The 42,824-nt window shown below is 73.4% G+C and carries 41 protein-coding genes; 17 read left to right on the plus strand and 24 right to left on the minus strand.

Annotated features, from left to right (window positions below; translation table 11 throughout):
• Positions 1–90: 90 nt before the first annotated feature.
• On the minus strand, positions 91–456 hold the full coding sequence (locus ACFQ87_RS08655) for a hypothetical protein (RefSeq protein WP_380609870.1): 366 nt from the start codon (positions 454–456) through the stop codon (positions 91–93).
• Positions 457–739: 283 nt separating this feature from the next.
• On the opposite strand from ACFQ87_RS08655, the gene ACFQ87_RS08660 reads away from it, so the two are divergent.
• On the plus strand, positions 740–1,009 hold the full coding sequence (locus ACFQ87_RS08660) for a GlsB/YeaQ/YmgE family stress response membrane protein (RefSeq protein WP_380609871.1): 270 nt from the start codon (positions 740–742) through the stop codon (positions 1,007–1,009).
• 37 nt (positions 1,010–1,046) lie between these two features.
• On the opposite strand, the gene ACFQ87_RS08665 is transcribed toward ACFQ87_RS08660, so the two are convergent.
• Entirely contained in the window at positions 1,047–2,987 is a 1,941-nt protein-coding gene (locus ACFQ87_RS08665) for an amino acid transporter (protein WP_380609872.1), read from the minus strand.
• Between the two features lie 396 nt (positions 2,988–3,383).
• Between ACFQ87_RS08665 and ACFQ87_RS08670 the strand changes: the two genes are divergently transcribed.
• Positions 3,384–4,916 (plus strand): N,N-dimethylformamidase beta subunit family domain-containing protein, encoded by a 1,533-nt coding sequence (locus ACFQ87_RS08670; RefSeq protein ID WP_380609873.1) that lies wholly within the window; start codon positions 3,384–3,386, stop codon positions 4,914–4,916.
• 31 nt (positions 4,917–4,947) lie between these two features.
• On the opposite strand, the gene ACFQ87_RS08675 is transcribed toward ACFQ87_RS08670, so the two are convergent.
• Positions 4,948–5,736: a hypothetical protein gene (locus tag ACFQ87_RS08675; RefSeq protein WP_380609874.1), complete on the minus strand. Its 789-nt coding sequence runs from the start codon at positions 5,734–5,736 to the stop codon at positions 4,948–4,950.
• 230 nt (positions 5,737–5,966) lie between these two features.
• Between ACFQ87_RS08675 and ACFQ87_RS08680 the strand changes: the two genes are divergently transcribed.
• Positions 5,967–6,719 carry a polyprenol monophosphomannose synthase gene (locus ACFQ87_RS08680; RefSeq protein ID WP_380609875.1) on the plus strand — a complete coding sequence of 251 codons (753 nt, stop codon included), beginning with the start codon at positions 5,967–5,969 and terminating at the stop codon, positions 6,717–6,719.
• A 105-nt stretch (positions 6,720–6,824) separates the two neighbouring features.
• A complete protein-coding gene (locus ACFQ87_RS08685) occupies positions 6,825–8,090 on the plus strand; it encodes an aromatic acid exporter family protein (RefSeq protein WP_380609877.1) in 1,266 nt (421 codons plus the stop codon).
• A 29-nt stretch (positions 8,091–8,119) separates the two neighbouring features.
• Here ACFQ87_RS08685 and ACFQ87_RS08690 read toward each other — a convergent pair whose 3' ends face one another.
• The 10 genes from ACFQ87_RS08690 to ACFQ87_RS08735 form a co-directional block, all read right to left on the minus strand.
• Entirely contained in the window at positions 8,120–8,569 is a 450-nt protein-coding gene (locus ACFQ87_RS08690) for an SRPBCC family protein (RefSeq protein ID WP_380609878.1), read from the minus strand.
• Between the two features lie 4 nt (positions 8,570–8,573).
• Positions 8,574–9,047 carry a VOC family protein gene (locus ACFQ87_RS08695; protein WP_380609879.1) on the minus strand — a complete coding sequence of 158 codons (474 nt, stop codon included), beginning with the start codon at positions 9,045–9,047 and terminating at the stop codon, positions 8,574–8,576.
• A gap of 89 nt (positions 9,048–9,136) precedes the next feature.
• A complete protein-coding gene (locus ACFQ87_RS08700; RefSeq protein ID WP_380609880.1) occupies positions 9,137–11,128 on the minus strand; it encodes a phosphocholine-specific phospholipase C in 1,992 nt (663 codons plus the stop codon).
• Positions 11,129–11,142: 14 nt separating this feature from the next.
• Positions 11,143–12,579 (minus strand): endonuclease/exonuclease/phosphatase family protein, encoded by a 1,437-nt coding sequence (locus ACFQ87_RS08705; RefSeq protein WP_380609881.1) that lies wholly within the window; start codon positions 12,577–12,579, stop codon positions 11,143–11,145.
• Between the two features lie 303 nt (positions 12,580–12,882).
• Entirely contained in the window at positions 12,883–13,149 is a 267-nt protein-coding gene (locus tag ACFQ87_RS08710; RefSeq protein WP_188301031.1) for a metal-sensitive transcriptional regulator, read from the minus strand.
• 148 nt (positions 13,150–13,297) lie between these two features.
• Positions 13,298–13,645: a PRC-barrel domain-containing protein gene (locus tag ACFQ87_RS08715; protein ID WP_380609882.1), complete on the minus strand. Its 348-nt coding sequence runs from the start codon at positions 13,643–13,645 to the stop codon at positions 13,298–13,300.
• Positions 13,646–14,216: 571 nt separating this feature from the next.
• Positions 14,217–14,870 (minus strand): hypothetical protein, encoded by a 654-nt coding sequence (locus ACFQ87_RS08720; protein ID WP_380609883.1) that lies wholly within the window; start codon positions 14,868–14,870, stop codon positions 14,217–14,219.
• A 163-nt stretch (positions 14,871–15,033) separates the two neighbouring features.
• On the minus strand, positions 15,034–15,708 hold the full coding sequence (locus ACFQ87_RS08725) for a response regulator (RefSeq protein ID WP_380609884.1): 675 nt from the start codon (positions 15,706–15,708) through the stop codon (positions 15,034–15,036).
• Entirely contained in the window at positions 15,705–17,105 is a 1,401-nt protein-coding gene (locus ACFQ87_RS08730) for a sensor histidine kinase (RefSeq protein WP_380609885.1), read from the minus strand. Before ACFQ87_RS08730 ends, ACFQ87_RS08725 begins: the two co-directional genes overlap by 4 nt.
• A 256-nt stretch (positions 17,106–17,361) precedes the next feature.
• Positions 17,362–19,575: an MMPL family transporter gene (locus tag ACFQ87_RS08735; RefSeq protein WP_380609886.1), complete on the minus strand. Its 2,214-nt coding sequence runs from the start codon at positions 19,573–19,575 to the stop codon at positions 17,362–17,364.
• A gap of 413 nt (positions 19,576–19,988) precedes the next feature.
• On the opposite strand from ACFQ87_RS08735, the gene ACFQ87_RS08740 reads away from it, so the two are divergent.
• The 3 genes from ACFQ87_RS08740 to ACFQ87_RS08750 are packed head-to-tail and all read left to right on the plus strand — an operon-like array spanning position 19,989 to position 23,173.
• On the plus strand, positions 19,989–21,113 hold the full coding sequence (locus ACFQ87_RS08740; protein WP_380609887.1) for a DegT/DnrJ/EryC1/StrS family aminotransferase: 1,125 nt from the start codon (positions 19,989–19,991) through the stop codon (positions 21,111–21,113).
• Between the two features lie 22 nt (positions 21,114–21,135).
• A complete protein-coding gene (locus ACFQ87_RS08745) occupies positions 21,136–22,080 on the plus strand; it encodes an NAD-dependent epimerase/dehydratase family protein (protein WP_380609888.1) in 945 nt (314 codons plus the stop codon).
• 13 nt (positions 22,081–22,093) lie between these two features.
• Positions 22,094–23,173 (plus strand): hypothetical protein, encoded by a 1,080-nt coding sequence (locus ACFQ87_RS08750; RefSeq protein ID WP_380609889.1) that lies wholly within the window; start codon positions 22,094–22,096, stop codon positions 23,171–23,173.
• A 167-nt stretch (positions 23,174–23,340) separates the two neighbouring features.
• Here the strand turns inward: ACFQ87_RS08750 and ACFQ87_RS08755 are convergent, their stop codons facing one another.
• The 5 genes from ACFQ87_RS08755 to ACFQ87_RS08775 form a co-directional block, all read right to left on the minus strand.
• Positions 23,341–23,574: a hypothetical protein gene (locus ACFQ87_RS08755; protein WP_380609890.1), complete on the minus strand. Its 234-nt coding sequence runs from the start codon at positions 23,572–23,574 to the stop codon at positions 23,341–23,343.
• Between the two features lie 64 nt (positions 23,575–23,638).
• Positions 23,639–24,370, minus strand: coding sequence for a polysaccharide deacetylase family protein (locus ACFQ87_RS08760; protein WP_380609891.1), 732 nt, complete (start codon positions 24,368–24,370; stop codon positions 23,639–23,641).
• 8 nt (positions 24,371–24,378) lie between these two features.
• A complete protein-coding gene (locus ACFQ87_RS08765; protein WP_380609892.1) occupies positions 24,379–25,167 on the minus strand; it encodes an SDR family NAD(P)-dependent oxidoreductase in 789 nt (262 codons plus the stop codon).
• Between the two features lie 79 nt (positions 25,168–25,246).
• Positions 25,247–26,134, minus strand: a complete 888-nt coding sequence (locus ACFQ87_RS08770; protein WP_380609893.1) for a DMT family transporter — start codon at positions 26,132–26,134, stop codon at positions 25,247–25,249.
• A 166-nt stretch (positions 26,135–26,300) separates the two neighbouring features.
• Positions 26,301–27,104, minus strand: coding sequence for an SAM-dependent methyltransferase (locus ACFQ87_RS08775; RefSeq protein ID WP_380609895.1), 804 nt, complete (start codon positions 27,102–27,104; stop codon positions 26,301–26,303).
• A gap of 227 nt (positions 27,105–27,331) precedes the next feature.
• Here ACFQ87_RS08775 and ACFQ87_RS08780 point away from each other — a divergent pair, with 227 nt between their 5' ends.
• From ACFQ87_RS08780 to ACFQ87_RS08805, 6 genes are all read left to right on the plus strand, one after another.
• Positions 27,332–27,964 (plus strand): RNA polymerase sigma factor, encoded by a 633-nt coding sequence (locus ACFQ87_RS08780; RefSeq protein WP_380609896.1) that lies wholly within the window; start codon positions 27,332–27,334, stop codon positions 27,962–27,964.
• Positions 27,961–28,698, plus strand: a complete 738-nt coding sequence (locus tag ACFQ87_RS08785; RefSeq protein ID WP_380609897.1) for a hypothetical protein — start codon at positions 27,961–27,963, stop codon at positions 28,696–28,698. Before ACFQ87_RS08780 ends, ACFQ87_RS08785 begins: the two co-directional genes overlap by 4 nt.
• A 284-nt stretch (positions 28,699–28,982) precedes the next feature.
• Complete coding sequence (locus tag ACFQ87_RS08790; RefSeq protein ID WP_380609898.1) at positions 28,983–31,349, plus strand: ATP-binding cassette domain-containing protein; 2,367 nt, start codon at positions 28,983–28,985, stop codon at positions 31,347–31,349.
• Positions 31,350–31,455: 106 nt separating this feature from the next.
• Positions 31,456–32,073, plus strand: coding sequence for a hypothetical protein (locus ACFQ87_RS08795; protein ID WP_380609899.1), 618 nt, complete (start codon positions 31,456–31,458; stop codon positions 32,071–32,073).
• The gene (locus ACFQ87_RS08800) at positions 32,070–33,077 is read left to right on the plus strand and encodes a serine/threonine-protein kinase (protein ID WP_380609900.1); all 1,008 of its coding nucleotides are present in this window, start codon (positions 32,070–32,072) and stop codon (positions 33,075–33,077) included. Before ACFQ87_RS08795 ends, ACFQ87_RS08800 begins: the two co-directional genes overlap by 4 nt.
• 33 nt (positions 33,078–33,110) lie before the next feature.
• Positions 33,111–33,485 (plus strand): DUF1304 family protein, encoded by a 375-nt coding sequence (locus ACFQ87_RS08805; RefSeq protein ID WP_380609901.1) that lies wholly within the window; start codon positions 33,111–33,113, stop codon positions 33,483–33,485.
• A gap of 39 nt (positions 33,486–33,524) precedes the next feature.
• Here the strand turns inward: ACFQ87_RS08805 and ACFQ87_RS08810 are convergent, their stop codons facing one another.
• Complete coding sequence (locus ACFQ87_RS08810) at positions 33,525–34,865, minus strand: streptophobe family protein (protein WP_380609902.1); 1,341 nt, start codon at positions 34,863–34,865, stop codon at positions 33,525–33,527.
• 469 nt (positions 34,866–35,334) lie between these two features.
• Here ACFQ87_RS08810 and ACFQ87_RS08815 point away from each other — a divergent pair, with 469 nt between their 5' ends.
• Complete coding sequence (locus ACFQ87_RS08815; protein ID WP_380609903.1) at positions 35,335–36,735, plus strand: DUF6777 domain-containing protein; 1,401 nt, start codon at positions 35,335–35,337, stop codon at positions 36,733–36,735.
• A 54-nt stretch (positions 36,736–36,789) separates the two neighbouring features.
• Here the strand turns inward: ACFQ87_RS08815 and ACFQ87_RS08820 are convergent, their stop codons facing one another.
• Positions 36,790–37,047, minus strand: a complete 258-nt coding sequence (locus tag ACFQ87_RS08820; RefSeq protein ID WP_380609904.1) for a hypothetical protein — start codon at positions 37,045–37,047, stop codon at positions 36,790–36,792.
• 206 nt (positions 37,048–37,253) lie between these two features.
• Positions 37,254–37,691: a DUF4259 domain-containing protein gene (locus tag ACFQ87_RS08825; protein ID WP_380609905.1), complete on the minus strand. Its 438-nt coding sequence runs from the start codon at positions 37,689–37,691 to the stop codon at positions 37,254–37,256.
• Positions 37,692–37,811: 120 nt separating this feature from the next.
• On the opposite strand from ACFQ87_RS08825, the gene ACFQ87_RS08830 reads away from it, so the two are divergent.
• Positions 37,812–38,618 (plus strand): nucleotidyltransferase, encoded by an 807-nt coding sequence (locus ACFQ87_RS08830; RefSeq protein WP_380609906.1) that lies wholly within the window; start codon positions 37,812–37,814, stop codon positions 38,616–38,618.
• Between the two features lie 16 nt (positions 38,619–38,634).
• Here ACFQ87_RS08830 and ACFQ87_RS08835 read toward each other — a convergent pair whose 3' ends face one another.
• Positions 38,635–40,248 (minus strand): LCP family protein, encoded by a 1,614-nt coding sequence (locus ACFQ87_RS08835; protein ID WP_380609907.1) that lies wholly within the window; start codon positions 40,246–40,248, stop codon positions 38,635–38,637.
• Positions 40,241–40,831 (minus strand): DUF6542 domain-containing protein, encoded by a 591-nt coding sequence (locus ACFQ87_RS08840; RefSeq protein WP_380609908.1) that lies wholly within the window; start codon positions 40,829–40,831, stop codon positions 40,241–40,243. The genes ACFQ87_RS08835 and ACFQ87_RS08840 overlap by 8 nt, the downstream gene beginning before the upstream one ends.
• Positions 40,832–41,087: 256 nt before the next feature.
• Between ACFQ87_RS08840 and ACFQ87_RS08845 the strand changes: the two genes are divergently transcribed.
• Together ACFQ87_RS08845 and ACFQ87_RS08850 are read left to right on the plus strand one after the other, a co-directional pair.
• Complete coding sequence (locus ACFQ87_RS08845) at positions 41,088–41,294, plus strand: antitoxin (protein ID WP_380609909.1); 207 nt, start codon at positions 41,088–41,090, stop codon at positions 41,292–41,294.
• A gap of 73 nt (positions 41,295–41,367) precedes the next feature.
• The gene (locus ACFQ87_RS08850; protein ID WP_380609910.1) at positions 41,368–42,063 is read left to right on the plus strand and encodes a transglycosylase SLT domain-containing protein; all 696 of its coding nucleotides are present in this window, start codon (positions 41,368–41,370) and stop codon (positions 42,061–42,063) included.
• A gap of 12 nt (positions 42,064–42,075) precedes the next feature.
• Here ACFQ87_RS08850 and ACFQ87_RS08855 read toward each other — a convergent pair whose 3' ends face one another.
• Positions 42,076–42,639 (minus strand): hypothetical protein, encoded by a 564-nt coding sequence (locus tag ACFQ87_RS08855; RefSeq protein WP_380609911.1) that lies wholly within the window; start codon positions 42,637–42,639, stop codon positions 42,076–42,078.
• Between the last annotated feature and the right edge of the window lie 185 nt (positions 42,640–42,824).

Below are 42,824 nucleotides of genomic sequence, written 5' to 3' on the forward strand. Positions count from 1 at the left end.
CCCCTCCGCCGATTCTCGCCTGTCCTTTGCTTTCCCCTTCCCCCCCCCCCCCCCCCCCCCCCCCCCCCGACCCGGCTCTGTCGGAGGCCGTCAGGAAACGCGCTTCAGCTGCCAGGAGTTGTTGTTGAAGCTCGGCACGGAGGAGTACTGGCAGCCGGAGCTGTAGAAGCTGCTGACGATCGTCCAGCCGGCCGGCGGCCAGGTGGACGCGCAGGCGTTGACCACGGTGCCGACCGGGTAGCCGGTGAGCTGCATGATCTTCTTGGTGTTCGGGTTGAACCCGGAGCCGCAGCCGGCGCTGTTCCACCACTGGACGTCCACGGAACCGCCCGGGGTCAGCGAGGAGGAGCAGACGGTGCTGGTGTCGCCGGGCGCCGCCTGGGCGGTGCCCATGGTCAGGGTGAGGGCGGCGGCGGTACAGCCGAGGGTGAGGACGGCGGCACGAAGTCGGGTCACGGGAGCGGCTCCTCTCGGGTGACGCGGCCTGTCCGCGCCAGAGCCCATTCCTACCGGTACGAATAACCCTTCGAACAGTGCGTTTCCGGCCCCACCGGCGGCGCGTTCTCGACCCTTCCCGACGAAGACCGGCCGGCTTCCCGCCCCACCTCGTTCCACCCCGGCCCGCGGCATCCCCAGCCGACATGCCCGTTCGGCCGAACCGGGTGATCATGGGACGAACCGCGTCTTCGGCGATTCGGCGCGCCGGTGCCCGTCGGCCGCGTCGGGAAGGTGGACCGCGATGTTCCAGCTCCTGTGGATTCTGCTCATCGGCTTCGTGCTGGGCATGCTCGCCAAGCTGATCCTGCGCGGGCCCCAGTCGATCCCGTGGTGGCTGACCATGCTGCTCGGCGCCGCCGGGGCCTGGCTCGGCAACGCCGTCTCCGGCTGGATCGGCGTCCGCCACACCTCGGGCATCGACTGGATCCGCCACATCCTCCAACTCGGCTTCGCCGTCGTCCTGGTGGCCTTCGTCGCGCCCGCCTGGACCAAGTCCCGCCCGCCCCGCTGACCCGGCGGCCGTCGGACGGATGGAGGACCGAACCGGCTCAGCCCACGTGGACCGCGGGCCGCCGGGTGCGGTCCGGCTCGGCCTCGCGGAGCACCTCGCGGGTGACCGGCGCGATCTCACCCTGCCCGAACAGGAAGAACCGCAGGAACTGGGCGAAGGGGTTGCCCTCGGTCCACTCGAAGTAGATGTGCGGCTGCTGCCCGGTGAGGTCCCGCACCTGCAGCAGAAGCGCGGCCAGCGCGTTGGGCACGCTGGAGCTCTGCAGTGACAGCACGCGGTAGCGGTCGTGCAGCACCTCACCGCGCACGGTCAGTGCGGCCTCGAAGTCGGACGGGTCGAGCACGGTGACCTCGACGAAGACCAGGTCGTCCTCGGCCGGGATGTCGTTGTCCTTGCGGATCTGGCGGAGCTTGTCGCGGTACTCGGCGAGGTCCCGGCTGTTCGGCTCGTTGGCGATCAGCCGTAGCGGGCGGTGCATGTAGTCCCGGACGAACCGCTCCGCCACATCGTCCAGCACCACGTCGGTGACGCGCAGCTCGAAGGCCCGCTTGAGCCGGGAGGCGAAGGAGACCAGCATGATGCCCGTGATGAAGCAGGCGCCGATCTTGACGCCGTCCGGCCGCTCGGCGATGTTCGCAGCCGTGGTGTAGAGGAACACCGCCGCGATCACGGCGAAGCCGATCGTCCAGCCGCGCTGCCCGGCCTTGTGGGCGGCGATGGTGACGGCGATGGCGGCCGAGCTGATCAGCACCAGCACACCGGTCGCGTACGCGCCGCCCTGGGCGTCCACATTGGCGTCGAAGATCCAGGTGACCAGGAAGGCGATCAGGGTGAGCACGATGACGGTCGGCCGCACGGCGCGCGCCCAGTGCGGCGCCATGCCGTAGCGGGGCAGGTAGCGCGGCATCAGGTTGAGCAGCCCGGCCATCGCGGAGGCGCCGGCGAACCAGAGGATGGCGATGGTGGACAGGTCGTAGACGCTTCCGAAGGCGCTGCCGAGGTTCTGGTGGGCGAGGTAGGCGAGCGCCCGCCCGTTGGCCTCGCCACCCTTCTTGAAGGCGTCGGCCGGGATGAGCAGCGTGGTGATGAAGCTGGTGGTGATCAGGAAGACGCTCATGATCGCGGCGGCGGTGGTGAGCAGTTTGCGCGCACCCCGGATCCGGCCGGTGGGCTTCTCCTCGGTGTCGTCCGGGTCGCCCTCGATGTGCGGCATCACCGCGACGCCGGTCTCGAAGCCGGACAGGCCGAGGGCCAGCTTCGGGAAGACGGTCAGCGCGACGCCGATCATCGCGAGGGCGTTACCGTGCTGGACGGTGAGCGCGTCCGTCCAGTCGCTGAACACGTGCGGGGCCTTGAGCACGTGCCAGAGCCCGTTCACCACCACCACGACGTTGAGCGCGAGGTAGATCCCGACCAGGAAGACGGCCAGGCCGATCGCCTCGCTGAAGCCCTTGAGGAAGACCCCGCCGAGCAGGGCGACCATGATCAGCGTGAGCATCACCTGCTTGCCGCTGAGCATGCTGGTCAGGTGCGGGTTCTCCACCAGGTGCGCGGTGGCGTCGGCGGCCGACAGGGTGATGGTGATCATGAAGTCGGTGGCCGCGAACCCGAGCAGGGTCAGCACGAAGAGCTTGCCCTGCCAGAACGACAGCAGCCGCTCCAGCATCGCGATGGAACCCTCGCCGTGCGGGCTCTCCTGGGCCACCCGCCGGTAGACCGGCAGCGCGCCCAGCAGGGTGACTACCACCAGCACGATGGTCGCCAGCGGTGAGACCAGGCCGGCCGCCAGGGCGGCGATGCCGGGCTGGTAGCCGAGCGTGGAGAAGTAGTCCAGGCCGGTCAGGCACATCACCCGCCACCAGCGCTGGCCCTTCTCGTGCGGCGCCTGGGCGTGCGGGCCGGGGTGCTGCTTGGCCATGTCCGACAGGCCTTCCAGCATCCACGCCCGGAACCTCGCGCCCCGCGTCGGAGGAGCCATTCCCGGTTCGGCCGAACCCGACGAGACCACGTACACCCCTGTCCATGACTTCAGCCTGCCGCGCGCGGCTCCGGACCCCCTGGTGGCCGCCGGACGGCGGGCCTGGTCAGGCTAGGTGACCTGGCCTCGACGGCCCGGGAACCGCGCGGGCCAACACGCCACGGTGCGCCCGTACGGCCCTCCGGGGTCGCGGCCGCCCGTCCGGCCGCGGTCGAGGTCCCGGCGCGGCGGTCGGCATGAACTGCCCGAAACGGGTGAGGATGTCCGCGCGCGTTGACGCATGGGATTGATGCACGGGGTTGACGCGACCCCGCGGGGTTGACGTGCCCTGGGCGCGCAGCGACGGATGACGAGGAGGCCGCGGTGGCGGAACCGAGCCGACGGGGGATTCTGGGCATGGGACTGATGGCGGCCGCCGTCACCTCCTGCGGGACCCGCCACCCGGACGGGGCCCCGGACCCTTCTCCCGACTCCCAGGGCACCCCGCGCACGGCCGAGCCCACCACCGTCCAGCACGTCGGTCTGAAGAGCGAACAGTCCCAGCCCGGCAACCCCGACTGGGAGATCACCGACCCCGGCCCGGCCGACGCCATCGAGGGCTTCGCCGACCGGGTCAGCGTGCTGCCCGGCGAGTCCTTCGGCCTGCACGTCTCCACCGGCGCCTCCGCCTTCACCGTCTCCGCGTACCGGATGGGCTGGTACGACGGCGCCCGCGCCCGCCTGGTCTGGCGCCGCGAGCACGTCCCCGGCGCCAAGCAGGCCGCGCCGCACGTCGACCAGAGCACCCGCACCGTGCTGACCGACTGGCAGCGCACCCTCGCCGTGGACACCGCCGACTGGCCCGAGGGCGCCTACCTGCTGCGGCTGGACGTCGAGGGCGGCCCCGGCCGCCGCTACGTCCCGCTCACCGTCCGCTCGGCGAACACCGCCGGAAAGACCGTGGTCATGAGCGCCCCGGCGACCTGGCAGGCCTACAACGAGTGGGGCGGCTACAGCCTCTACAACGGCCCGACCGGAACCCTCGACACCCGCTCGCTGCGGGTCGTCTTCGACCGGCCGTACGACTACGACCACGGCGCCGGGCTGTTCCTGGTCTACGAGGCGCCGCTGATCGCCCTCGCCGAGCGGCTCGGGCTGCCGCTCGCCTACACCACCGGGATCGACGTGGCCCGCGACCCGGGGCTGCTGCACGGCGCCGGCGCCGTCCTCTCGCTCGGCCACGACGAGTACTGGTCCCCCGAGCAGCGCGCCAACGTGGTGGCGGCCCGCGACGCCGGGACCAACCTGGCGATCCTGGGCGCCAACTGCTGCTACCGCCGGGTCCGCTTCGAGCCCACCGGGCTCGGCCCGGACCGCACGGTGGTCTGCTACAAGGACGCCTGGGCACAGGACCCGGGCCACCAGGCCGGCGCCCCGGCGACCACCGACTTCCGGGCCGGCCCGGGCGCCGACCCGGAGAGCTCGATGCTCGGCGTGATCTACGACGGCTACCCGGTGGACGCCCCGTACGTGGTCACCTCGCCCGGGCACTGGGTCTTCGAGGGGACGGGCGTCGCGGCCGGGGCGTCCTTCCCGCACCTGGTCGGCGTCGAGTACGACCGGGTGGACACCGGCTTCCCCACCCCGCGCCCGATCGAGGTCATCGCCCACTCCCCCGTGGTCTGCGAGGGCCGCCGCTCCCACTCCGACACCGCGTACTACACCGTGCCGAGCGGCGCCGGGGTCTTCGCCACCGGGACGATGCGCTGGGTGGAGACGCTGGACGCGCGCGGCCCCGGCGGCGGCAAGGCCGACCACGACATCGACTCGCGCGCCGGGGACGTGGTCCGCAAGGCCACCGAGAACGTCCTGCGCGCCTTCGCCGCCGGACCGGCCGGTCGCACCCACCCCGCCCAGGACAACCTCGCCGCCGTCTACGGCACGGCGTAGCGGGCCGGGCGGGCCGGCCGGCGAGTCCGGTTCAGCTCGCCGTGATCGGCGGGACGAAGGTCTCCGGCGGGCCGAAGTCCGAGTAGACGCCCTTGACCACGGTCAGCTTTCCGTTCACCGTCATCGACTGCTCGCCCCGCACCGGGCGGCCGAGCCGGTCGATCCACAGCTGGTAGTCGAGCCCGTCCACGCCGCTGGACGCCATCCGATCGGCGTTCGAAGGGTCCGCGCGGCGCACCTGCTCCACCGACAGGCGCGCGGCCAGGTGGAACACCGGGACGCCGCCCTCTGACTCCATGCCCTTGCGGGCGGAGGGGCCGGCGGCCAGCAGCACCTTGGCGTACGCGCCGTAGTGGTTGCTGTCGGCGCCGTCGTCCCCGGTGGACGGGGCCTTCTTCCAGGGCGTGCCTTTCGCCTTGTCGCGCATGTACGTGGTGCCGTCCACGGTCAGCGACTCCGTCGAGTTCAGGGTCAGGAACCCGCCGACGGTGGTCGTCCCCTCCACGTGGCTGCCGAGGGTCGGGGTGTTGACGTTGACCCGGCCGCTCATGTCCATGAGCACCCGCTCGTCCCCCTCGCCCGCCGTGGTCGTCATCTTCAGGCTCGCGGCGTACGGCGCCGGATCGGCGTGCGCCACCGCCACCTCCGGGTCGAACGCCCCCGCGGCGTCCGCGGGTGCCCCGACGGCGGGGCTCGCGGCGGGGTTCGCGGCGGGGTTCGCCGAACCCTCCGGGCCGCAGCCCGCGACGGCCGTGAGCGCGAGGGCCAGGGCGGTGACGGGCAGCGCGGTGAGGGGCAGGGCGGTACGACGAATCGTCAAAGGAATGCTCCGGGTCGGCCGTTCGGGACGAGCCGGAAGCCTGTCACAGCGACCGGTCACAGTCGAACTGGTTTCCGCGTCCCGGTGGGGCGGCCCCGGCGGACGCCCCGGGCGGGAGGAGGCCGTCGGCCCGGCTAGACTCACACGGTCTAACAGCAGCGAAGGTCGTCCAGGACAACCGACCGGTACGGCACGGGTGCCCGCCGGCGAGGGCACAAGGGAAACAGAACATGGTCGAGGCCTCCCCCAAGGTCGTTGTCGTCGTCCCCACGTACAACGAGCGGGAGAACCTTCCGGTCCTCGCCGGGCTCCTCGCGGAACTCCCGCTGGAGAACCTGCACCTACTGGTGGTCGACGACAACTCCCCCGACGGCACCGGCGAGATCGCCGAGAAGCTCGCCGCCGACTCCGGCGGCACCGTGGGCGTGCTGCACCGCACCGAGAAGAACGGCCTCGGCCGCGCCTACCTGGCCGGCATGGCCCGTGCCCTGGACGAGGGCGCCGACGTCGTGGTCCAGATGGACGCCGACCTCTCCCACCCCGCCTCCGCGATACCCGCGATGGTGCGGGCCCTGCTCACCGACGACACCGCCGTGGTGCTCGGCTCCCGCTACGTGCCCGGCGGCTCGACCGCCGCCGAGTGGCCCTGGCACCGCAAGGCGCTCTCCGCCTGGGCCAACTTCTACGTCAACGCGATCCTCGGCCTGGGCGTGCGGGACGCCACCGCCGGCTTCAAGGCCTGGCGGGCCACCACCCTGCGGGCCATCGACCTGCCGACCGTGCAGAGCAACGGCTACTCGTTCCAGGTCGAGATGAACTACCGGGTCGTCCAGCGCGGGCTGACCATCCGCGAGGTACCGATCCGCTTCGAGGAGCGGATCGAGGGCGCCTCGAAGATGAGCATCGGGGTGCAGGTCGAGTCCGCGCTCGCGCCCTGGAAGCTGCGCTTCAACCGCGAGAACGGACCCGGCGAGCTCGACTGACGCCGATGGGCTGAACGGAACGACCGGCGCCTGCGGCGCGGTCATCCGGGTAGTAGGACGGCCGGGTGGCGGTGTGAGCGGCGGCTGCGGGGAAAGAAGGCCGTCATGGCCCTTCTCCCGGAGTCCTTCACGACCCTGGTCCGCCGTGGCGCCCGAGAGCCCTTCGCCGTCCAGACCGTGCGGGCCACCGTGGCCGCCACCCTCGCCTACGCGGTGGCCACCCGGCTCAGCAGTGAGCCCGCGCCGCTGACGGCTCCGCTGACCGCGCTGCTGGTGGTCCAGGTCACCGTCTACTCGACGCTCAAGACCAGCATCCGCCGGGTCAACTCGGTGGTGGTCGGGGTGTTGATCGCGATCGGCTTCAGCGCCGTGGTCGGGCTCTCCTGGTGGAGCCTCGGGCTGATCATCCTGGCCTCCCTGGTCATCGGCCGGTTCGTCCGGGTCGAGGAGTTCGTCCAGGAGGTCGCGATCAGCGCGATGCTGATCCTGGGCGTCACCAAGCTGGCCTCGCAGGCCTGGGACCGGGTGCTGGAGACGCTGATCGGCGCAGCCGTCGGCCTGCTGTTCAACCTGCTCTTCGCCCCGCCGGTCTGGGTCGACACCGCCGGGGAGTCGATCGAGGACCTCGCCCGGCGGGCCCGGAAGCTGCTGCTGGACATCGCGGAGGAGCTGGGCCGCCCCACCCCGGTGGCCCGGGCCGCCGAGCGGCTGCACGAGGCCCGCCGGCTCGACCAGGCGATCGTCGAGGTGGACGCGGCGCTGCGCCAGGCCGAGGACAGCCTGCGGTTCAACCCCCGGATCAGCGAGGGGCTGCTCTCCCGGCTGGTGCTGCGCACCGGGCTGGACACGCTGGAGATCTGCGTGGTGGTGATCCGGGTGCTGGCCCGCTCGCTGACCGACCTGGCCAAGCGGCGCGGGCCCGGCGAGCGGCTCTTCCCGCCGGAGGTCGCGGTCGGGCTGGAGGAGCTGCTGGCGCACGTCGGCGGGGCGATGGTCAGCTTCGCGGTGCTGGTCACCACCCAGGTGAGCCGCAACGCCGAGGAGGCCGAGGAGCGGCTGACCGCCGAACTGGCGGCGGCCTGGGCCTCCCGGGAGAACGTCGCCCAGGTGCTGCTGCGCAGGGTCCAGGAGCACCCGGAGGCCTGGCAGCTACACGGCTCGATGCTGGCCGAGGTGGACCGGATCCTGGACGAACTGGACCTGGAGCACCGCAGTCGGCGGCTGATGGAGGAGCTCGACCGGGCCTCGGTGGCGAACCGCGAGCGGTTCTCCCGGTTCGCCGGGCTGCGCCGCTACGTCCGGGGCGAGCGGGGACCCGGCCGTCGGACGTCCGCCCAGGCGGAGCGCCCGGCTGCGGAGGCCGGGCGCTGATCCTGCCGCGGGCCCGGGAGATCAGGACGTCAGGGCATCAGCCAGGGCTGCTGCGGCAGCGGGTGCCCGGTCTCCAGGTAGGTCTTGAGGTTGGAGAGCACCGCCGACCAGCCCTGTTCGGCGCCCGCCCGTTCGGCCTCGTCGGCGAGGTTCTCGTGGGTGACGGTGAGCCGGGTGAGGTCCCGCCAGGCCTGGATGTCGAAGCTGACCCTGGAGGGCCCGGCCGGGCGCTGCTCCTCCGGCCCGGCCCAGCTGGTGACCAACCGGTGCGGGCGCTCGGCGGCCTCGACGATGCCGATCACGTCGGCGATCCCGGAGTCGTCGCCGCGCTGGTGCTCCCAGGGCGCGCCGGGCAGCCAGGTGGAGACGTTGCGGTGGCCCCAGTAGAGGCCCGACTCGTCGGCGTTGGTGAGCGCGTGCCAGACCCGTTCGGGGGTGGCGCGCAGGTAGACGATGCCGCGGTGGCTGAAGGCGGTCACGGCCTCAGCCCCTGGCCGCGTCGAGCAGCGGCTGGATCTCGATCTTCCGCATCCGCAGCATGGTCGCCATCACGCGGTCGGCCTTCGCCCGGTCCGGGTCGCCGATCAGGTCGAGCAGGACGCGCGGCGTGATCTGCCAGGAGAGGCCGTAGCGGTCCTTGAGCCAGCCGCACGGGCCCTCCTGGCCGCCGTCGGCGGTGAGCTTGGCCCAGAGTTCGTCGATCTCCTGCTGGTCCTCGCACCCCACCTGGAGCGAGATCGCCTCGGTGAAGGTGAACTCGGGGCCGCCGTTGAGCGCCGTGTACTCCCGGCCGGCGAGTTCGAACTCGACGGTCATCACCGAGCCGGCCGGGCCTGGGCCGGCCTCGCCGTAGCGGGTGACCTGGGTGATGCCGGAGTCGGGGAACAGCGAGGTGTAGAAGACGGCGGCCTCTTCGGCCCGGTCGTCGAACCAGAGGAAGGTGGTGATTTTCTGCATGCGCCCGACGGTAGCGGCGGGCCCTGTCGCGGCGGCCGAGCCACGGCCGGGGGTCACCGGATCGGCGCCCCGGCCGGGCCGGCCCCCGGTCAGTGCACCCAGCCCGCGTACCGCTGCACGAAGCGCTGGCCGGTGTGGGCGGTGACGACGACGTCGTAGCGGCCCTGCTTGTCCAGCGGCCAGGACAGGTTGACCTGCTTGCCGGGCTTGACCCAGACGGTCTGCGCGCTGCCCGCGAAGTCGTTGGGCGCGGCGGTGAAGGCCACGTCGGTCATCCCGTCGTTGGCGACCTGGAGGGTGAGCTTCAGGCTGCCGTGCAGGTCGGCGGTGACGATCGGCACACCGATGTCGTTCTGCCCGTCCTGCCCGTCCCGGACCACCGTGCCGGCGAAGCGGCGCACGAAGCCGTCCGGGCCGTGCACGGTGAAGTCGTAACGGCCGTTGGTGGCGGCCGCGTCCCAGACGTACGTCGCGCTGGCGCCGGGGGCGACGGTGTACGGGGTGCCCGCGAAGGGGAGCAGGATGTTCGGGTAGACGGCGTACGGGAAGGCCACCGAGCCGTCGTTGCTCATCACGCAGCTGACCTTGCCCGTCCCGCGGTCCACCGACACGTCGGCCCACGGCTGGTACGGCAGCGGGCGGTGCGGGCGCTCGCCGCGCTCCTGGACCGGCATCGACTGGGCGCCGATCGCCGGGAGGGCGACGCCCGGCAGCTTGGCACCCGCGTCGGCCCTGGCCATCAGGGCGTTGGTGTCGGGCAGCTTCGGCAGCGAGTGGTCCGGGGCGGCGAAGTCGAAGCAGCTGGTGAGGTCGCCGCAGACGGACCGGCGCCAGGCCGAGATGTTGGGCTCGGCCACGCCGGTGACCAGTTCCATGAAGCGCAGCACCGAGGTGTGGTCGAACACCTGGGAGTTGACCCAGCCACCGCGCGACCAGGGCGAGACCACCCAGAGCGGGACGCGGTTGCCGAGGCCGATGGCGCGCCCCTGGGTGAACTCCTCGGGGGTGCCGGGCTCGGGGGTGGGCGGGACCATGTGGTCGAAGTAGCCGTCGTTCTCGTCGTACATGACCAGGAAGACGGTGTGCCGCCAGACCTCCGGGTTGGACATCAGCGACTGCAGCGCCTGGTTGACCCAGTGCGCGCCGTAGGCCGGGCCGGCCTCCGGGTGCTCGGAGAACAGGTAGGGCGCGACCAGCCAGGAGACCGTCGGCAGGGTGCCGTCCTTGCAGTGGCGGTCGAAGTCGGTGGGGTCGAACTTGGTCATCGCGTTGATGTAACGCGGGTCGTCGTGCGGGAAGTTGTGGAACTGCTTGAAGTAGGAGAGGGCGTTGTCGTCGTAGTCGCCGGTGCGGTCGTCCTTGCTGGGGTTGTGGTAGACGCGCCAGCTGACGCCGGCCGCCTCCAGGCGCTCGGCGTAGGTGGTCCAGTCGGCGACGGGGTTGTCGGTGACCGGGGTGTTGTCGATCCAGGGGCCGGTGGTGCCGTCGCGGCCGGGGCCGGCGGTACCGGTCCACAGGTAGAGCCGGTTGGGGTCGGTGGGGCCGGCCAGCGAGGTGAAGTAGGCGTCGCAGATGGTGAACGCGTCGGCCAGGGCGTACTGGTAGGGGATGTCGTCCCGGGTGAAGTAGCCCATGGTGCGCTCGCCCTTGGCGGCGATCCACTTGTTCATCGCGCCGTTGTTGATGGCCTGGTGGCCGGTCGCCCAGTCGTGGGCGAGGCCGCCGGCGTTCTGCGCGTTGTACTTGGCGGTGTCCATCCGGTACGGCAGCATCGCCCCGCCGTCGCTGCGGCGGCTGTCGGGCTGGCGGAACACGTCGGTGCCGTCCGGGAACTGGAGCGCCTGCTTGTCGCCGAAGCCGCGCACGCCGCCCAGCGTGCCGAAGTAGTGGTCAAAGCTGCGGTTCTCCTGCATCAGGACGACGACGTGCTTGACGTCCTTGATGGTGCCGGTGAGAGCGGCGCTGGTTCGCTCGTCGGCGGCGGGGGCGGCTTCGGCCCGGGCGGCGGACAGGCCGGTCAGGGCGGTGGCGCCGACGGCCGCGGTGGCGCCGACGAAGGTGCGGCGGGAGAGCTCGGGCATCACGAACTGGCCTCTCAGAGCTGGAAGGTGGCGACGGCGGCGGCGGTGTCGGAGGGCCACTCGTTGGTGGCGGCGTTCGGCTCGGGCTGCGGCCAGTCGGCGACCAGGGTGTGCGCCTCGACCAGCTTCAGCGGGCCGGCGTACTGGACGTAGTCGATGCGGTCCTGCGGCTCGGGCCGGTCGCCGCGCCGCTTGCGGGTGGGCGACCAGGTGGTGCCCGGGTTCTTGACCGGGTCGCGGTTCTCCTCGCGGAAGCTGTCGGTCAGCCCCGCGGCCTGCAGGGCGGCGGTGACCGGCCAGTCGAGCGCGCCGACGCCGTTGTGGGCGGCGGCGGTGACGGCCGTCCAGTCCAGGTAGGAGGGCGAGGAGAGCGCGCCGGCCAGCACCACCGGAAGGTGCCGGGCGAGGTCCGCGTGCACGGCCTCGGCCAGCGCCTTGGCCTGCTTGAGGCGCGGCGAGGCGTTCTCGGCGGCCGTCACCTGGGCGGCGGTGCCGCCGTCCTGCACGGCGTACGGGCCGTAGCCCGCCTCGTCGAGGTGCGCGGCCCAGAAGCGGACGCTGCGGCCGCCGGGCAGCTGGACGGTGGCGGCGACGGCGGGCAGCTCGGCGGTGGCCGGGGTGAGGTCGGTGAGCGGGTGGCGGCTGAGGATGCCGACGCTGCCCGGGCTCTGGTGGGCGTACCAGCCGAGCGCGTCGGCCAGGGTCTTGGCCCGCTCGCCGGCCGTCTCCTGCAGGGCGAGCACGTCCAGGCCCTGGGCGAGGACGACGCGCAGCTGCTTCTCCAGCGCGTCGGCGTAGCCGGCACCGGCGTCGTGCAGGTTCCAGCTGGCGGCCTTGAGCCGGGGCGGGGCGGCCGGGTCCGCGACCGGGACCAGGACGGTGACGGTGTCGGTGGCGCCGGTGCTGTCCTTGACGCCGACCACGACCAGCTCGGGGTTCCGGCCGGGGGTGGCGGGTGCGGTGCCGGTGAGCGTGCCGTCGGCGCCGACCGAGGCCCAGGCCGCGCCGCCGAGCTTGCGGTAGGCGGCGGATCCGGGGGCGTTGCCTGCCGGGCGGGACCAGAGGCCGCCGAGCTTGATCCGCACGGCCGCGCCCGGGGCGACGGGCGTGGCGGTGAACGAGTCCACGGCGGCGTGCGGGCGGACCACGGCGGGCTTGGGGCGGAAGCTGAACGGGGCGGTCTGGGCGAGGATGCCGTAGCCGTCCTTGGCGAGCAGGTAGGCGGTGTACGGGCCGCCGGTCAGCGCGGAGGTGTCGAGCTGGACGTCGCCCGAGGTGCCGGGGGTGTACTTCCACAGCAGCGAGGAGCCGGTGCCGGGCCGGCGGCTGCCGTCGTAGATGCCGATCCAGTTCTTGGCGTCGGGGGCGTCGGTGGTCCAGTGGAAGCCGAGCCGGTCGCCTTCGGCGGGGCTGCTGGATGAGGTCAGGGTCAGGGCGCTGCCTGCGGCCACGGTTGTCCTGTCCGCCGCCAGCGGTCCCGGTCCGCCGGGGGACGGTGCCGGGGCCGCACGCGGCTGGTCACGGAGGCTGGGAGGGAGACGCCCGCAGTTGGCTGTACAACTGCGGGCGGGCTCATTCACCCGAAGACCGGCGACCAGGGTGTGAACGCCGCGTGACGCAGCGTCGGGCGGTTCGGGAACTCCGTGGCAGAACCATCGTCAGGACATCGCCAGGACATGCGGAGGGCCGCGACGGATGATCCGTCGCGGCCCTCCGGGCTGTCGGCCGTACCGCCGGCCGAAACTCGGGCCGACTCAGGCCAGGGCGAGGAACAGCTTCTCCAGCTCGGCCTCGCTCATCGGCGAGGCGCCCTCGTCGGCGGCCGCCATGCACTGGCGCATCCCGCTCGCGACGATCTTGAACCCCGCCCGGTCAAGGGCGCGCGAGACGGCGGCGAGCTGGGTGACCACGTCCTTGCAGTCCCGACCCGCCTCGATCATCGCGATCACCCCGGCCAACTGGCCCTGGGCGCGACGCAGTCGGTTCAGGACCGCGCCGACCGCCTCCTCGTCCACCTGCATGTTCGGGCCGCCTTTCGCATCGACTGTCGACTGACAAGTCTACCCGGTGGGGTATTCATTCCCGGGTGGCCGGGGAGGCCGCTGCCGAGCCCGGCGACGGGCGCAGCGGAGGGCTGTGCGGCAGGCCCGGCGACGGGCTCGGCGGGGCTCAGCGACGGGCCAGGCGGCGTTCGCCTCCGGCGCCGGTAGCGTACGGCAGCTCGTAGTGGGCGAACACCGCCGGCTCGTCGGTGGCCGGCAGGATGTCGTCGGTTCCGATCGCGGGGGCCTGCCTGACCTTGCCCCTCGGGAACGGCACCCGTAGGTAGCCCGGCCCCGCGACCGCGCCCTCCAGCGGGACGAAGGCCAGGCGGCGCCGGCCCATCACGCCGACCGTGACGGTGGCGAAGAACGGCTCGTCGGTGGACGTCTCGACGTAGACCGACTCCAGCGTGCCGATCCGGTGGCCCTTCTCGTCGACCACGGCGTGGCCGCGCCACTCCCGGATGTCTGCCATAGCGATCCCCACGGCCTCGGACCTCCCGTGTCGCGGCTGCCACCGGCTGCACAGCCCGGAGCTTCCATCCTGCGCCGCTGCGGGCCCGGCGGCGCGACGAATGGAACATACAGGGGTGACCCGACCACTCGGCGGCAAGGCGCTGACCTGGGCTTTAGGCTGTCCGGCGGCCTGGGGGCCGCAGGGCGAAGCGGCGGTGGGCGGGCGCTCGGTCATGGCGCCATGTTGACTCCCAAGCTCCTCGGCGTGAGCGCCGGGGATTCGTACCACGCTTCGCGCGATACCGCTGCGCGTGGGCGTGATGGTTGGTTCCTGCTTCCTCCCCTGGTGGGGGTTGCTCGCGTGCCTCCCGATGTCCGACCGGGTGGTCTTCTGGCGATCCGCAGACCCCACATCAACGAGTCGCCGAGCGGGAAGCAACACGTAGATTCTCTGCGAGCCCTAAGTTCATCTATGGCCGAGTATCAGGACATCCACACAGGTAGATGCACTCTCGCCGTGCACGCCCACGTGGCCTTCCTGACGAAGTACCGGCACCGGCGGGCGCACCCGGAGCGGGCGTACCCGAAGCTCAGAGGCCGGTCTGGACCTCGACACGGTGGCGGATGTACTCGTCCGGGTGCGACCGGGCGATCGCCACGGCCGCCTCGACCAAGGCGTGCAGCTCCGCCGGGTAGGCGCGCGGCACCAGCGGGAGGCCGGGGAGGATGCAGCGGCGGACGTCGATGTCCTCGTTGGCGACGAACTCCCGCAGCGCGGCCTCGTTCCAGCTGTCCCGGACGGTCGCGCCCTCGTCGGCGGTCGCGTTGCGGCCGCCGACGACCGACAGGGCCGTCCAGTACCAGGCCCGGGCGGCACCGGCGCGCTCCGGGTCGGTGCCGGTCTGCAGGTAGCCGAGCAGGGCCAGGCGGACCCGGCGCTGACCGAAGGCGATCAGGGCGGGCTCGACGAAACGGCGGTTGAAGCTCGGGTTGGGGTCGTGGACCGCAGCCTCCATCAGCGCCTCGAAGTACTCCTCGGGCAGCTCGGACCGCCCGGCGAGCGCCTTGTGGACCTCCCAACGGGCCGCGCCCGGATAGTCCGCGCCCGGCGCGACCTCGGCCCCGAGCAGGAGGAGCAGTCGCGCGAGCCGCAGCTCGAACGCCTGCGACCCGTCTTCCGCGCGACCGGGCAACGGCTGGAGAATCCGCACCTCGCCGGCCGTGTCCTTCGTTTCCACCGACATCCTCCTCATTCTGAGTCATCGGCAGACTACTCGCTGATACACCCGTTCGGAGGTTGTTTCAGGACAGGTGGAACCTTGAACTGCTTGCGGGGTCAGCCTTTGACGAAGGTTCAGTCCTTGACGGCGGTGAACGGCCGGAGCCGGACCCCATGGTGATCGACCGTCAGGACGGACGACCGGGCGGGACCAGCCCCGACTGGTAGGCGATCGCGACGAGTTGGGCACGGTCGCGGGCGTCGAGCTTGGACATCGCCCGGTGCACATGAGTACGGACGGTGAACGGACTGACGAACATCCGCTCGGCGATCTCCTCGTTGGTGAGCCCGGTGGCGGCCATGGACATCACCTCGCGCTCGCGGGCGGTCAGCACGGCGAGCCGTTCGGCGGGGGCGACGGCGGCCGGGCCGGGCTGGGCGAGGAACTGGTCGATCACGGCCCGGGTGGCGGCGGGCGAGAGCAGGGCGTCACCGGCCGCGACGGTCCGGACGGCGGCGAGCAGTTCCTTCGGGTCGGCGCCCTTGCCGAGGAAGCCCCCGGCGCCCGCGCGCAGCGCCTGGGCCACGTACTCGTCGATCTCGAAGGTGGTGAGGATGAGCACCCTGGTGCCGGACAGCTCCTCGTCGCCGCAGATCTCGGCGGTGGCGCCGAGGCCGTCGGCGCCGGGCATCCGGATGTCCATCAGAACGATGTCGGGCTTGGTGGCCCGGGCGAGTTCCACCGCCTCCCGGCCGTCGGCGGCCTCGCCGACCACCTCCATGTCCTCCTCCGCGTCGATCAGCACCCGGAAGGCGCCGCGCAGCAGGGCCTGGTCGTCGGCGAGCAGCACGCGGATGGTCATGTGCGGTCGTTGTCCTTTCGGATGGTGCGATCTTGTCGGACGGCGCGGTCGGGGCGGGTGAAGCGGTCGGGCAGCACCGAGCAGTCCCGTCGGACGGCGGGGGCGGGTCGGGCCGGCTTGCCGGGGCGGTCCGGCTCCTCGGGCCGCGCGGCGCCGTCGGGCCGGGCGGCCTCCTCCGCCCGTGCGGCGCCGTCGTCCCGGGCCCCGGTGCGCAGCGGCAGCTCGGCGAGGACCAGGAAACCGCCGTCGGGCTGCCGGTCGGCGGTGAGCCGGCCACCGACCGCGCCCGCCCGCTCGCGCATGCCGATCAGGCCGAAGCCGCTCTCGCCCGGGGCGGGCTGGGGCAGCAGGACGGCGCGGGGGCGGCCGTTGGCGGGCGGGCAGCCGTTGGCGACGCTGACGGCGACCCGGCTGCCGCTGTAGGAGAGGGTGATCTCGGCGTCGGCGCCGTGGGCGTGCTTGGCGACGTTGGTCAGCGACTCCTGGACGATCCGGAACGCGGTGAGGTCAACGCCGGGCGACAGCGGCCGGGCTTCGCCCTCGACGGCGAGCTGGACCGGCAGGCCGGCCCGCTCGAAGGTGTTGATCAGCTCGGGCAGCCGGTCGAGGCCTGGGGTGGGTTCCAGCGGGGCTGGCTCCTCGGCGCGGCGCAGCAGGCCCACGGTGGCGCGCAGCTCTTGGAGGGCGGAGCCGGTGGCGTCGGTGATGTGGCTGAGCACCTCGCGGGCCTGGACCGGGTGGGTGTCCATGAGGTGGACGGCGATGCCGGCCTGGGCGTTGGCGAGGGCGATGTGGTGGGCGACGACGTCGTGCAGGTCGCGGGCGATCCGGATCCGCTCGTCGGCGACCCGGCGGCGAGCCTCCTCCTCACGGGTGCGCTCGGCGTGTTCGGCGCGCTGCTCGATCTCGGCGAGCTGGGCGCGGCGGTTGCGGATGGAGTCGCCGAGGGCGCCGGGTAGCAGGGCCCAGGCGAGGACGCCGATCCTCTCGCCGATCGGGCCGCCGGGGCCGGCCAGCAGGGACATCCCGGTGAGCAGGACGGCGGTGACGATCGAGGCGCGCAGGGCCGTGGAGCGGTCGGTGTGGACGGCGAGGAAGTAGAGCGCGAGCAGGAGGGGGGTGGCCAGCATCGGGGTGAGCCGGGGGCTGGTCGGAGTCAGCAGCATGGTGCAGAGCAGCGTGACGACGACCACCGCGCGCGGGTGGCGGCGGTGGAGGAACACGGCGGTGGCGGCGATCAGTGCCAGGACGCCGGTGGCCGGGTCCGCCGGGGCGAAGTGGCCGGTGGTCTGGTCGACGGTGGCGCCGAGGGCGGTGATCGCGATCATGGCCACGCCGCCGACGGCGTCGAGCAGCCGGGGGTGGTCGCGGCGCAGGCGCTGCCAGGTGTCGCTCATGCTCGGGCTCTCCGGATCGGGGTGCCCCGGCCGCCCCCTCGCCGGGTTCCGCCAGGTCGTGCCGCGCCGCGCCCCGGGTGGGGCGCGGTGCGCCGGTGGGGGCCGCCGCGCCGGCGACGGCCTCAGACAGCAACGGTAACGGTTGGAGCTCGAACCGGCGTCCGAGCCGACGGCTGCCGCACCAGGCCCCACCGCGGGGCGGGGCCTGGTCCGGACCGTGCCGGACGACGCCGGGCGATGCCCGGTTCCGCCGGGCCTAGGCGGTGACCGACTCGCGGACCGGGGCCGGTTCGGGGGCGACGGTGTGCAGCTTGCTGCCCTCGACGTCGACGTCCGGTATCAGGCGGTCGAGCCAGCGCGGCAGCCACCAGGCGCGGCGGTCGAGCAGGGCGAGGACGGCCGGGACGATGGTCATCCGGACCACGAAGGCGTCGAAGGCGACGGCCGCGGCGAGCCCCAGGCCCATCATCTTGATCATCGGCTCGCTCATCCCGATGAAGCCCGCGAAGACGGAGATCATGATGAAGGCGGCGGCGGTGACCACCCGGGCGTTGTGCCGGAAGCCGGTGACGATGGCCTCGCCGGGCTGCTCCCCGTGCACGAAGGCCTCGCGGATCCGGGTGACCAGGAACACCTCGTAGTCCATGGCCAGGCCGAAGACCACACCGATCATGAAGATCGGCATCATGCTCATCACCGGGCCGGTCTGCTCCACGCCGATCAGGTCGGCCAGCCAGCCCCACTGGAAGACCGCGACCACGGCGCCGAGCGCGGCGGCCACCGAGAGCAGGAAGCCGAGCGCGGCCTTGAGCGGGACGAGGACGGAGCGGAAGACCACCAGCAACAGCAGGACGGCCAGGCCGACGACCACGGCGAGGTAGGGCAGCAGCGCGTCGGTGAGCTTCTGCGAGACGTCGATGTTCATCGCCGTCGTACCGCTGACCAGGACCGTCGCCCCCGTGGAGGCCTTCAGGCCGGCCGCGTGGCCGCGGATGGTGTGGACCAGGTCCTTGGTGGCGGCCTCGGCCGGGCCGGTGGCCGGGATGGCGTTCAGCAGGGCGGTGTCCCCCGCCTTGTTGAACATCGGCGGCGTCACCGTGACCACGCCGGGCAGGCCGGAGACGGTCTTGGCGACCTCACCCGCGGCGGCCTTCGGGTCCCCGGTGCCCTTGACGTCCACCAGGACCGTCAGCGGGCCGTTGAAGCCTGGACCGAACCCCTCGGACAGCAGGTCGTAGGCGCGGCGCTGGGTGGTGGAGGTGGGCTTGGCCTCGTCGCCGGGCAGGCCGAGCCGCAGGTCGAGCGCGGGGGCCGCGAGCACGCCGAGGCCGATCACGCCGAGCACCAGCACCGCGAGCGGGCGGCGCAGCACGAAGCGGGCCCAGCGGGCGCCGCCGTTCTCCTTCGCCCCGGCCGGCTGGGCACCGCCCCCGGCCTTCTCGGCCTTGCGGACCTTGCGGGGCAGCACCTTGCGGCCGAGGAAGCCGAGTAGCGCGGGCACCAGGGTGAGCGCGACCAGCACGGCGATGACGACGGTGCCGGCGGCGGCCATGCCCATCTTGGCGAGGATCGGGATGCCGACCACGGAGAGCCCGGCGAGGGCGATCACCACGGTGAGACCGGCGAAGACCACCGCGGAGCCGGCGGTGCCGACCGCCCGGCCGGCCGCCTCCTGCGGCGTACGGCCCTCGGAGAGCTCGGCCCGGTAGCGGGAGACGATGAAGACCGCGTAGTCGATGCCGACCGCGAGGCCGAGCATCATCGCCAACGTGCCGGTGGTCGAGGAGAGGCCCAGCGTGCTGCCGAGCGCGGCGATCAGGGACATCCCGAGGCCGACGCCGATCACGGCGGTGAGCAGCGGCAGGCCGGCGGCGACCAGCGAGCCGAAGGTGATCATCAGGACGACGGCGGACAGCGCCATGCCGATCGCCTCGCTGCTGCCGCCCGTCTCGGGCTTGGCCATCAGCGCGTTGCCGCCGATCTCGACCTTGAGCCCGGCGTCCCGGCCGTGCTGGGCGGCCTGCTGGAGGGCGTCGGTGGCGCCCTTGGACAGCTCGCCCGCCTTGGCGGAGTAGCTGACCGTCGCGTACGCCGTCGTGCCGTCCTTGGAGACGGCGCCCTGCATCTTGAACGGGTCGACCGCGCCGGTGACCTGCTCGGCGTGGGCGATCTCGGCGACCGTCTTCTCCACGGTCTGCTGGTTGGGCTGCGCGGTGATCTTCTGGCCGGAGGGCGCGACGAACACCAGGCGGGCCGAGGCTCCGTCGGCGTGGCCGCCGGGGAAACGCTCGTTCATCAGGTCGAAGGCCTTCTGCGCTTCCGTGCCGGGCATCGCGAAGCCGTCGTCGGGTGCGGCGGGCGCCTTGGCCGCCAGGACTCCGCAGACCGCCAGCACGGCGACCCACAGGAGGGCCACCAGCCGGCGGCGGACGAAGGCCCATCGGCCCAGGCGGTACAGGAACGTGGCCACGGGAGAGCGGACTCCTTCGGGTTCGGGTTCGGGTTTCAGGGGACGGGTTCACGAGGGCGGACCTGGTCCGCCCGCAGCATGACCAATCCTCGATCGCGCACCCCTACTCCGTCGTCGTCCCTGCGCAGGCCGTTTGCGTACTGCGGACGCAGTACGGCCGTCCCCCGTACGGAGGAGCGCACGCCCCGCGCCGGGAGTATCCGGTGGCCCGCCCGCCCGGCAGCCGAGGAGTAGGGCGGCGGCCTACGGCGGGAGTAGGCGAGAGCGGGCGGGGGTCACCCGGGCGGGCGGCGACGACGGGCCGGGGCCGGCCGGGCGAAGTAGCGTGATGTGCCTGGCCCGACCGTTTCCATACGGTTCGGGCTGATCCATCCCGATCGGTGCTGACCCCAGCCCGCCGCCGGAGGTGCCTCATGGGCGTTCCAGCCGCCCGCATCGTGTTCGACGAGAACGACCGCGCGGCCGTCGCCGACGCCGTGACCGAGATGCTCACCACCGGTGCGCTCACCCTCGGCCCGTGGACCGAGCGCTTCGAGCAGGCCTTCGCCGCCGAGCACGGCACCTCGCACGCCGTCGCGGTCAGCAGCGGAACCGCAGCGCTGGAGGTGATCCTGCGCACGGTCGACGTCCGGGGCCGCGACGTGGTCGTCCCCGCCGTCACGTTCTACGCCACGGCCGGAGCGGTGGTCCACGCAGGCGGTCGCCCGGTCTTCGCGGACGTCGACCCGGCCACCCTCGCGCTCTCCCCCGAGACCCTGGCCGCCGCCCTCACCCCGGATACCGCGGCCGTCGTACTCGTCCACATCGGCGGGCTGGTCACCCCGCAGGTGGACGCCCTGCGCGCGCTCTGCGACCACCACGGGATCCCCCTGATCGAGGACGCCGCGCACGCCCACGGCAGCAGCCTGGGCGGCCGCGCCGCCGGGACCTTCGGCCTGGCCGGGGCCTTCTCCTTCTACCCGACCAAGGTCACCACCAGCGGCGAGGGCGGCATGATCCTCACCGAGTCGCCGGAGCTGCGCGACGAGGCCAGGATCTACCGGGACCAGGGCAAGGGTTCCTTCACCACCAACCACCACGTGCTGCTCGGCTACTCCTGGCGGATGAGCGAGCTGCACGCCGCCGTCGGCGCGGTGCACCTGCGCCGCCTCAAGGAGTTCATCGAGACCCGCCGCACCGTCGCCCGCCGCTACGACGCGGCGCTGACCGGCGTGGACGGGCTGGAGCCGGTGCTCGAACCGCCCGACTGCCGCAGCAACTACTACAAGTACGTGGCGCTGCTGGCACCCGGCGTCGACCGCGCCGCGTTCAAGCGGGCGGTGGCCGAGGAGTACGGCGTGCGGCTGTCCGGCGAGGTCTACGACCTCCCGCTGCACCTGCAGCCGGTGCTCGCCCCCTACCGGGGCGGGCCGCTGCCGGTGGCCGAGGACGTCTGCGCGCGGCAGGTCTGCCTGCCGGTGCACTCCGACATGAGCGAGGACGAGGCGGAGCTGGTGATCGAGGCCGTCTCGGCGGTGCACCGGCGGATGGCCGGGTAGCCGGAGCGAAGGGAGCAAGACCGTGCGGATAGCCGTCACCGGTGGCTGCGGGTTCATCGGCTCACACGTCGTGGACCATCTCATCGCGGCCGGCCACGAGGTCCTCGCCGTCGACACCACCGACAAGTACCTCAACCCCGACGCCGAGCACGCCCGGATCGACGTCCTCGACCTGCCGGCCCTGACCTCCGCCCTGGCCGGCAGCGAGGTGGTCTACCACCTCGCCGCGATGGCCGACGTCGAGCAGGTCTACGCCGACCCGGTCCGGGCCGTGCGCGTCAACATCGACGGCACCGAGGCCGTCCTGGAGGCCGCCCGGCGCAGCGGCCTGAGCCGCACCGTCCTGGCGAGCACCGTGTGGGTCTACGGCGCCGCCCTCACCGACGGTCAACTCGACGGCGAGGAACAGGAGCTGGACGAGCACGTGCCGATCGAGCTGGAGCACAGCGGGCACCTGTACGTGGCCACCAAGCTCGCCTCCGAGATGCTGGTGCACAGCTACCGCGAGCTGTACGGGCAGCACTTCACCATCCTGCGCTTCGGCATCCCGTACGGCCCGAGGATGCGTGACGAGCTGGTCGTCGCCCGGTTCGTCCAGGCGGCGCTGACCGGGCGGCCGATCACCATCGCCGGGGACGGCCGGCAGAGCCGCAACTTCGTCTACGTCGAGGACCTCGCCGACGCCCACGTCCGGGCCCTCTCCCCCGCCGCCGAGGACCAGACCTTCGCCCTGGAGGGCTCGACCGCCGTCTCGGTGCGCGACATCGCCGACACCGTCGACCGGTTGCTGGGACCGGTCACCATCGAACACATCGACGGCCGCAAGGCCGACTACACCGGGCGGCGGATCTCCTCCGCGCAGGCCAAGCGGCTGCTCGGCTGGTCTCCGCGGACCAACTTCGCCGACGGCGTGCGCCGGTACGCCGACTGGTACCGCACCTCCGCCGCCGCGTCCGCCGCCGGCTGACCGGGGCCGCCCGATGCCGCACGCCCTGCTGGTCTCCGGCTCGCTCGGCCAGGGCCACGACGTGATGGCCCGGGCCTGCGCGGACACCCTGCGGGAACGCGGCTGGACCACCCGCACGGTGGACGCGATGGCCCTGCTCGGGCAACGCTCCGGCGCGGCCGGGGAGGCCGTCTTCCGGCGCCTGCTCGACCTGCCCGGGGTCTACGACGCATTCCACTTCTCGGCGCTGCGCCCGGGCGCGCGGCTCGCCCTGCTCGCCGACGCGGCGGCCCGCGCCCGGTTGGTCCCGGCGCTGCGGGAGCTGATCGCGGCGCAACGGCCGCAGCTGGTGGTCTCGGTGTTCGCCACCGCCACCTCGGCCGTCAACCGGCTGCCGCACCGGGACTTCCGGCACTTCGTGTTCTGCACCGACGTCACGCCGCACCGGCTCTGGGTGCAGGAGGGCACCGACCTCTTCCTGGTCACCTCCGAGGTCGCCGCCTGCGCGGTGCGCCGCTACCGGCCGGACGCCGACATCGCCGTGCTGCCCGCGCCGCTGCGGCAGTCGTTCTACCGGCCGCCGGACCGGGCCGGGGCACGGGCCGAGCTGGGCGTGCCGCCGCAGGCCCGGTGCGTGCTGCTGATGTCCGGTTCCTGGGGGCTCGGGCCGATCGCCCGCACCGCCGCCTCGCTCGCCGCCGCCGGGCCGCACGTGCTCGCGGTGGCCGGGCGCAACCAGGAGCTGGAGCGGCGGCTGCGGGCGGCCGCCCGCAGCCGGCCCCGACTGCACCCCTTCGGCTACACCGACCGGGTCCCCGTGCTGATGGCGGCCGCGGACCTGGTGGTCACCAGCTCCGGCGACACCTGCAGCGAGGCCCGGGCGCTCGGGCGGCGGCTGCTGCTGCTCGACGTGGTGCAGGGCCACGGGCGGGACAACCTCCAGCACGAACTGGAGCTCGGCCACGCCGATGTCGCCACCGCCCGCCCGGCCGAGGTGGTCCGCAACGCGCTCGCGGCACTGGCCAGGCCGGAGCCCCAGCCGTCTGCCGGGGCCTCGCGGGACGGGTGGCGCAAGGGGTTCGGGGCGGCGCTGGAGCGGGTGGGGTTGGGGTAGCCGGAGATCGGGGACGATCGCGCCGGGTCAGGGCGGCCGAACCGGTGGTGGGCGCGCCCGCCGTACCGTGTCGGCCGGGGCCCTCCGGGCGAGGGCCCCGGCTTGGCGCGGGTCCTAGATCCGGACGGTCCGGAAGTACGTCGGGCCGTCCGTGGCCCGAACGTCCGTCAGGCCCGGCCCTGGGGTGCGGCGCCGGTGAAGTAGTTCGGACCGTTCTGGGCCAGGACGTACGTCGGGCCCTGGTCCTGCGGTTCGACGCTGCTGAAGTAGCTCGGACCGGTCCCGGCCTCGACGGCCGACGGGTCCGTGCCGCTGTCCGGCGCGGCCACTCCGCTCAGCGCGGCGGTGACGATGCCGGCCGCCGCGATCGCGTGGGCCAGTCCGCCGCTCCAGTCGGGCATGGGTGCCTCCCCCGTTGTCGGCGCGCCCGCCCCGGCGGTGGGCGCGGCTCGCCGATCGTCCCAACTAGCCCTGGCGGGAGGCAAGAGGCGGGACGGCGTGGTCGCGCAGCGGGCCGAGGGTGAGGGCGCGGTCACGACAGTGGGCGGCGATCAGCGGGAGGGCGGCGAGGGTGGCACGCCAGGAGTCGGGGGCGGAGGTGCAGTCGGAGTCGTGCAGCAGGAGGGTCGCTCCGCCGCTGAGACCGGGGCGGGCGGTGGTGTACACGGAGGCGCCGGTGGCCTCGGCCGTCCAGTCGCGGCCCCAGGCCGTCCACAGCACGCTGCGCAGGCCGAGGCGGCGGGCGGCCAGGGCTGGGCCGGCGGTCAGCACGCCGTACGGCGGGCGGTACCAGATCGGGCGGGCGCCGCACAGGTCGGTCACCGCTTCGGTGGCGCGGCGCAGTTCGCGCAGGTCGCGGGCCGGAGCCGGGTACCACTGCGGCCGGTGGTGCCAGCCGTGCACGGCGACCTCGTGGCCGCGCAGCACCAGTTCACGGCCTAGCGCGGGGGCGCGGTCCAGCATCGCGCCGAGCAGGAAGAAGGTGGCGCGGGCGCCGAGTTCGTCCAGCGCGTCGAGGACGTACGGGGTGCTCCGCGGGTCGGGTCCGTCGTCGAAGGTCAGGGCGAGGTGGCCCGGGTCGGTGCCGTATCCGGCGGTGCGCCGGGCCAGGGTGTGGCGCACCGGCGGGAGGCGGACCGCCGCCGGGGCGAGGTGCAGGAACTCCAGGCCCGCCGCGACGGCGAGGGCCGCGGTCACCCGGGGGCTCATCCGAAGCGGGAGGCCATCCGCCGGAACACGCCGGGTGCGACGCCGTGGATCCGGGCCGGGAAGCCGAGCCAGTGCGGAACGTAGAGGCGGTCGCGCTCGGTGGTGATGGTGGCGACCACGATGTCCGCGACCCGCCCCACCGAGACGGGGCGCGGCCGCTCGCGCTGGTACGGAGTGCCGCGCCGGTCGAAGAACGGGGTGTCCACCGCCCCCGGCAGCACCAGGCGCACTCCGACCCCGGTGCCGCGCAGCTCGTACCAGAGGCTCTCGGCGAACATCGTCAGCCCGCCCTTGGTCGAGGCGTAGCCCGATTCGTCACGCACGCCGACCTGGCCGGCCATCGAGCCGAGCAGCACGATCCGGCCGCGGCGGCGCTCCAGCATGCCGGGCAGCAGCAGGCGGACCAGGCGCAGCGGGGCGGCGAGGTTGACCTCGATCATCCGGTCCAGGATGTCGGAGGGCGTCTCGGCGAAGGGCCCGCGCCAGCCGAGGCCGGCGCTGGCGATCAGCGCGTCCACCCGGCCGGTCTCGGCGAGCGCGGCCTCGGCGAGGCGGGCCGGGCCGTCCGGCTTGCTGAGGTCCTCGGGCAGGGCGCGCCCGCCGGTGCGCTCGGCCAGCGCGTCGAGGCGGGCGCGGTCGGTGCCGGAGAGCAGGGTCTGCCATCCGGCGTCGGCCAGACGGGTGGCGGTGGCGAGTCCGATGCCGGAGGAGGCTCCGGTGATCAGCGCGACGGGCCGCTCGGTCGGGATCGACCGTCGGGCTCGGGACTGGACTTGCTGCGCCATCGCGCACCTGCCGCTCCGTGGGCGTTTTCGCCGTCCGATTTGTCCGGCAAGTCACCTTCGCATGACAGAGCCGTCCGGGCTACCGGGGCGGGACGGCGGGCTCCGTCTCGGTGTCCGTCCTCCGGGTGGACACTTCGGCCGACTCGCCCTCCAGTTCGCCGAACCGGGAGAGCAGGAACGTTCCGCCGACCGCCACCGCGAAGCCCGTCAGCGCGCACCAGGCGAAGCCCGGACGCGCGGCGTCCCCCAGCGAGAGCACCCCGACCAGGGCCGGGCCGAAGGTCTCGGCCACCGTCCCGGCGGCGGTCGCGGCCGTCACGGTGCCGCGCTGCAGGGCCAGGGCGTAGGCGAGGTAGCCGCCGAGGCCGCCGACGACCAGGGCGTAGGCGGCCGGGTCGGTCAGCATGCCGACCGGGCCGGAGGTGTCCAGGACGCGCACGGCCAGGCTGGTGACCCCGAAGCCCGCGCCCGCCAGCAGGCCGAGCCCGGCCGCCGCCGCGGTGCCCGCCCGACGGACCAGAACCAGGGTGGCCAGCAGCATGGCGGCGGTGGTGGCCAGCAGCGCCCAGTGGAAGGCCGCCGGGGCGTACTCGCGGCCCTCCTTGCCGGAACCGACGGCCAGCAGGGTGAGGCCGATGACCACCGCGAGGATGCCTGCGACGTCGCTGCGACGCAGTCGGGCGCCCAGCAGCCAGACGGCGGCCAGGGCGGTGACCGCCAGGCTGGCATTGGTGACGGCCTGGACGAGGAAGAGCGGGAGGCTGCGCAGGGCGACGATGCTCAGCGCGAAGCCGAGGATGTCCAGCAGGGTGCCGACGACGAACTGCCAGGACCGCAGCAGCGTGGCCAGCAGCCCCGCCCGCACCCGGTCCGCCCGCGGCGCCGAGCGCGCCCCGCGCGCCTGGAACACCGCCCCGAAGCCGAAGCAGACGGTGGCGACCAACGCGGTGGTGAGTCCCAGCAGCATGCCTCTCCCAGCCTCGCGGGCAGCATCGGTTCACCACCAGTCTGGGCCCGGGGTGGCGGGGGTGCACTGGCGAGGCGGTCGTGGTGTCGGGAGCGGCGGCCGTCGCCGTCGCCGTCGCGACGGGAGCAGCCATTCGTCAGCAGGAAGGAAACCGGGGCGGGCGGGTTCAGGGCCGCAGCGCCACGCCCGCGTACCCGGAGGCGTCGGAGGCCGAGACGGCCGGGTCGTCGGCCGTGGGCCGCCACTGCGGAGCCGGGACGATACCCGGGGGCAGCAGGGTCCAGCCGTCGAAGAAGCGGGCGAACTCGACGCGGGTGCGGGCCTGGAGGGCGGTGCCGGCGGCCTGGTAGATGCCGACGACCCGCCCCATCTCCTCGGGGGCGAACTCCACGGTGAGGTGGGTCATCACCAGGGCGCTACCCGGGGCGAGGGCGGACTTGAGGTGTTCGACCAGCTCGTATGCGCCGTGGGCATCGGGGACGAAGTGGAGCAGGGCGTTGAGGGAGAGCGCGACCGGGCGACTGAAGTCGATGGTGTCGCGCAGGCCCGGGGCGGCGAGCAGGCCGGCCGGGTCGGTGACGTCCGCCTCGACGTAGGCGGTGCGCCCCTCGGGGGCGCCGGCCAGCAGGGCCTGGGCGTGGGTGAGCACGATCGGGTCGTTGTCGGCGTAGACGACCCGGGCGCGCGGTTCGACGCTCTGGGCGACCTCGTGCAGGTTGGGTGAGGTGGGGATGCCGGTGCCGATGTCGAGGAACTGGTCGATGCCGGCCAGGGCGAGGGCGCGGGTCGAGCGGTGTACGAAGGAGCGGTTGGCCCGGGCGGCGTCGCGCACCCAGGGCGCGATCGCCAGGACGTGACCGGCGGCCTCGCGGTCGGCGGCGAAGTTGGTGAAGCCACCGAGGTAGTAGTCGTACATCCGGGCCGAATGCGGCACGTTCAGCCGCAGGTCGACCCCGTCGTAGAGACTCATCGCGCTCCCCCTCGGCATCGCGGACAACGTCCGAATTGCTCTGCCCACCGTATCCGGGGGCCAATCGTCTCCCGCCATGGCTCAACCTCTCAGCAGATCCCATGAGATGACAATCAGTATTCTGTTTGCAGCCTGGAGTGACAGGCCTGATGGAATGAGGATGGGCTCAGACAGCCCGACCCTCGGGTGGCACGGCGAGCAGCCGACGGCCACGGAAAGCAGGCTCGATGACGATCGACAGGGGTGCCCCCGTGCGCGGACACCGGGGCGGGACGGCGGTGGACCACACCGACGGGACCGAGGTGCGGTGGGTGACCGAAGCGGAACTCGGCTTGCGCCTGGACCTCACCTATGCCGCCTTCTGCGAGACGAACCAACCCGCTTGGCACGCCCTCGCGTTGACCCGGATAGGCAGCCAGGCCGACGCCGCACTGGTGGTCGAGGCGGTCAAGGCCGACCTGGCCCGCTCCTGGCCGCAGGTGCTGCGGTTCGAGGAACCGGCGGCGTACGCCTGGCGGCTGGCCACCCGGCACGTCGCGGACTGGGTGGCCGCCGAGGAGCCGGTGGAGGTGGAGGCGGTCACCTTCGCGGCCGTGATCGGGGCGTTCAAGCGGGTCGCCGACGGGCTGTTGCACAGCGAGGCGGACGAGGTCCGGCTGTACGCGGCGATCCTCGAACTGCCCGACCGGCAACGGGATGTGGTGATCCTGCGCTATCTGCTGGGCCTGCACGCCAAGGTGATCGCCGCATACCTGGGACGGCCGGTGGCGACGGTGCACTCCAACCTCCGGCACGCCCGGGAACGGCTGGCACGCCGGCTCGGGGTGCGTGAACTGCCCGACCGGGGAGCCGATCTGTGACCACCGACCGCGAGGAACGGACACCGAGTGGGGCGTGCGCCGCCGACGGGAGGCGCGCGGTCTTCCACGTGCCCCGAGTCGAACGCGCCAATGCCGAGCGGATCGCCGCCCTCCGGCAGGCCCGGTTGACGGCCGCCCCGGTCCACCTGCCCTCGGAGCACGAGCAGGCCGCCTTCGAACTCGGCCTGGTGGTCGCCCTGGTGCTGGGCGCGCCGTGCGCCTCCCAGGGGTTGGACCTGCTGGTCAATGCGCGCCGCATCCAGCCGGAGGGGGCGGAGGTGTTCGGCGCGCTGCTGTACGCCACCGGCAAGGAGGAGGGCGCCGAGTTCTGGTGGCGGTTCGCGGCCGGCTCGGGCAGCGGAACGGCCGCGTACTGCCTGCATCTGCACCACCTCAAGCTCGGCGAGACCGACGACGCGGACTACTGGCGGGCCTGGTCGGAGCAGCTGTCGACGGCCGAACGCCAGCCCGCGCCAAGGCCGTTGCGGATGAGCAGGCCGCTGCTGCCGGAGGACGTGCGGCGCGACATCCTCTCCCGGGTGCACCGGGGGCTCGCGCCGCAGCTGCCGCCCGCGCTGATCGCGGTGATCGACCGGCTGCCGTTGCAGGGCGGGGAGGGCGAGGGCGAGGAGGAGGTGCCGAACCCGTGGGAGCTCACCTCGGGGGCGACCTCGGCGTGTTCATGGGACCTGCCGTGGGGGCTCGACGAGGAGGCCGAGGACCCGTTGGGGTGAGTCCACTCGCGGCCACCCGCGCCCCCTCGTTCGGGTGAGCACGGCCGGCCGGGCGACGGTCTCCGCGACGAAGTCCGCCTCCTCGAAGGGGAACCAGCGGGCCGCCGTCCGCTCGGACGGTCCGGGACCGGCGCAACTGCGGCCAGATGCTCATGGGTTCCCCAGGCTCGATGTGCGGGCGCGCCGAACGGTGGTACCACGCCACGCTGCGCCACGACAGTGGTCCAGTCCAATCCCGCCATCCGGAAGGGCAGTTCACGGGCACCGACGATAGAATGCACACCATGGGAGAGCGCCCTGGCGCGCCCACCGCGCCGCCCCTCATGCTGGTCACCGACCGCGGCTCCCAGCTGATCGACCCGACCCGGGCCTACCACCTCGGCCGCGATCCGACCAGCGAGATCGTGCTGGACGACCCCCGGGTCTCCTGGCACCACGCGGTGCTGCGCACCGCCGCGGGCCACTGGCTGCTGGAGGACGTCGGCAGCACCAACGGCACCTACGACCAGGGCCAGCGGATCAGCCGCGAGGACGTCGGCCCCGGCACCCGGCTGCGCTTCGGCGATCCGGCCACCGGCCCGTCCGCGACCTTCGCCGGGCTGCCCGGCCCCGCCCCGGGCGATCGCACCGTCCTGCTCGCCCCGCGGTCCTCCGGCGTCTTCCGCAGCCCGAGCGCCGTCCTCCAACTGCCCAGCCACACCGTACGGATCGGGCGCTCGGACGACAACGGTCTGGTGCTGGACGACCTGGTGGTCTCCCGGCACCACGCCGAGCTGCGCGAACTGCCGGGCGGCGGCCACGAGATCGTCGACCTGGACAGCCACAACGGCACCTACCTCAACGGCCGTCCGGTCAGGCGCGCCCCGGTCGGCCCGGCCGACATCGTCGGCATCGGCCACTCCGCTTTCTGGCTGGTCGACGGCCGGCTGGTCGAGTACACCGACACCGGCGAGATCTCGCTCGACGTCCAGCACCTGGTCGTACGGGTCGGCCCGAACCACAAGGTACTGCTGGACGACGTCGGCTTCCCGCTCGCCGAGAAGGCGCTGCTCGCGGTGGCCGGCCCGAGCGGCGCGGGAAAGTCCACCCTGCTCAACGCACTCACCGGGCTGCGCCCCGCCGACCAGGGCACCGTGCTGTACGACGGGCGCGACCTGTACCGCGACTACGCGGAGCTGCGGCGAAGGATCGGTCTCGTCCCGCAGGACGACATCCTGCACACCCAGCTGACCGTCCGCCGCGCCCTGTCCTACGCCGCCGAGCTGCGCTTCCCCGACGACACCGCGAAGGACGAGCGCGAGGCCCGGGTTTCCGAAGTGATCCACGAACTGGGCCTGGACGACCGGGAGGGGCAGGTGATCGCCAGCCTCTCCGGCGGCCAGCGCAAGCGGGTCAGCATCGCGCTGGAGCTGCTCACCAAGCCCTCGCTGCTCTTCCTCGACGAGCCGACCTCCGGCCTGGACCCGGGCATGGAGCGCTCGGTGATGCACATGCTGCGCGGACTGGCCGATGACGGCCGTACGGTCGTCGTGGTGACGCACAGCGTGCTGAGCCTCAACGTGTGCGACCGCCTGCTGGTGCTCGCCCCCGGCGGCCGGACCGCCTACTACGGGCCGCCGACCGAGGCGCTGGCGTACTTCGGCCACGAGGAGTGGCCGGAGGCCTTCGAGGCGTTCGAGAGCGACTCCGAGGGCGTCTGCCAGCAGCGTTTCCGCGCCTCGCCGCAGTACCGGCGGTACGTGACGGCCGAAGCGGCGCACCTGCCGCGCCCACCCGTGGCATCCGCTCCGACCATCGGTCACGAGAAACCGCAGAGCTGGCTCTCCCAGCTGAGCACCCTGGTGCGCCGGTACGCCGCGGTGCTCGCCGCCGACCGGCTGTTCCTCACCGTGATGATCGCGCTGCCGTTCATCATCGGCCTGATGTGCCGGGTGATGGCCGGGTCACAGCTCACCGAGGAGAACGCCATCAACTGCCTGCTCACGCTCTGCCTCGGCGGGGTGCTCACCGGCTCGGCCAACTCGGTGCGCGAGGTGGTCAAGGAGCGCGCGATCTACCGGCGGGAACGCGTGGTCGGGCTGTCCAGGTCGGCCTACCTGGCCTCGAAGGTGGTGGTGCTCGGCGCGATCACGGTCGCTCAGGCCGCAGTGCTGACCGTGGTCGGCCTGGCCGGGGTCACGCTCTCCGCGCAGGCGCGGCCGAACGCGCCGCCGCCGGTGACCACCGGCGTGCTGATGCCCCAGCTGCCCGAGCTGATCATCGCAGTCGCGCTGCTCGCGTTCACGGCGATGATGCTCGGCCTGGTGGTCTCCGCGCTCGTCGACAAGGAGGAGAGCACGATGCCGCTGCTGGTGCTCCTCGCCATCATCCAGATCGTCTTCAGCGGCCTGATGCTCAAGCTGCACGGCGTGCCCGGCCTGGAGCAGTTCGCCTGGTTGTGGCCGTCCCGGTGGGGCCTGTCGGCCATGGCCCGCACGGTCGACCTGAGCCGGCTCACCGTCGCGACCCCGATCACCGCGGACCCGATGTTCCGCCACGAGCGCGCCGGGTGGGTGGCCAGCATGGTCGCGTTGCCCGTCCTCGCGGCGGTATACGGGCTGGTGGTGCTCGCGCTGCTGCGGCGGCACGAGCCGGCGATCATGCGCAAGTAGCCGCCCCGGCCTCCGCCGGTAGAGTGGAAACGACCTGTGGTGCGAGTGCCGCGCGCAGCCCCTGCCCCCGGCTCCGGCTCGCGCGGCGGAGGAAATGCGGCCGCCCATGGACGAGTACGCGTTCAGCCCCACCCACGTCGCCCCGCCGAGCGGGATGGCGACCTGGGCAGCCCCGGACCCGGCGCGGCCCTCCGCCCGGCTGGACCCGCTGCTCCCGGTGCGGCTGATCGCGAACCAGGGTGACTGGGCGCAGGTGCTCTGCTCCAACGGCTGGACCACCTGGGTGGACGCCCGTCTACTGGTCGCCCTCCCACAACCGCCGCCCACCGTCGGCGGCCCGCCCGCGCGGACCGCCGACCCGCGCCCGGCCCTCGCCGAGGCCGAGACGGCGCTGGCCCACTACCGGGCCCTGCTGGAGGACCTCGCAGCGGGCACCTTGGACCTGGAGTCCTTCCGGGAGCGGACCCGCGGGCTGCGGCTCGGCCTGGTGGCGGACGGCGAGGCGCTCTGGGTGTTCGACCCGGTGCACGACCGCTGGTGCTACTGCGACGGGCTGCAGCTGCAGACGTACGCGGCCACCGACCGGCCCACGCCGCAACCGGCTCCGCAGCGGGCGCCCGCGACCGCCGCCTCTGGGCCTGCGCCTGCGTCTGGGCCCAGGCCTGGGCAGACGCCCGCGCCGGTGCACAGCCCGTACGAGCCCACCCGGACCGGTGAGCTGTGATCCCCGCCGACCGGACCTCCGCACCCGGCCTGCCCGCGGGCCTGGTCGGGCGGAAGGTCGCGGGCTACCGGCTGGAGGGCGAGATCGGGCGCGGCGGGATGGCCGTGGTCTACCGGGCCAAGGACCTGCGGCTGGGCCGGACCGTCGCGGTCAAGCTGCTGGCCCCGGAACTGGCCCGCAACGAGGTGTTCCGGCGGCGGTTCATGCACGAGTCGGAGGCGGCGGCGGCGATCGACCACCCCCACATCGTGCCGATCTTCGAGGCCGGAGAGCACGACGGCATCCTCTTCATCGCCATGCGCTACGTCGACGGCGGTGACCTGCGTGCCCTGATCGACCGGGGCAGCCCCTTCCCGATCGAGCGCGCCGCGCGGCTGGCGCTGCAGATCGCCTCCGCGCTGGACGCGGCCCACGACCACGACCTGGTGCACCGGGACGTCAAGCCGGGCAATGTGCTGGTCGCCGCCGGGACGGACAGCGAGCACCCCGAGCACCTGTACCTGGCGGACTTCGGTCTCACCAAGAAGTCGCTCTCGCTCAGCGGGCTGACCAGCGTCGGCCAGATCGTCGGGACGCTGGACTACGCGGCGCCCGAGCAGATCTCCGGCAAGCCGCTGGACGGGCGCTGCGACCAGTACGCCCTCGCCTGCGTGGTCTTCGAGATGCTCGCCGGCACCCCGCCGTTCCGCCGGGAGAGCGACCTCGCGCTGCTCTGGGCCCACCTCAACGACCCGCCGCCGCTCCTGCGCGAGCACCGGCCGGACCTGCCGGCGGCGGTTGAGGCCGCGGTGGCCCGGGCGCTCTCCAAGGCGCCCGGGGAGCGGTACGCCAGCTGCCTGCAGTTCGTCGCCGAGCTGCGCGCGGCCACCGTCCCCGCCCCGTGGGGCGGGAACGGGCCGCCTACCCAGGTGGTCCCGGCGGTCGATCCGGGCATCGTCCGGGTGCCGGAGCCGCCCGCCTGGGCCGCGCCGGTGGTCCACCCGCCGCCCCGGGACCGAGCCTGACGCCGCACCGCGACCGAGAGGAAGCCTCCGACCATGAACGCCGTGAGCCAGGTCTTCGCCATGCTCGCCGCCGCGATCCACCTGGTGGTGTGGCCGCTGGAGAGCTACCTGTACGGGCACCCACGGGTGCGCTACCTGCTCACCGGCAGCACCGCGGACGCCCCGGAGGTCCGGCTGTGGCGCTTCAACGTCGGCTTCTACAACCTGTTCCTGGCCCTGGGGCTGGTCGCCGGCCTGGTCCTGCTGCACACCGGCCACTCCGGGTCGGGACGGCCGGTGATCCTCTACATCGGCGCGTTCATGGTGGCGGGCGGGGTCACCCTGTTCATTTCGGAGCCGAAGCTGTGGCGGGGCGCCCTCGGCCAGGCCGTCCCGGCCGCGGTCATCCTGATCGCCGCGGCGATCTGACCTCCCGCCGGAGCGGCCCGGCACCTCCCCGCGAGTGGCTCAGCCACCGCTCTCCGTCAGCTCGCCGCGGTGCCGGACCCGGGCCGCGAGCAGCGCGCCGAGCGCGCCGGTGAGCAGCCCCCAGCCCGCCGCCAGCGGGACGGCCGTCCACAGCGCCGGGCGCAGCCTCAGGCTGCCGCTACCGAATCCGGCCAGCGGGTTGTTACCGCCGAGCACGGTGCCGAGCAGATCGGCGAGGCCGCCCTGGCCGAGGCCGACGCCCAGGACGGAGAGCCCGTAGTCGGCGTCGATCCCGGTCCACAGACCGACCAGCAGCATGGTGACGGCGGCGGCCAGAGCGAAGCGGACGGCGTGCTGCCAGAGCCGGACGGTGCGCGGGGAGCGGTGGGCGGCGAGGAAGGCAGCGGCGAGCAGCAGGACGGCGGCCACCGGAAGCAGCCACCAGCTGCGGGCGTCGTGCTCGGCCAGGGTGCTGAGGTCGATGGTCGCCTCCCTCCCGTTCGGGGCGCGCAGCACCGAGCTGAGCGCATTGGGGACGGGCAGGCCGACCGCCCCCTCCAGCCGTCCGTGCCACTGGGCGCCCAGCCCGAGGCCGAAGGCCAGCCAGGCCAGGTCGGGCAGGGCGAGCAGCACCACGGCCAGGGTCTGCCGGGCGTTGCCGTGCACGATCGCGGTGAGCGCCCCGGCCACCGCGCCGATCACCACGTACGCCAGCAGCACCATCCAGAGTGCGAACGCGGGCGGGCGGACGGCGAGTTGGTAGCGCAGCAGGGCACCCGGCAGCGGCGCCCGCCGGGACACCGCGAAGGCGGCCGCGAGCACCAGCAGCAGCCAGGCCAGCCCGATGCCGATGGTGGTCGGGCCGTCCGCATGGAAGCCGACCTCCGGGGTGAGTCCGAGCGCGCCGCCGATGGTCTGCGCCAGACTGCCGCCGAGTGGGATCACGAACGTGTGCTTGGCCACGACGGTGATCAGCACCAGGGCGAGCACCCAGAGCAGCACCGTCCGGACGATCCGGCCGAGCAGTTCGCCGCCCCCGGCCACCGCGCGGAAGCGCAGTTGACGCAGGAACACCTCGGCCATCGCGACCGCGCCGACCAACGAGACGGTGAGCGGCATCGCGGTGACCCCGGCGTCCACGGCGGCGAAGCTGCCCGCGCCGCCGTCGAGTTGGACGGATCCGCCGACGGCGAGAGCCATCGTCGCGGCGAGGACGGACGGGAAGCCACCCTCGGGGAGGTCCCCGGCACCGGCCAGCCAGAGGCCGAGCGCGGCCACTGCCGCCATCACGACCAGCCCGGCCAGCACGACGGCGAACGCGTCCAGCCAGCCGCGTACGACGCCGGGCGGGCCCGCGGCCCGGGTGGTGGGCTGCTGCATGCCGCCTCCTCTGGCTGAGCGGGCCGGTTCGGTACCGGGGACTCGACTCCCACGGACGCCGGTCTCCCCGGGGTGTCGGGTTCCAGCCTGACCGACCGCCGGTGGGCACGCTCGGCGACGGCCCCGAAACCTGCTGTTGCGGCGAACGGGGCACCAGGGGAGAAATGGAACCCCAGTGGCAGGAGCTTCCGTGCCGGCTGTTCTCGCCGGCCGCCTGCGAAACGGAGCCTCGATGAGTCCCCAACCGCCTCCCTCCGGCCCGCCGAGCGAGCCCCCGTCCGGCCCTCCGTCCGGTCCGCCGTCCGGCCCGCTGGCCGGACCGCCGTCCGTACCCCCGCCGCCATCGGGCCCGCCCGGCCCGCCCGGCTCCGGACCGTCCGGGCCGCCTTCGGATGGTGGCGGCAGCGGTAGTGCCGGTGCCGGTCGCGGGCCGCACACGCCGTGGTGGCGCTCCGGCAGGGGCCTGGCGGTGGCGGCCACCACGGTGGCGGCGGCCGTGGTGGCCACCGTGCTGATCGTCAACAACCAGGGCGGCGGCAAGACCGAGACCCTGCCGACCGCGAACGAGGTCGCGCTGCAGGCGCCGGCCGATCCGGGCCCCGACCCGTTCACCCCATCGGTGGAAACCACGCCGGTGACTCCACCGGCACCCGCACCGGCGACCTCGCAGGCGCAGCAGTCCGGGCAAGCCGGGCAGTCCGGCCACAGCACGTCCCCGGCCGCCCTGCACAGCGTTCAGGGGACCTCGAACGGGCTCTACGCCGGGACGGTGTCCAAGCCGAGCTGCGACACCGAGCGGCTGATCGGAATGGTCTCCACCGGCGAGACCGGCCGGGCCTGGGCCTCCGCCGCGGGCATCGACCAGTCCGCGATCCCGTCCTACCTGCGCTCGCTCACCTCGGCGTACCTGCGGGTGGACACCCGGGTGACCAACCACAACTACAAGAGCGGCGCGGTGACCGAGTACCAGTCGGCGCTCCAGGCCGGCACCGCCGTACTGGTGGACTCCCAGGGCGTGCCCCGGGTGCGCTGCTCGTGCGGCAACCCGCTGAAGCCGCCGGTACTGGTCTCCGACGCCAAGTACACCGGGCACGCGTGGCCGGGCTTCCAGCCGACCACCCTGATCGTCGTGGTTCCGGCGCCGCGGCCGGTGACCGAGATCATCCTGGTCAACGTCGAGACGGGCGGCTGGTTCGCCCGCCTGACCGGACGGATCGACGTGGTGGACAAGCACGTCGAGGCGCCGAAGGGGCCGCTGGCACCGGGGGTTCCGCCGCCAGGGCCGATGAAGCCCGGCACGCCGTCGCCGACCTCCTCGACCTCCCGCGCCACGTCAGGACCGGGCTCGGCGACCACCTCGAAGGCGAGTCCCTCGGGGCCGACCTCGTCCGGTGCGACGTCCTCGGGCGCCACGTCCTCCGGAGCCACGTCCTCGGGCGCCACGTCCTCCGGAGCCACGTCCTCCGGAGCGACCTCGCCTGGAACGACGTCCTCGGGCGCCACGTCCTCGGGCGCGACCTCGTCCGGCGCCACGTCCTCGGGCGCGACCTCGTCCGGCGCGACATCCTCGGGCGCCAAGTCCTCGGGCGCCACATCCTCCGGCGCCACATCCTCCGGCGCCTCGGCGGGGACCGGCTCTGCTTCGGCTTCGACCAGTTCGGCCAAGCCGCCGGGAACGACCGCGACGACGAACACCCCCGCCGCATCGACGGCGGCGTCCACCGCCCCTTCGGCGCTCACCCAGTCGCCGAGCAACAGGACCACGACGACCAGTTCCGGCACGACCGCGGCGGGCACCTCCACGGGTTCCGGCACGACGTCGACCGCCACCGCGCCGACGCCCCCCACCACGACCGGCGCCACTCCCTGACCCCGCCCGACCCCGCTGCCACCGTCCGAACCCGGCCGGGGGCAGCGGCACGTCTCAGGGCAGCAGCACCTTCGCGCCCTCCGGCCCGAGCAGCCGGCCATCCGCCGCCCGGACCTCCACCGGGGCGACCGGCTCGCCCGACGCGCGGTCGACCAGCCGGGCCCGGGGCTCGCCCTCGGCGAAGAACCACTGGTCGCCCCACTGCCGCAGCGCGGTGATCACCGGGAACAGCGCCCGACCCTTCTCTGTCGGCTGGTGCCCGCCATGGTCGTGATCGACTACGGCCTGCAGTCCGTACACGTGATCAACCAACACCTCCTCTACCGGGTCCGCCCCGAGGCCCGGAGCCGCCTGACCGCAGGCCACATGCTGCTCTACTCCGCCGGCTGCGGGGGGCGCGATCGCCTCCGCCGTCGTCTACGACCACGGCGGCTGGACGGCCGTCTGTCTGCTCGGCGCCGCGACCAGCCTCGCCGCGCTCGGCTACTGGTGGGCGGCGGCCAGGCCCTGAGCGCCGGTCAGAGCTCGAACAGCGGGACGTCCAGCGCCGGCGGAACCGGCTCCAGGACGTCGCGCAGCGCCCGTATCCCGCGCCGGCACGTTGGACCGTTCCCCGCCTCGCCCCACAGCTCCGCGAGCTCGGACTCCTCCGCCACCACCCGGTCGAGCGCCGCCACCGCGAGCGGGCGCAGCTCGACGGGCAGCGGGGGTATCGGCTCGTCCGGGCCGTAGGCGCCGTCCACCGCCGCGCCGCCCGGGCACTGGGCGGCGACCAGCGCGGCGGCGGCCACGGCCGCCACGCCCTCGTCGTCGTCCAGGTACTCCGGATTCCGGGCGGCACGCTCCAGCGCCGCCCGGAGGAGTCCCGCCCGCGCCTCCGGTGCGGCATCGTCGAGGCCGCCCGCGAAATCCGCCGCGGTGTCGTTGTCGAAGGAGCCGATGCCCCAGGTGCCCATACCGACCCCCACTCGTGTCGTGTGCGATGGATGCTTGCACGCCCCACTGACAATTCGACCCGGCCTCGACTTCGGGGATATTCGCTGGCCAACCGCGCTTCGGGCGGGCAGAGTGCCGCCATGATCGACAGGGGACTGGACGGGGACGGGTACATCGCGCGGGAGGGCTCGCTGGAGCGGGTGCCCGCGGCGTTCGCGGCGGTGGTCGACACCGCCAGGGAGCGGATCGCCGCCGCCTTCGACCCGGCCCGGCTGCACAGCGCCTACCTCTACGGCAGCATCCCGCGCGGCACCGCGATCCCCGGCGTCTCCGACCTCGACCTGCTGCTCGCCCTGCACCACGAGCCCACCCCCGCCGACCGCGCCGAGGCCGACGCGCTCGGAGCCGGACTGGACGCCACCTTCCCCCAGGTCGACGGCGTCGGCGTGCTCCTGTTCTCCACCGGCACGCTGCTGAGCGAGCTGGAGCGCCACGACCTGGGCTGGTTCGTCGCCTGCCTGTGCACCCCGCTGCTCGGCGCGGACCTCGCCGGGCGACTCCCCCGCTACCGCCCGACCTCCCTGCTCGCCCGCGAGACCAACGGCGACCTCGCGCTCGCCCTCCCCGGCTGGCGCGAACGGCTGGCCGCCGCCGACTCGGACGCCGGGCTCAGGGCGCTCAGCCGCGCGGTCTCCCGCCGGATCGTCCGTACCGGCTTCACCCTGGTCATGCCCCGCTGGGGCGGCTGGACCAGCGACCTGGCCGCCTCTGCCGAGGCCTTCGCCGGCTACTACCCCGACCGCGCCGCCCAGTTGCGCCGCGCCGCCGTGATCGCTCGCACCCCCACGACCGACCGCGCCGCCCTCGGCATGCTGATCGACGACCTCGGCCCCTGGCTGGCGGCCGAGTACGCCACCGTCCACGGTAAGAAGGCCTCGCGCCCCTGACCGGCCGACCCCACACTCAGTCGACGCAGGGAATCCCGCCCGCCTTCACCGCCGGCCCCTGCATCGGCAGGCCCGCGGCCGGGTCGGTGGAGCCGTCCGCCGAGCCCGAGGCTCCCACGGTGGGGGTCGCCGGGGTGGGCGTCGGCGTCCGGCCCGCGGCGAGCGTGACCACGACGTGCCCCGCCGCGGCGGCGGAGGACGGGACGGCGGTGACCCCGTAGCGGGCCGCGATCTGCTGGGCGTCGGCCTTGGCGCCGCTGCCGTACGTCACCGTCGTCGCCCGGGTCCGCGCGGGTGCGTCCCCGATCCGGCCCGCCTGGTAGCCGAGTTCGACCAGCGCCTTGGACTCGGTGGAGGCCGCGCCCGCTCCCGCCGCCGCGTTGACGTCCACCACGGACTTGGGCGCGGCGCTGGGCGAGGCGCTGGGCGAGGGCGTCGCGGTGGCCGTCTCGCCGGGGGCCTCGCTCGGGGCTGCGGCCGGGGCCGCGGGCGCCGGTTCACGGTTGAAAAGCTGCCGGACGATCTTCTTGATCAGGTCCGGGTTGACGGTGTTGACCTCCTGCCCGCCGATGGTCTTGAACCCGGCGATCGGCAGGGTGTTGAACTCGACGTTGCCGCCGGTGAGGTTGGGCGCCTGCTGGGCGAAGTCGAGGATGTTCCACTCGTTGTCGATGACGACGTCCTTCTTCACCACCCCGAACAGCTTCTGCATCTGCCCGAAGTCGTTGAGGACGCCCTGCTGCTTGAGCCGGTACTCGACGGAGGAGATGAACGCCTGCTGCCGGTGGGTGCGGTCGAGGTCGCCGTTGGTGAGGTGGTGGCGCTGACGGACGAAGGACAGCGCCTGGGCCGCGTTGAGCGAGCTGATCCCGGCGGGCAGCTTGAGGCCGGTGCCGCCGCCCTCGTGGGTGGCGGTGCGGGCGATGATCGGATCGTCGACCGGGTGGTTGAGGCAGACCTGGATCGGCTCGACGGCCTTGGCGATGTCGTAGAAGCCGATCAGGTTGACTTCCGCGAAGTGGTCGATCGGGACGTCCAGGAAGCTCTGCACGGTCTGGATGGTGGCCGAGCGCCCGGCCTCGCGGCTCTGCCGCTCCAGCTCCGCCTTGGACAGGCCCTTGCCGGCGAGCTTCGCCTCGGCGGCCTCCTTGGCGATGCCGTAGGCCTCCTTGATCTTGTGCATCCTGCCGTCGGCGCCAGCGGTCTGCACGTAGTCGTCGCGCGGGACGGACAGCGCGGTGACCTTGCCGCCGTTGGCCGGGATGTGCAGCACGATCAGGGCGTTGGTGTTGTAGCCGCCGATCTCGCTGGAGCCCGCGTGCAGTTCGTCCTCGACGAACTGCTTGGGCAGGTCGTTGCCGTCCATGTCCTTGCGGCTGTCCAGGCCGATCAGCAGCAGGTTGACGGACTTGTCCAGGTGCGGCGGCGCGTTCTTCTTGGCCTCGCTCAGCGCGCTGGACTTGACCATGCCGTCGTCCAGGCTGCGGTACTCGTACCAGGTGAAGCCGCTGGCGCCGAGCACGGCGGCCGACACGGTGCAGGCCAGGGTGCGACCGGCCACGGTCAGCGGGGGGGCGCCGCGGCGCGGGGTCCGGCCGCGGGGGCGGGGGCGGTTGCCGCGCTCAGCCACGGCGACTCCTTCCGCTCGGGGCTGCGGCCCCGCCGGGTCGGCGGCGGTCGAGCACGGTCCGGATCACGATGACCAGCAGCGCGGCGGCCACCGCCTCCGCCATCACCGGGAACGCCCCGACCACCCAGCGCACCGCGCCGGTGCCGAGGCCCTTGCCCTGGTACTTGTCGGGGTTCGACAGGTACTCGACGCCCGAGGCCGTGAGCAGCACCACGATCGGGGCGGCGGAGACCACCCACCACCGGCCGGTCCGGCTGCACAGCGCGGCCGCGGCGGCCGTGCCGAGCACCGCGCCGACCGCGAAGAGGATGCCGACGCCGGGGCCGCCCAGCTGGTCCGCGATCCCGCCGAGCAGCGGCAGCCCGACCGCCGCCAGAGCCGCGAGCAGTCCGCCGCGCCGACGGGCCTGCTGCCTACGGCGCGAGGCCCCGGCGCGCTGGGCCCCGGCGCGCTGGGCGCGGGCGTCCCGGGCCTGCTCGGCCACCCCGCCGCCGGCGGCACGGGAGCGCTGGGCGGGCACGGCGCGGTCCTCGGTGCGCGGTCCCGCGTCCTGGTACGGCGTTCTCGCCCGCTGGCCGGCCATGCGCACTTCCCTCGATCGTTTCGGCTGCGGCGGCGCGACCACGCCACCGCACGTGCCGGGACGCCTTCCGTCCTGCGGCGGTCCCAACTTCTACAGATCTGTAGAGGTTGGGCTGGAGCATACAAACCCATTTCAGCAAAGTCACCCGCCGCCGTTCGGCAGGGCCGGACCGTCCGGTGGGCCGTCGTTAGGATGACCATGATCCCCGCCACGTCGGCACACCAACAGGAACGCATCAGAGGAGCAGAGCGTCACCATGTTTGAGAGTCTGAAGAACCTCGCGGGCAGGGCCACCGACCTCGCCCGCGAGCACAGCGACGTGCTCGGGCAGGGCCTGGAGAAGGTCGGCGACGTGATCGACGACCGCACGGACGGCAAGTACAGCGGGCAGATCGACACCGGCGTCGAGAAGGCGAAGGACTTCCTGCGCAACCTCGACGGGGACCAGAAGCCCGCCGAATAGACCTGCCGCGGGGCACGATCGACTGTACAGCGATCGAACGAGGGTACGGGCGGACGGGGAGGGGCCGGAAGCGGTGAGCGAGGAGAAGAAGGGGTCGCGCTGGGGGCGCTGGCTCGTGATCGGCGTCCTGGTCGCGGCCGGGTGGGGCATCGTCCGCGGGGGCGGGCACGACACCTCGGCGTCCTCTTCGCCGTCCCCCACCGCCACTGCGGGCGGGGCGGCCGCGGCCCCGTCCGGTGCGCCGTCCGCCGGGGCGCCCTCCGCCGCGCCGTCCAAGCCCTCCGGCCGCTACGACCCGGCCGACTACGCGGCCCCGGTGCGCCAGTACGCCGCCGAGGCCGGGGTCGATCCGCAGCTACTGATGGCGATCCTCTACAACGAGTCGTACAAACCGCACGACCCGGACCTCGAACGGGCCTGGCAGCGCAACAAGCCCGATGCCTCCTTCGGCATCGCCAACATGCACCGGGCCGCCTTCGACGACACCAAGCCGGGCCGCCCGTTCGCCTCCCGCCAGTGGGAGGAGCTGCCGGACGACCGCAACCTGGCGATCCAGGCCGCCGCCTGGCACCTGCACGACCTCTCCGGGCAGCTGCCCGCCCGGCCGAGCGCGCCGTTGAACAAGAACGAGCTGCTCGCCCTCGGCTACAACGCCGGCGCGGGCAACATGCTGGCCTTCGCCAGGGGCGTCAAGATCGGCCCGCAGGCGCAGGACTACCTGGACCGCCTGCACGACAACTGGGCGAAGTCCGGCGAGGCCGTGAAGTAGGCGCCGCCGCGGTCAGCCGCGCGCGCGGCGGCGGAGCCAGAACCCGGCGGCGACCATGAGGACGGCCGCGGTGGCCGTGCCGATGGCGGCCCACGTGGTGGCGTTGTCGGTGGTCTCGTGGACGGGGGTGGCGGTGGTCGCCGCCGCCGTCACCGGGGTGGGCGCGGACTCCGTGCTCAGGCCCAACGGCGCCGGGTCGGTGATCGCGGCCGCCTCGACGTCGAATTCGCGCTCGGCGTGGCCGAGGGAGGGGAACGCGCAGTCGACGGTCACCCGCCAGTGCCCGGCGGGCAGCAGCTCGCGAGTGGTGTACGTCCCCGGCCTGCCCGGGACGGCGACCAGCCGCCAGGGGCCGACGGCACGGCCGTCGGCGGCGGTCGCGGAGAGCGTGCCGGCGAACTCCTCGGTGACCGGGTCGCGGTCGTTCTCCCAAGTGGCGACGGTGCTGACGTGGCCGTTCTGCTGGCCGGTGAGGTCCAGGTGGACGGAGTCGCCGTGGGCGGCGGCGGGCGCGGCGAGGGGCAGGACGGCCGCGACGGAGAGGGCGAGGGCGGCGAGAAGCGGGCGGGTTCGCATGGCGGGCGTTCCTCGGAGCGGTGGGGGGTGAGGGTGCTTGGCACAGTGATGCCGGGTGCGGTCGACGTCGCGGGGGGGGGGGGGGCAGGCGCGGGTTTGTTCGGGTCGGGGGTGGCTACCTGGTGCTTCGCCAGGAAAAAATTGGGGGACGGCGGGCGGGTGGCGGGTGCCGTGGCAAAAAGAAC

Origin of the sequence: Kitasatospora sp. NPDC056531 (assembly GCF_042794375.1) — a bacterium.
Classification (GTDB): domain Bacteria; phylum Actinomycetota; class Actinomycetes; order Streptomycetales; family Streptomycetaceae; genus Kitasatospora.

What these genes read in the sequence shown, in the direction of transcription:
- ACFQ87_RS08730 (WP_380609885.1), bottom strand. Translation starts at nt 17,105, where the DNA reads ATGAGCGACACCTGGCAGCGCCTGCGCCGCGACCACCCCCGGCTGCTC.
- ACFQ87_RS08765 (WP_380609892.1), bottom strand. Translation starts at nt 25,167, where the DNA reads ATGGCGCAGCAAGTCCAGTCCCGAGCCCGACGGTCGATCCCGACCGAG.
- ACFQ87_RS08810 (WP_380609902.1), bottom strand. Translation starts at nt 34,865, where the DNA reads ATGCAGCAGCCCACCACCCGGGCCGCGGGCCCGCCCGGCGTCGTACGC.
- ACFQ87_RS08825 (WP_380609905.1), bottom strand. Translation starts at nt 37,691, where the DNA reads ATGGGCACCTGGGGCATCGGCTCCTTCGACAACGACACCGCGGCGGAT.
- ACFQ87_RS08845 (WP_380609909.1), top strand. Translation starts at nt 41,088, where the DNA reads ATGTTTGAGAGTCTGAAGAACCTCGCGGGCAGGGCCACCGACCTCGCC.
- ACFQ87_RS08720 (WP_380609883.1), bottom strand. Translation starts at nt 14,870, where the DNA reads ATGTCGGTGGAAACGAAGGACACGGCCGGCGAGGTGCGGATTCTCCAG.
- ACFQ87_RS08725 (WP_380609884.1), bottom strand. Translation starts at nt 15,708, where the DNA reads ATGACCATCCGCGTGCTGCTCGCCGACGACCAGGCCCTGCTGCGCGGC.
- ACFQ87_RS08805 (WP_380609901.1), top strand. Translation starts at nt 33,111, where the DNA reads ATGAACGCCGTGAGCCAGGTCTTCGCCATGCTCGCCGCCGCGATCCAC.
- ACFQ87_RS08695 (WP_380609879.1), bottom strand. Translation starts at nt 9,047, where the DNA reads ATGCAGAAAATCACCACCTTCCTCTGGTTCGACGACCGGGCCGAAGAG.
- ACFQ87_RS08700 (WP_380609880.1), bottom strand. Translation starts at nt 11,128, where the DNA reads ATGCCCGAGCTCTCCCGCCGCACCTTCGTCGGCGCCACCGCGGCCGTC.
- ACFQ87_RS08855 (WP_380609911.1), bottom strand. Translation starts at nt 42,639, where the DNA reads ATGCGAACCCGCCCGCTTCTCGCCGCCCTCGCCCTCTCCGTCGCGGCC.
- ACFQ87_RS08665 (WP_380609872.1), bottom strand. Translation starts at nt 2,987, where the DNA reads ATGGCTCCTCCGACGCGGGGCGCGAGGTTCCGGGCGTGGATGCTGGAA.
- ACFQ87_RS08775 (WP_380609895.1), bottom strand. Translation starts at nt 27,104, where the DNA reads ATGAGTCTCTACGACGGGGTCGACCTGCGGCTGAACGTGCCGCATTCG.
- ACFQ87_RS08755 (WP_380609890.1), bottom strand. Translation starts at nt 23,574, where the DNA reads ATGCCCGACTGGAGCGGCGGACTGGCCCACGCGATCGCGGCGGCCGGC.
- ACFQ87_RS08750 (WP_380609889.1), top strand. Translation starts at nt 22,094, where the DNA reads ATGCCGCACGCCCTGCTGGTCTCCGGCTCGCTCGGCCAGGGCCACGAC.
- ACFQ87_RS08770 (WP_380609893.1), bottom strand. Translation starts at nt 26,134, where the DNA reads ATGCTGCTGGGACTCACCACCGCGTTGGTCGCCACCGTCTGCTTCGGC.
- ACFQ87_RS08660 (WP_380609871.1), top strand. Translation starts at nt 740, where the DNA reads ATGTTCCAGCTCCTGTGGATTCTGCTCATCGGCTTCGTGCTGGGCATG.
- ACFQ87_RS08715 (WP_380609882.1), bottom strand. Translation starts at nt 13,645, where the DNA reads ATGGCAGACATCCGGGAGTGGCGCGGCCACGCCGTGGTCGACGAGAAG.
- ACFQ87_RS08740 (WP_380609887.1), top strand. Translation starts at nt 19,989, where the DNA reads ATGGGCGTTCCAGCCGCCCGCATCGTGTTCGACGAGAACGACCGCGCG.
- ACFQ87_RS08680 (WP_380609875.1), top strand. Translation starts at nt 5,967, where the DNA reads ATGGTCGAGGCCTCCCCCAAGGTCGTTGTCGTCGTCCCCACGTACAAC.
- ACFQ87_RS08685 (WP_380609877.1), top strand. Translation starts at nt 6,825, where the DNA reads ATGGCCCTTCTCCCGGAGTCCTTCACGACCCTGGTCCGCCGTGGCGCC.
- ACFQ87_RS08830 (WP_380609906.1), top strand. Translation starts at nt 37,812, where the DNA reads ATGATCGACAGGGGACTGGACGGGGACGGGTACATCGCGCGGGAGGGC.
- ACFQ87_RS08795 (WP_380609899.1), top strand. Translation starts at nt 31,456, where the DNA reads ATGGACGAGTACGCGTTCAGCCCCACCCACGTCGCCCCGCCGAGCGGG.
- ACFQ87_RS08780 (WP_380609896.1), top strand. Translation starts at nt 27,332, where the DNA reads ATGACGATCGACAGGGGTGCCCCCGTGCGCGGACACCGGGGCGGGACG.
- ACFQ87_RS08790 (WP_380609898.1), top strand. Translation starts at nt 28,983, where the DNA reads ATGGGAGAGCGCCCTGGCGCGCCCACCGCGCCGCCCCTCATGCTGGTC.
- ACFQ87_RS08710 (WP_188301031.1), bottom strand. Translation starts at nt 13,149, where the DNA reads ATGCAGGTGGACGAGGAGGCGGTCGGCGCGGTCCTGAACCGACTGCGT.
- ACFQ87_RS08670 (WP_380609873.1), top strand. Translation starts at nt 3,384, where the DNA reads ATGGGACTGATGGCGGCCGCCGTCACCTCCTGCGGGACCCGCCACCCG.
- ACFQ87_RS08840 (WP_380609908.1), bottom strand. Translation starts at nt 40,831, where the DNA reads ATGGCCGGCCAGCGGGCGAGAACGCCGTACCAGGACGCGGGACCGCGC.